Below are 53,567 nucleotides of genomic sequence, written 5' to 3' on the forward strand. Positions count from 1 at the left end.
CGAGGGTCACATCGCGCGTCGACCCGTCCGGCATGCGGACCGTGATGTCGATCGTCGCCCGGGTGCGGACCGCCTGGTCGAGTTCGCGTTCGAGCCAGGCGGCATCCGCGTCTTCGGACAGGCTGGCCCGCAGCGTCTCGATCAGCGGACGGTAGCGTTCGGATGCCGATGTCTCCGGTGCCGGGCCGTCGGCGACGTCGTGGCGGCCGAGGGAGCGGGGAGCGCCGTCGGCATCCACCGCCAGAATCGGATAGCGGGCGTCGGCGAGCATCCAGAAGGTGGTGTCGACGCTCGTGCGGGTGACGAGGTCGTCACCGTCGGCGATGAGTCCGAGCGGTCGCAGCGCCTGGTCGACGTTGATCGCGTCCAGCAGGTCACGCTGACCCGACACGCGTGCGTAGCCCTGCCGATCCGGCCCCACCCGCAAGGTGCCGTGGCGGGTGGCGGCACGCTCGATCTCATAGGCGAGCGGCTGCGGGACGCCGGTGAGAGACAGCTCGGTGAGGAACCCGGTGAGGGATCCCGCGGTCTCACCGGCGGCGAACGCGGCGCCGATCGTCTCCGCGGTGAACCGGTAGGTCGCCGCCTGGGCCCGGGATTCACGACGCGCGGTGGTGCGCAGGCGCAGATCGAGACGTGGTTCGAGAGGCCCCGGCGCGATGGCGGTCAGGTCGTTCTGGAGGTAGACCTTGTCGACCTCGTGGGGCAGAAGGGTGCGCAAAGCCTCGGCGTCGACATCGGCACCGTCCGCGAGTCCCGCCGCCCACGTCGGCGCCGTGCCGTCGGGGGCGAGCATCGCCCACTGGACGAGCATCGCCACCAGGCGACGGACCCGATCGGGCCATGCTGAGTCGAACGGATACGCCCCCGGCCACTGCGCCAGCGGACGCCACCCTCCATCGGGGGAGTGGAGAGCCGACGGCAACCGGTCACGCAGACGGCCCGCGACCGCGAGCCAACGCTCGACCGTGCGGGTGCCGAGCCACGTCGTGCCGGTCTCGGTGACCTTCCAGCTGCGCTCCGAGCTTTCGAGGAGCCCGGCCTCGTCCGCGATCCCGACGAGGATGTCGGCGTCGTCGGGGCCCGCGGCCGCGCCCGCATCGACGAGGCGGCGACGGTCGCCCGCGCTGAGCGCACCCGAGCCGATCCGCCCGAGCGGAGCGCGTGCGGCGGAATGCAGGATGTCGGCCAGCGACGCGACGGCGTCGAACGCTCGCTCGGCGCTCGCGGCATCCGATTCACCCCTCCCCGTGACCACCGGTGGCGCGTCGACGGTCGTGGCTGACGAGAGGGCTGCCGCCACGGCGTCGTAAGGGGTTCCGTTCTCGTCCGTCAGCGCGCGCGCGACGAGGGCGGTGCGCAGCGACGCGTCCACGGGCGCCCCGTTCCGCAGCGCCTCACGCAGGGCGGTCGCTTCGAGATCGGAGACATCGGCAAGAGCGCGGTGCAGCTGAGCCGGGTCGAGGAGCCCGTCGGCCGCGTCGAAGAAGTCGGTCCAGGACGAGTGAGGGGCGACGTGCCGGGCGTCGAAAAGGGACGCGAGGGCATCCGGATCGAGCGTCGCGAGGCGGGTCGCGAGGGCACGAGCGTCGGAGGCGGTCACGTCAACGGCCCTTGTTGGCCCGTCCCCGTCGCGCGAAGGTCATGATCAGCAGCGCCAGCAGCAGGGCGAAGGCCACCGGCGGCGCGACGTAGACGATGAGGCTCACCGCCGGCCAGACGCCGGAGGCGAAGTCCTCTTGTTCCAGGCCGCCGGGGCCCGAAGCGATGATGATCGCGAAGAAGCAGATGACCGAGAGCACCAGCAGTCCCAGGGACATGAACGCCAGGATGCGGTCGATGCGACGAACGGGAAGGTCGCCGGCCGGGGGCGGAGTGCTCATCCGATCAGAGTAGCGGCTCGCCACGGTGCCGTAGTCTGGTGGTGGGGCTGAGACGGTCCCACTTTTCCATGCCCGCACGCGGGCCGAGCAGCGAGGTTCGACACATGCCCACCGGCAAGGTCAGGTTCTACGACGAGGCTAAGGGATTCGGCTTCATCACCGGCGACGACGGTCAGGACGTCTTCCTGCACGCGACCGCGCTTCCCGCCGGGACCACCACGATGAAGCCGGGCACGCGTCTGGAGTTCGGCGTCGCCGACGGCCGCCGCGGCCTGCAGGCGCTCGCCGTGCGGGTGCTCGACGCTCCCGTCAGCCTCAGCAAGCGCAATCGCAAGCCCGCCGACGACATGGCGGTCATCATCGAGGACCTCGTCAAGCTGCTCGACGGCATCGGCGGTGACCTCCGTCACGGACGGTACCCGAGCGGCGCGCACGGCAAGAAGGTCGCCGCAGTGCTCCGCAAGGTCGCTGATGACCTCGATGCCTGAGTCGACCGAGCCGACCGAGTCGACCGAGTCGACTGAGCCGACGCAGGTCGCCGAGTCGAGCGACGCGTCGGGACAGGAGTCCGCTCCGACGGACCCGCGGCTGTTCGAGGCATACGACCTCGCTCGTGCTGCTCTCCTCGAGGTGACTCCCGAGGCGACCGTCGGCGAAGCCGCCGGATACCTCCTCGAAGACGGCGGTGTCGTGTCGCTCCGCTTCTCGAACCGGATGGCCGGGTATCCGGGCTGGTTCTGGACCGTCAGCGTGGCGGTCGTCGAGGGATCCGAGCCGACCGTGCTCGAAGTGGAGCTCCTGCCCGGCGACGGTGCACTGCTCGCGCCCGAGTGGCTGCCGTGGGCCGAGCGGCTCGCCGAGTACCAGGCGGCTCAGGCAGCCGCCGGGGAAGACGAGTCCGACGAGGACGACGCGGACGACGACGTCGACGAGGATGACGACGCGGACGACGACGCCGAGGACCTCGACGCGAGCGACTTCGACAGCGACGGGTCGCCCATCCTGCACGCGGGCGATGTGGACGGTGTCGACATCGATGAGCTCGATGAGACGGCGGACGACGACGAGTCCGACGACGACGAGTCCGACGATGACGACGAAGAATCCGACGATGACGACGAAGAGTCCGGCGACGACGAATCGGACGATGACGAGTCCGACGACGAGGAGACCGACGACGACGGCGAGTCGCTGCGCGAGTACTGACGCGCGGCATCCGCTCTCAGACGAACGCGGCCCCGGGGATCACTCCTCGGGGCCGCGTTCGTCGTGCGGGGTCAGTCGGCGAGGTGCTCCACCGTGTAGTCGACGGCCTTGATCAGCTGACGCACGTCGTCGGGCTCGATCGAGACGAAGGTGGCAACGCGCAGCTGGTTCCGGCCGAGCTTGCGGTACGGCTCGGTGTCGACGATGCCGTTCGCGCGCAGGCTCCCGGCGACCGCGGCGGCGTCGACGGAGTCGTCGAAGTCGATCGTGACGACGACGGGGGAGCGGTCCGCCGGATCGGCGACGAACGGCGTCGCGAAGGATGCGGCATCCGCCCATTCGTACAGCGCCCCTGAGGATTCCGCGGTGCGCGCGCCGGCCCAGGCGAGTCCGCCGTTGCCGTTGATCCACTGCAGCTGGGTATCCAGCAGCTGCAGCGTCGCGATCGCCGGAGTGTTGAGGGTCTGCTGCAGGCGCGAGTTGTCGAGCGCGTTCTTCAGGCTCAGGAACTCCGGGATGTACCTGCCGGATGCCGCGACCCGCTCGATCCGCTCGATGGCGGCCGGCGACACCGCGGCATACCAGAGGCCGCCGTCCGAGCCGAGGTTCTTCTGCGGCGCGAAGTAGTAGACGTCGGCCTCGGCGATGTCGATGTCGATGCCGCCCGCGGCGCTCGTGGCGTCGATCACCGTGAGGGCGCCTGCGTCACCGTGGACCCGCGTGATCGCGGTTGCGACGCCCGTCGAGGTCTCATTGTGCGCCCAGGCGTAGACGTCGACGCCCTCGACGGCTTCGGCCGTCGCGCTCGTGCCGGGTTCGGCGCGACGCACGTCGGGCGCCTCGAGCCAGGGAGCGGCGGCGGCGGCGGCGAACTTGCCGCCGAACTCGCCGAACACCAGGTTCTGTGCGCGCTTCTCGATGAGTCCGAAGGCAGCGGCATCCCAGAACGCCGTCGAGCCGCCGTTGCCGAGGATGATCTCGTAGCCCTCGGGGAGGCGGAACAGGTCGGCCAGACCCGAACGCGTGCGGGCGACGAGCTCCTTCACGGGGGCCTGACGATGCGAGGTGCCGAACAGCGACGCCCCCTGGGTGACGAGCGCTTCGAGCTGCTCGGCACGGACCTTGGACGGGCCGCATCCGAAGCGTCCGTCGACGGGCAGGAACTCGCGGGGGAGGGTCACAGTCGCCATGCCGAGAAGTCTAGGGCGCAGGCCCCGGCGGTCCCGGTCGCATGACGCCCCGCGACCGGATGCCGGATAGGCTGGGAACGCATTGTCTCCCGCGCGAAAAGGGCTTTGATGACCGACCTCATCGACACCACCGAGATGTATCTGCGCACCATCCTCGAGCTCGAGGAAGAGGGCATCACGCCCCTGCGTGCCCGCATCTCGGAGCGCCTCGGACACTCCGGCCCGACGGTGTCGCAGACGATCGGGCGCATGGAGCGCGACGGTCTGGTCGTCGTCTCGGAGGACCGCACGCTCGAGCTCACCGACCCGGGCCGCCAGAAGGCGGTCGACGTCATGCGCAAGCACCGCCTCGCGGAGCGGCTGCTGTCGGATGTCATCGGCCTCGACTGGGCGTACGTGCACGAAGAAGCCTGCCGGTGGGAGCACGTCATGAGCGAGCTCGTCGAGCGTCGCCTCATCGAACTCCTCGACCACCCGACGGAATCGCCGTACGGCAATCCGATCCCCGGCCTCGACCAGCTCGGCGACATTCCTGCCAACGCGTTCGACAACGGCGTCGTCGGCCTGGTGCGCCGGTTGAACGATGCAGGCGGACCGGTGACGGGCAGCATCCGTCGACTCGCCGAACCGATGCAGGTCGATCCGGAGCTCCTCACGCAGCTGCGCGACGCGGGCGTCGTGCCGGGTCGGACCGGCTCGTTCCGGTTCAACGAGGGATACGTCCTCGTCGAGATGGACGACGTCGACGAGGCGCTCGAACTGCCCGTCGAGGTGGCGTCGCACATCTTCGTCGTCGACACTCGCGAGATCTGACAGCTCCGCGACCGCTCTTGCGCAAGGGCGGGAGCGTGACTTATTCGTTACCTTCCGGTAGCCTCGGAGGGTCCATCGGCGAGAAGCCCGCCTCGGACCGCTCCGTGAGTTGCCTCTCCGGCTCGTCATTCGCGAAGTGCCCCCTACATCCGTGCCCGACATGGAGTGCCGACGAGCCAGCATCCACCCCCCGGATGCGGAGGCGCTGGAGGACAGCTTGGCTGAAGAGTTCCACCCGTCGAACGAGATTTCTGAGGCATCGACGGCCCCCCGAAAAGGTCGTCTGAGTAGACGGTTCGCCGCGAAGGCGCCCGCCACCCGATCGACGGCATCCCGCCCTCACCCCGTCCGCAGTTTCGTGACCGTCGCCGCTGTCGCCGGCATGGTCGCGACCGTGGCCATCCCCGCCTTCGCAGCGGCCGACCGCGGCGATGTCGCCGAGGCGCAGACGTTGCAGCAGGCCTCCGCGGACGACGCGCAGTCGCTCGTCGTCGCCTCGGAGGGAAGCCCCGCAACCCTCGAGCGCGGTGGCTACTCGGCCACGACGCCCGAGGAGATCAAGGCGGCCAAGGCGAAGGAAGCCGCAGAGAAGGCTGCCAAGGCTGCTCTGGCGGCCCGCCTCGCGTCGGCTTCCTCCTCCTCCTCGTCGTCGTCGTCTTCGTCGGCGCGGTCATCGTCGAGCTTCTCGAACTCGGTCCCGCTCGTCTCGCCCGGATCGGGGACGGTCCGTCGTCCGCTCGCGCACTTCAACAACTTCGGCACCCCGTACGCCGGCCACAAGGGCACGGACTACATGGTCGGTCGCGGCGAGCCGATCTACGCGGTCGCCGACGGCACCGTGGTCGCCTCGTCCGAGTCCGGACCGGGGTGGGGTGTGTACGTGAAGATCGCCCACAACATCGGCGGCGTGCGGGTCACCTCGCTGTACGCGCACATGGACTGGGGCACGCGCCGCGTCCAGGTGGGCGACACGGTCTCGGTCGGTCAGCTCATCGGGCAGGTCGGCGACACCGGACGCGCGTTCGGCACCCACCTGCACCTCGAGATCCGCATCAACAACGGGTACACCAACGCGGAGTCGTGGCTGCAAGCCAACGCCGGCTGACGACACACAGCTGCCGTTCTGCTGTTGTTCGCCCTCGGGCCTTCCGGGGTGTAATACCCTGACCCCGACGCTCGTTCGAGCCGAGGGGAGCTGTATGGACATCCAACCCCGCATTCGCAACCGGAATGCGCTAGGTCGGCATGTGCTGCGGCATCGTGTGCACGATTGCCACGACATCGGTCGTGCGAAAAAGGCGCTGTCTTCATGACGGCGCCTTTTTTCGTACCCGCACCCTCTCGATCCGCACCGCGTCGACGACACGGAAGGCCGCTGAAGCCGTCTCGGCCGTTCGAGAGGACACCCCTATGCGCACTCTGGTGCTGAATGCAGGTTACGAACCCCTGGCCGTCATCTCCTTCAAACGAGCCTTGGTGCTCGTCATGACGGAGAAGGCGACCATCATCGAGCGCGTCGAGGAGGACCCCGTCTGGGGCACTCGCGACGTGTACGACCGACCGGCCGTCATCGTGCTGACCCGCTACGTGCGGATCCCGGCGTCGCGCAGGGTCCCGGTCACCCGGCGGGGTGTGCTCCGCCGCGACGGTAACCGGTGCGCCTACTGCGGCAAGGGCGCGACGACGATCGATCACGTGCTGCCGCGTTCGCGCGGGGGAGCGGACTCGTGGGAGAACCTCGTCGCCGCGTGCCTGCGCTGCAACAACCTGAAGGGTGACCGCACACCGCAGGAGATGCACTGGGAGCTGCGATGGATGCCGCAACCGCCGCGCGGCGCCGGGTGGCGTGTGCGCGGCGCTGAGCGCGCTGATCCCGCGTGGGAGCCGTACCTGGCGCTCGCGGCGTAGTCGCGGTCAGCTGCCGGAGTCGACCCACGCGTACGGCAGGAACTTGCCGTCGATCGTGATGACGACGCGGTCCCCGTCGGGATGCGCGACGCGGTCGAGCGAGATGCTGCAGTTGATCGCGCTCATGATGCCGTCGCCGAAGCGGTCGTGGATGAGGGCTTTCAGCGCGGGCCCGTAGACCTGCACGAGCTCGTGGAAGCGGTAGATCGTCGGGTCGGTCGACAGATCGGCCTCGGCGGCACGGTTCGGCTGCCGGGTGAGCGCGTCGACGAGAGCGGCGTCGAGTCCGAGGGCGTCGCCGAGTCGCTCCGCTTCGACCTCGGGAAGCGAGTGCATCCCGAGGGCGGCTGCGGCGGTCCACACCGGTGGGCGGCCGATGAGCTCGCTCACCGCGTCCCACGAGAGCCCGCTCTTGCGTCGCACCTCGTCGATGAGCGCGCCGGCGGCATGCTTGCTGATGATCTGGGGGAGCGTCATGGAGAGTCCTCTCGTCGGTTCGTTCCATCGGACCAGTGCCCAGGCGCTATGCGGCAGGAAGAACGCGCAGGGATGCCGTCGTTGTGCGCACGTGTGACACGGTCGAAACGCGCGCGACGCGCCGGCGCAAAGCCCGGTGCCTAGCGTGGGCCCATGGCGGTGCTCGAGCGGTGGATGCAGGCGGTGGTGGATGCCGTGCCGCAGCCGCTGTGGGTCATCGGACCCGGCGGCGCCGTCGCGCACGTGAACGAGGCCGCCGGGCGGTTGCTCGGATACTCCGACGCCCGCCGGGTCGTGGGAGGTCCGAGTCACGAGGTACTGCACGGGCATCGCGCGGACGGCTCGGCCTACCCCGCGCACGAGTGCCCGATCGTCCACGCGGCGGCGCATGGCGGTGACCCGCGGTGCAGCGAGGTGTTCGTAACCCGGTCGGGGCGACCGCTCGACGTCGCCTGGCGGGTGACGGAACTTCCCTTGCCGGAGCACCTGCTGCTGTCGTTCGAGCCCCAGACGGCGGTGCCGGTGCAGGGAGGGGTGCCGTCGGCATCCGCTCTTCGTGCGCAGATCGCCGCGCGGCACCGCGATCCGGAGTTCGGTGTCGACGTGCTCGCGCGGGACGCGCACGTGTCGGTGCGGACGGTGCAGGCCGTGCTGGGGCGGGTGGGGGAGAGTCCTGCCGCACTCATCCGCGAGCGCCGACTGGCATCCGCCGAGGTGCTGCTGCGCGAGGGAATGCCGGTGGCCGCCGCCGCGTACGGTGCCGGCTTCCGCGACCCGGGCACGTTCGCCCGGGCATTCCGGCGCCGGTTCGGTGTGACGCCGGGGGCGTTCGCGCGCGCGGCTGGCTGAGGGGCTCGCGGCCGGCGCGTTCGGGGTGTCATCGGATTCGGAGAATGTCGCCGGATTCGGATCGGAATGCGGTTGCTGGTCCGAATCCGATGCTGATCTCCGAATTCGAGAACGGACCTGATGAGGCGCGTCTGCGGCTCGGGGGCGGCGCGGGGGCGATGTCGGAGCCCGTGCGTATCTTCGAACTCGACGGCTTGAGCCATTCGAACAAAGCTTCTACCATGTCGAGGTGAGATCCATCGTGCGCGACACCGCTACTGCCCAAGAGGTGGAGCGGCTGCGCGCGCAGATGGCTCGGATCCAGGGGCGCAAACTTGAGGCGCCGCCTCTTCCCACCCATCCTGCCCTGGCCGAACTGCTGCCGGGCGGGGGGCTGCGGCCGGGATCGTCGTATGCGATCGGCGGCTCGATGTCGCTGCTGTTCGGTCTGCTGGCGCAGCCGTCGCAGACGGGCAGTTGGTGCGGGGTGGTGGGGATGCCGGGGTTCGGCGCCGAGGCGGCTGAGAAGGCGGGTGTCGACCTGTCGCACCTCGTGCTGATCCCCGAGCCCGGGGCGCGGTGGCTCGCGGTCACCGCGACGATCGCCGACGTGCTGCCGGTCGTCGCGGTGCGGCCGCCCAGCCGGGCGAAGGATGCCGAGATCTCGCGGCTCGCGGCGCGCATGCGCGAGCGCGGCGTCGTGCTGCTCGTACAGGGGCCGTGGCCGCAGACCGAGGCGATGATCGACGTGACCGATGCCCGTTGGTCGGGTCTCGGCGACGGGTACGGTGTGCTGTCGGACCGGGAGCTGACCGTCACGGTCACGAGCCGGCGTTTTCCGGTGCCCCGGTCGTCGCGGATGCTGCTACCCGCCCCCGACGGAGCGATCGCGGTGCGCGAGCAGCCCGCCGCCCCGGTGGTCGACCTGCCGATGCGGGCGGTGAGCTGATGGATCCCGCACTCGTCGACACCGGCACCGAGCCGGTCCGGAGCCTCGTCGTGTGGGTGCCGGACTGGCCGGTCGTCGCGCTCGCCCGCGAAGGACTCGCCGAGGCCGAGGGGCCGATCGCCGTCTTCGCGAAGGGGACGGTCGCCGCGACCTCCCCGGCGGCTCGAGCCGACGGGGTGCGGCGCGGGATGCGGCGCCGCGATGCGCAGGCCCGGTGTCCGCAGCTGCAGGTCGTCGACGCCGACGACGCGCGCGACCACCGCACGTTCGCCCCGCTCATCGCCCGGCTCGAGGAGATCGCCCCGGGTGTGCAGCTGCGCGAGCCGGGCCTCTGCGCCCTGCGCGTGAAGGGCCCTGCGCGGTTCTACGGCGGCGAGGCGGGTGCGGCGACGGCGCTCACCGGCGCGCTCGCCGAGCTCGGCGTCCTCGACGTGCGGGCGGGGGTGGGCGACGGTCCGTTCACGGCGGAGCAGGCTGCACGCACCACCGGCCCGGACGCCCCGATGCGGATCGTGCCGCCGGGGGCGGCGGCCGCGTTCCTCTCGCCGCTGCCGGTGACGGCGCTCGAGGACGAGTCGGTCGCGAGCCTGTTCGCGCGTCTCGGCATCCACACCCTCGGTCAGCTCGCCGCACTGCCGCCCGCGCGGCTCGTCGAACGGCTCGGCCCTCGCGGGGCGCGACTGCACGCGCTCGCGTCGGGGCTCGACTCGCAGCCCGTGCAGCCGCGCACGCCGCCGCCGGAGCTCGAGCGCGAGGTCAGCTTCGAGCCGCCGCTCGAGATCGCCGATCAGGTGGCGTTCGGCATCCGGCTCGCCGCGGAGCAGTTCATCTCGGGGCTCGGCGCCGTCGACCTCGTCTGCACCGAGCTGCGCGTTGCGCTGACCGGGGATCGCGGCGACCACAGTGAGCGGGTGTGGCTGCATCCCGGCGCGTTCGACGCGGCCGCCGTCGTAGACCGGGTGCGGTGGCAGCTCGCGGAGCGCGGGCTCAAGAGCGCGGTCGCGAAGGTGCGGATTGCGCCCGAGAAGGTGGACGCGGCATCCCATCACGTGACAGGGCTGTTCGGTTCTGGGCCGGAGGAACGCGTGCACTCAGCGCTCTCGCGCGTGCAGGCGATGCTCGGACACACCGGCGTCGTGACGCCGCAGGTCGGCGGCGGGCGGTGGCTCGCCGAACGGCAGGTGCTCGTGCCGTGGGGGGACCGCGCCGTCATCGCCGAGCGGGCGCGGCCGTGGCCGGGGAGCCTGCCCGACCCGCTGCCGGCGACCGTCTTCCCCGAGCCGGTCCCGGTCGCCGTCATCGACCGGGACGACGACATGGTCGCCGTCGACGGCCGCGGCGAGCTGACGGCCGAGCCGATCGCGCTGATCCTGCCGGGAGCGCCGGACGCATCGGGGGCGCGGAGGCCCCGGCATCCGCGTCGCATCGCCTCGTGGGCAGGACCCTGGCCCGTCATGGAGCGGGGGTGGGATGCCGCGCGCACCCGTCGCGCGCACCGGTTCCAGGTGGTCGACGAGGCCGAGACCGCGTGGCTGCTGGTGTGCGAAGAGGGCGTCTGGCACGCCGAGGGCAGGTACGACTGATGGGGTGGGGCAACAACCCGTCGGTCTCGTGGTCGGAGATGGAACGGATCCTCAGCGACCGGCGGCGACCCGAGGGGGCACCGGCGGGCACCGACGGCGGCGACAGTCCGGCGTGGTCGCACAAGCGGGGGAAGTACCGCACGCCCGAGATCGAGCGACCGACCGATGCCGTGCCGTACGCCGAACTGCACGCGCACTCGTCGTTCTCGTTCCTCGACGGGGCGTCCTCGCCCGAGGATCTCGTCGAAGAGGCGGAGCGCCTGGGCCTGCACGCCCTCGCGATCACCGACCACGACGGGTTCTACGGCATCGTCCGCTTCGCCGAGGCGGCCGAGCACCTGCAGCTGCAGACCGTGTTCGGCGCCGAGCTGTCGCTGGGTCTGCCCGGTCCGCAGAACGGGGAGCCCGACCCGCACGGGCGGCACCTGCTCGTGCTCGCCCGCGGCGAGGAAGGATACCACCGACTCGCCGCCGCGATCACGCACGCGCAGCTGGCGGGCGGTGAGAAGGGCCGCCCGGTCTACGACCTGCACGACCTCGCCGACCGGGCCGGCGGCCACTGGCAGGTGCTGACCGGATGCCGCAAGGGCGCCGTCCGGCAGGCGCTCGCCGTCGACGGGCCGGCCGCGGCGGCGTACGAGCTCGACCGGCTCGTCGACCTGTTCGGGCCCGAGCGGGTCGACGTCGAGCTCATCGATCAGGGCGCACCGACGGATTCGCGCGACAACGACGTGCTCGCCGCGCTCGCCGCCGAGCGGGGGCTTCCGGTCGTCGCATCGAACAACGTGCACTACGCCGTGCCCGAGAAGGTGCACCTCGCGGCGGCGGTCGCGGCGGTGCGGGCGAACCGCGGGCTCGACGAGCTCGACGGGTGGCTGCCGTCGCACGCCAGCGCGCACCTGCGGTCGGGGGCCGAGATGGCGCGGCGGTTCCGGCGGTATCCGGGCGCGGTCGAGCGCACCGTCGAGCTCGCCGACGCGCTCGCGTTCCCGCTGCGACGGGCCAAGCCCGCGCTGCCGAAGATGCAGGTGCCCGAGGGGCACACGCCGATGACCTGGCTGCGGCACCTGGTGTGGGAGGCCGTGCCTCGCAAGTACCCGGATGCCACCGATGCGAACCGTGCGCGCATCGAGAAGGAACTCGGCGTCATCGAACAGAAGGACTTCCCGGGGTACTTCCTCATCGTGCACGGCATCGTGCAGGAGGCGCGGCGCCGCGGCATCCTGTGTCAGGGGCGGGGGTCCGCCGCGAACAGTGCCGTCTGCTATCTGCTCGACATCACGGCGATCGACTCGATCTTCTACGACCTGCCGTTCGAGCGGTTCCTGTCGGCGCTCCGTGACGAGGAGCCCGACATCGACGTCGACTTCGACTCGGACCGGCGCGAGGAGATCATCCAGTGGGTCTACGAGACGTACGGGCGTGAGCGCGCGGCGCAGGTCGCGAACGTCATCCAGTACCGGCCGAAGAACGCGATCCGCGACATGGCGAAGGCGCTCGGGCATTCGCCGGGGCAGCAGGACGCCTGGTCGAAGCAGGTCGAACGGTGGGGCGCGGCGCTCGACACCCCGCCCGATCACGACATCCCGGATCGGGTGATCGCGTACGCGGGTGAGCTGTTGAAGGCGCCTCGACATCTCGGCATCCACTCCGGCGGCATGGTGCTGACCGATCGCCCCGTCGGGGAGGTCGTGCCGATCGAGCACGCGCGCATGGAGAACCGCACCGTCATCCAGTGGGATAAGGACGACGCTGCGTGGATGGGGCTCGTGAAGTTCGACCTGCTGGGGCTCGGGATGCTCGCAGCTCTCCAGTACTGCTTCGACATGATCGAGGCCGCGACGGGGGAGCGGTGGAGCCTCGATGCGATGCCGAAGGAGGAGGCGGCGGTCTACGACATGCTGTGCCGCGCCGATTCGATCGGGGTGTTCCAGGTCGAGTCCCGCGCGCAGATGGGGCTGCTGCCCCGCCTGCAGCCGCGGAAGTTCTACGACCTCGTGGTCGAGATCGCCCTCATCCGGCCGGGTCCGATCCAGGGCGGTGCGGTGCACCCGTTCGTGCGACGCAAGCTCGGCGACGAGCCGATCACGTACGCGCACCCGAAGCTGAAGCCGGTGCTGGAGCGGACGCTCGGCATCCCGGTGTTCCAGGAGCAGCTCATGCAGATGGGCATGGCGATCGGCGATCTGTCGGGCGAGGATGCCGACCTGCTGCGCCGTGCGATGGGGTCCAAGCGCGGCATCGAGCGGATCGATTCGCTGAAGAAGAAGCTGTACGAGGGGATGGCGCGCAACGGCCTGACCGGTAAGACCGCTGACGACATCTACGTGAAGATCCAGGCGTTCGCGAACTTCGGCTTCGCCGAGAGCCACTCGCTGTCGTTCGGTCTGCTCGTGTACGCGTCGTCGTGGCTGAAGCTGCACTATCCAGCAGCGTTCCTGGCCGCGCTGCTGCGCGCGCAGCCGATGGGCTTCTACTCGCCCGCGACCCTGACCGCCGACGCACGCCGGCACGGGGTCGAGGTGCGCCGGCCCGATCTGCACGCGTCGGGGGTGGAGGCGGGGCTGGAGCCGGTGTCGCCTCGCGAGGAGATGCCGGTTCCCGAGGAGGGTTTCCGTGGTTTCGCTCCTCGGGACGCGTCATCTCCTCGGTTCTCGACGGTGGCGGATGCCGGGGCTCGGGAAGCCGGGGGCGGGGGCGCCGGGCGCGGCGCTGCCGCGGGGATCGGCCGTCGCGAGGACGTTTCGGGCGGGATTCCTCCTCGGGAGCGCAGATCTCCGCTCGGGAGCCGGGATGCCGGGAGCCGGGATGCCGGCAGCCGGGATGCCGGGGGCCGGGATGCCGGATCGGGGCCAGCCACTGCCGAGCCCGGGGCTGGACACCGTCGCGCCCCGACGGGCCGGGACTCCTGCACCGACCGCATCCAGCCGCCCGTGCCGGAGTTCGACCGGTCGCTGCCTGACGAATCGGCGGCGCATCGGCGCGACGGGAACTTCGCGGTGCGGCTGGGGCTCGCCTCGGTCACGGGTATCGGGGTGCCGCTGGCGACGAAGATCGTGGCGGAGCGGGAGGCATCCGGTCCGTACCGGGACCTGCGCGACCTCGTGCGGCGCACCGGCGCGACGGCGGCGCAGCTCGAGGCGCTGTCGACGGCGGGCGCGTTCGAGAGCCTCGGGATCACGCGGCGCGAGGGCATCTGGTTGGCGGGGGATGCCGCGCAGGACCGGCAGGAGTTCCTCGAGGGATCGCTGGTGTCGGTGCAGCCGCCGCTTTTCCCCGACCAGTCGAGTTACGACGTGCTCGCCGCCGACCTGTGGGCGACGGGGGTGTCGGCCGACGACCACCCGCTGACGCACTACCGCTCGCAGCTCGACGCGCGCGGGGTGATCACCTCGCGCGGCATGCGCGAGCACGAGATTGGCCGGCGCATCGAGGTCGCGGGGTTGGTGACACACCGGCAGCGGCCGGCGACGGCATCCGGGATCACCTTCCTGAATCTCGAGGACGAGTACGGCGTCATGAACGTGATCTGCTCGGTCGGGGTATGGAACAGATACCGGCGCATCCTGCGCGACAGTCCCGCGCTCATCGCGCGCGGCATGCTCGAGCGCTCGCCTGAGGGTGTGACGAACCTCGTCGCCGACGGGTTCGAGGACCTGCGAGTGGGGGTGACGCACCGGTCGAGGGACTTCCAGTGACCTGCCTAGGCTGTCGTGATGGACGACCTGGGCATTCGATTCACGATTCTGATCCTGCTGGCGGCGATGGGGGTCCTGCTCATCTGGGTCGCCACCGCAGCAGCGTCGGGGCGGTTGACGCGCAACCACATCGCCGGGATCCGCATCCCCAGCACGATGGCCAGCGACGAGGCATGGCTCGCCGCCCACATCCGCGCGAAGCGTCCCACGGTCTGGGGTGGGGTCGCTGCCGTGGTCGCCGGGCTCTGCGCGTTCCTGCCCGTGCCGACCGAGTCCCTCTCGATCGTGGTGATCGGGGCATCCGTCGTGGTGCTCGCCTGCGTCCTCTACGGCGCACGCGTCGGCAGCCGCGCCGCGAATGAACTCGAGCGCGACACGCGACGATGAGAATCGTCCCCAGTTGTATAAACACATTGCAATGTCACTATGTATAGGGGAGTGTTGACCCGTGGCGAACGAGATCGCAGCGGCCGCTGATCTGTTCCGGGTGCTCGGTAACGAGTCCCGGTTGGGTCTGCTCGTCGCCCTCGCCGACGGTCCCTTAGTCGTCGGCGCCCTCGTCGAGGCGACGGGAATGACTCAGCCTCTCGTGTCGCAGCATCTTCGGACGCTGCGGCAGGCGGGGTTGGTCGAGGTGACGAGAGACGGCAGGACGGGCGAGTACCGCCTTGCCGACGAGCACGTGGTGCACGTCATCACCGACGCCCTCACCCACGTCACGGAACCCGACGCGACGCGTCGGAACACACCCGAGGAGACAACATGAGCACAGAAGAAGTCCACGCAGAGCACACCGTCGCCGACCACGCCCACGGCGCCGATTGCGGCCACGAGACGGTCGAGCACGACGGTCACGTCGACTACCTGCACGACGGTCACAAGCACGCCGAACACGGCGACCACTACGACGAGCACTGAACCACAGCGAAGCGCTGAACCACAGCGAACCGCCGGATCACAGCGAGGCGGCGAGGCTCTTCGGAGTCTCGCCGCCTCGCTGGCTGGTCACTCCCTGCTGCGGGCGACCTGCCACATCGGGAACGGATCCTCGAAGGTCGCCCATGCCGACGGTCCCGCCGCGAGCTCGTCGTCGGTCAGCGCCGTCTCGTCGAGGGCGGCGCGCAGCGCGCGGTGGTGCAGATCGAGCCCGATGATCGCGATGTCCTCGCCGACGGCCAGGAGTCCCTCGGCCTCCGGCATCCCGTCGTCCACCTGGACGGGCGAGAAGGCGATCATCGACCCGACGTGATCCCACTGCGCGATGACGTTCGAGCGGGTCGCGAAGCGGCAGAACCCCGCCGAGCGGATGACCGAGCCGAACTCGCCGCTCTCGATCCGTTCGTCGAGCAGAGTGTTCAGACGTCCGGGATGCAGCGGGCGGACGTTCTCGTACCGCAGGGCGCTGATCCGCGGGTCGGTCATGTGCGGCGCGAACTCCCCGTTCAGCAGCTGCACCCATCCGGGCGCGTCCTGGTGGGAGCGAATCGGGATCGGTGCGACGGGCAGCAGATCGACGGCCGGCTGATGCAGACGCAGTCGCGCGGACGGGGCGAGGTGGCTGACCAGCGCCATCGTGATCGAGAGGTCCGGAGTCGACAGTCCCGACCAATTCACGAGCATGATCGTCGACGCGTACTCGAGCTGCTGCACCGCGAGCAGGGCGTGAGCCGTGTAGCGGGTGCGCGGCATCCCGCTGTCGTCGACCTCGGAAGATCCCGCGTAGGTCTCGCGTCGGAGGTCGTCGAGGAGGGGGGGCGCATCGACGACGCACACGACGCCGCGCAGGCGCAGCCCGCTGCCGCGCTCGGCGAGCGCCCCGATGACGTCGAGAATCGAGGCATCCGACGGGAACTCGGCCACGACACCGCTCCCGACGTTCAGCCACGGCAGGAACGCGGCCGCGCTCGACGCCGGATCCTGAGGTGCCAGTCGGGATGCCGCGAGTAGAGGTCTCGACGTCGCCCGGCTCAACCGCGCCGCGTATTGCGCCCGCTCGGGACCGCACGCTCCCATCACGGCGATCACGTCCGTCTCGTGCATCCGACACCTCATTTCATCTCGGCGTGTGTAGCCTTAATGATAACCGTTCTCAATTAGGAGTGTGTGTCATGAAGGTCCGAGCGTCCCTGAAGTCCCTGAAGAAGCAACCCGGCGCGCAGGTCGTCCGCCGACGCGGGCGGGTGTTCGTCATCAACAAGCTCAACCCGCGGTTCAAGGGCCGCCAAGGCTGACGCCGGCCCGGCGTGCTGGGCCGGCGTCACCTGGTACTGACCCGCTGATCTCGGGGCCGCGACTCACCCCGCCGCGGCGCGCCGTCGCTGCACCGCGTCGATGATCACGTCGACCACGACGAACGCGGCGAGGGTCCAGCCGACGAGCGGCAGCGCGAGCCCGACCAGCACGCCGCCCGCGACCACGGCCGTGACACCCCACCACGGGGCACCGTCGAGCACGCCGCGGCGCGGCGGCATCCCGACCCGTGCGGTCTTGGTGGGCCGGCGCTTCACCCACATGACGTAGCCGAGGACGACCATGCCCGCGATCGAGAGGGCGAGGAGGAACATCACGATCTGGTTGGCGAGGCCGAACATCGTGCCCATGTGGATCGAGACGCCCCACGAGGCGAGCTTCGCGGGCAGCGAGAAGTCGGCGAAGTCGACACGATCGACAGGTTTCAGCGTCGTGCCGTCGATCGCGACGGCGTCGAGATGGCCCGGGAACCCGCGGTCGATCTCCTGCACCTTCCATGCCTGGTCGACAGCGGCGGGTGGCGTGATCTGTACCACCCCTGTGTCGATGTTGACCTTGCGGGCCGCCGCGAGCACGTCGTCGAACGTGCCCGGGTCGACGGTGAGAGCAGCGGATGCCGCGCCGTGACCTGCGTGCTCGTCCCCGCCGCCGGCGGCTTCGCCGAGGCTCGTCGAGACGGCGGGCGTGGTCCAGTCGAGGGCGGCGCGAAGGTTCGTGACGTTCTGTCCGCCGTACGTCGACCAGGTGATGCCCGTCGCCGAGAGGAACACCGCGCCGAGCGCGATCCAGATGCCGACGGAGGTGTGCCAGCTGAAGAAGCGACGGTAACCGGTGTAGGTCCGCGCCGGCCGCACGAAATCCTTCTTCCTGCGCGCCGTGCGGATGCGGGTGACCCACATGATGACGCCCGCGACGACGACGATGCCGAGCCAGGACGCCGCGAGCTCGCTGTACAGCCGTCCCGGGTCGCCGAGGCCGAGGCTCCGGTGGACGTTGCTGATCGCGGTGCGCAGCGGCAGCGATCCGCTCGTGCCGTAGACGGTCTCGTCGCCGCGGATCTCGCCGGTGCCCGGATCGACGAAGACGGCGCGCGACTCGCTCGCCCCGAGCCCGTCCTGCGCGAACATGACGCGCGTCGTGTCGCCGGGCTCCGGAGCGGGACGGACGGCCGACAGAGTCGCGGCGTCGCCGACGTGGGCTTCGGCGATCTCGACCTGCTGGCCGAGGCTGAGCTGCGTCGCGGTCACGGGGGCATGCAGCTGCCGCGCGTACACGGCCTGCTCGATCGTGGGCGACAGGGCGTACAGGGCGCCGCTGAGTGCCGCTACGAGGATGAACGGTCCGACGAGGATGCCGGCGTAGAAGTGCAGGCGCACGAGGAAGGCGCCGAACCAGCCCGGTCGGCGGGTGGGCCGCGGCGGGGCGGGAGGGGTGGTCACGGTGGCGGTCATGATCGCTTTCGAGTGAGGAGGATGCAGCGGAGGAGCGCGCCGATGACACGGCGCGGCGCGCCGCGGCATCCCTCGTCGAGAACGGAGAGGCGGCGCGCGTCAGATCGCGAGCGCGCGCGGCGGACCGCGGCCGGCCGCGACGCGGAGCGTGACCGAGCGCAGGACGGGGACGTCGGTGGGCGCCGGTGCGGGCGCCGGGCGGTCGACGGCTCCGAGCACGAGGACCGCGGTGAGGATGCGGTGGCGCACCCAGCGGGCGATCTCGGCGGCGAGGGCGAGCAGCCGCAGCGCGGTGCGCTCGCCGCGGTGCAGCACCGCGACGGTGAGGAGGGCGGCGAGGCCGTGCATGGCCCACATGAGCGGATCGGCGCAGATCGCGGTGGCGGTAGCCCCGGCATCCGTCATCAGGGGCATCCCGTGCTGGTGCGGCATGCCCGACGGGGTGACCGTGCCGATGACGAAGAGGGTGTGGAAGAGGAGTTGGCTGCCGGTGACGGCGAGGGCCAGGCGGGGGAGCGAGAGGCGACGGCCCGCGAGCGCCGTGCAGACGAAGAGCGAGAGCGCGAGGGGGACGACGATGCCGAGCGGGCCGGGGACCTGTCCGCCGCCGGCGACGTGCGAGAGGAGCGCCGCCCACGTGGCGAGGGATGCCGCGAGCGCGCCGCGGGCGACGCGGGAGACTCGGGACGGGCGCACGCGTCCATTGTCGCAGGGCTGAGGCCCCTTGCGAGGTCGGCGCCGCTGCGCAAGCCCTGAGGAGAACCCGGTCGGCGCGATTACCGTGAGGGGACTTTCACCGGTCGGAGGGCATCATGACGAACTACGCGCAGCGGAACGAAGCGGTCCAGCGGAAGCAGATGGGCTCGGGCGCGTTCGTCGCGATCTTCATGAGCCTCGTGTTCCTCGTCGTCGCGGCGGGCTTCGCGATCCTCGGGGTGCTGTTCATCACCAACCCGATGCCGGTCGTCGTCCTCGGCGTGCTGATGCTGATCGGCGCGGTCGCGGTGCTCGTCCTGTCGGGTCTGTGCATCGCCGCGTCGGTGCGAGCGCTCATGCGTCCCGAGAAGGCGAAGCGGCGCGTCGAGCGCATGGCCTGACGCGCGCGCGGAGCGACGTGCCATGATCGTCGCATGCTGGCTGACATCCTCGAGGTACTCGGCGACGCGCTCGTGGCCGTCGGCGACGCTCGGCGGGGTCCGCGGCACGTGCACAGCCGCATCCGGCTGACGCGCGGCGAGATCGAGGGTCTGTCGCTGCGGGAGGACGTGGGCGGGGAGGCGGCGATCGACCATCGAACGATCGCCATCAACGAGGTGACCCTCACGGGCGTCGCCATCGCCCCGCGGCCGCTTCGCGTGTCGTACCTCGACGACATTCAGCAGCGAGCTCAGGTGGTCCGCATCGAGTTCGACGGCGGCGAGGCCGAGTGGACGATCCCCGAGTCGACCGATCTCCGGAAGCTGCAGAAGCGCATCGGCGCCTCGTTCTGAGACGCGGGATGCCGGGCGCGGCCGCACACGCACGAAAGCCCCGAACCGCACGGGTTCGAGGCTTTCGAGAAACGTCTGTGTCAGACGGCCTGCGCGAGGGCGAAGCCGACCGAACCGTCCTCTTCGACGCGGGCGTCGAGGACGCGGTCGCCGAGGGCGATGTTCGCCGCAGGGTCCACGAAGACGCGGGCTCCATCGCTCTCGACGACGGTGTCGCCGTCGGTGGGAGCAGGGGCGAGGGACAGGGCGTACCCGTTCTGCGGGTCTGCGGCCTCGGCGATCCGGAGTCCACCGGTCTCGGTGGGGATCTGCGAGGAGAGGCTCTTGACGGCGGTGCTGGCGTTCTCGGTGAGAGTGAGCATGATGCTCCCTTCCGTGGATTGCGGGCGTGAGCGGGCAACGATGCCGAGAATCGGGTGCCGCCGCAACCGCTGACACACCTTCGCCCCGCACTCACACGGCTTACGGAGGTTGACGCATCATCCCCGCGGCGTACGCCGGATCATCATCCGGGGGCGATTCGCCGACGAGGCGACCCGGCTTGACTCGAGTCATGACCCAGAACCGCCTTCGCTTGGCTGCCGCCGCCGGCCTCGTCGCCCCGCTGCCGGCGACCGTGTTCGCCTGCGGACCCTACGAGGTCGTGAAGACCGACGCCGGCTGGCTCGGCTGGTTCAGCGCGACGGAGAAGGGGCAGACGCCCGCCGACGCGTGAGCGTCAGCTCGCCCGCATCCGCTCCCGGAGGTCCGTCGCATCGGATGCCGGGGAACGTCCGTACGCGGAGCGGTAGTCGCGCGAGAAGTGCGACGCGCTGACGTACCCGACCGCGGCGCCGGCCTGCGCGGCGGTGTCGCCCTCCGTGATCAGCAGGCGTCGTGCCTCGCCGAGGCGGAGCCGCTTCAGGTATCGCATGGGCGTGAGCCCGGTGAGTTCGCGGAAGCGGCGGCTCACCGTGGTCGGGCTGGCGCCGACGGATGCCGCGATCGCATCGAGCGTCCACGGCTCGGCCAGCCGGCGGGTCAGCGTGGTGATTGCCGTGTTGACGATGTCCGCGTTCGCGTGGGCCGCCGCGTCGAGCACGCGCGCGGCCTGGTCGCTCCGCAGCAGCCGGACGACGAGCTCGCGGTTCAGGAGCGGGGTCATCACGGCGGCTTCGTCGGGAGCGTCGAGGAGGGCGAGCATCCGGTCGACGACGTCGGCGATCTCCGCTGTCATGGTGCCGAGCCGCTCCGACGCTTCGGGCGCCGCGGGGCGCGGCAGCTGTCCGGCGACCTCGGCGACGACGGCGGGATCGATCCGCCAGTTGACCGAGACGAAGTCGCCCGCCGGTCCGGTCTCGGTCACACGCGCGAACAGGGGCAGGTCGACCGGCGTGATGAGGAAACGCTCCGGACCCCATTCCTCCCCGGTCGTGGAGTCGTCGCCCGACACTTTGCGACCCGTGAGCACCACCGCGACGCACGGCTTGTACTGGACGAACATCGTCGGAGTGGGAGCGGTCGTACGGCCCAGGATCAGACCGAGCGACTCGGCCCGCTGAGGTCGGTCGATGTGCCGCCGCACGCGTTCCGCGGCGCGGTCGAGGCTGGTCCCGGTCCGCTCGTCCATGTGCCCATTGAACCGGATGCCGGTGCCCCCCGGCCGCGCTCGCCGAATCCGATGACGAACCGGCAAGCATCCGACCGGATCAGGCAACCCGAACGGGCGCCCGGCCGTCACGGTGGAGGAATGACCACGAATCTTCTGACTCTTCCTCGCGACCAGCGCCTCGCCGGTCGCACCGCCATCGTCACCGGCTCCTCGAGCGGGATCGGCGAAGCGATCGCGCATGTGCTCGCGGCATCCGGTGCTCACGTCGTCGTCCACGGCCGCGACGTGGGCCGGGCTGAGGCGGTGGCTGCAGCCATCGCCGACGGCGGGGGCGCGGCATCCGTCGTCACCGGCGACCTCGCCGAGAGTCCCGCCGCCGCGCGCGCTTTCGCTGCCCAGGCGACGGAGGCGTTGGGCGGTCGTGTCGACGTGCTCGTCAACAACGCCGGAATCTTCCCGATCGGCCCGACGCCGGAGCTCTCGGACGACGACGTGGCCGCGCTGCTCGCGACGAACGTCCGCGTGCCGCACGACCTGGTGGGGGCTCTCGCTCCCGGCATGGTCGCGCGGGGGTCGGGCGTCGTGGTGAACATCACGTCGTGGATGGCGCACATCGGCACGCCCAACGTCGGCCTCTACCCGGCGACGAAGGCGGCGCTCGAGCACCTCACGCAGGCGTGGGCGGCGGAGTTCGGTCCCCGCGGCGTGCGCGTGAACGCCGTCGCGCCGGGCGCGATCATCACTCCCGGGAATGCGGCAGCGCTCGAGATCCTGAAAGCGATGACGGCGGTCTCGCCGGCGGGGGAGCCCGGGCGGCCGATCGACATCGCGCATGCGGTGCGGTTCCTCGCGTCGGACGAGTCCGCGTACGTGCACGGTCAGGTGATCAGCGTCGACGGCGGTGTCGTGGCGGCTCGGGTGGGGTGATCGGCGGTGCGGTCGTCGGCGGCCCGTCGCGGGTGAGATGGTTGTCCTGTCGACGAGACGGAGGACACCGTGGCACGCAAGCAGACACTGGTGGCGGGCGCAGTCGCACTCGCGGCGCTGATGCTGGCAGGGTGTGCGCCCGAGCCGACCCCGTCGCCGACGATCACGTCGCCGTCCCCGAGCGCGTCGTCGCCGAGCCCGACGCCCAGCGACGAGCCGATGCCGAGCGTCACGCCGACGCCGAGCCCGACGTCGTCGCCCGTCGGGCCGCCCGCGACACGGCCGGTGGAGCCGCCGACCGGCACCGACCCGGATGCCGCGGGGATGATCGCCGACCAGGCGGGCGCGCTCTGCGCCGCGGAGCACCGGACGGGTCAAAGTGCGGGCGACACGCAGATCGGGGAGCCGACCGTCTACGAGCGTTCGGTCTCACCGCGCTGGTACGTCACGGTCCTCGCTGCGAACGAGTTCGGCCAGTACTACCAGGAGTGCGTCCTCGGCGGGTCTGAGAAGAACCCCGAGTGGTCGTTGACGCAGGGGACACCGAAGAGCGAGATGACGCAGGCGCACATCGAGCAGATGCGCACGCAGAACGAGGACTTCGACGAGGACCACTGACGGGCCGATACGGTGAGGCATGGCCATCACCGTTTTCCCGCCGCGCGACTTCGCCCTCGACGGGCAGCGATGCCGCGTCCACGTCTACGACGTCGTGACCGGGACCGACCGGGTGATCTTCGAGACCGACGAGGTCCTGCTCGAGGCGCCGAACTGGGCGCCGGAGGGTCTGCTGCTCAACGGCGCGGGGAAGCTCTGGCTGCTGGACGCGGATGCCGCGGGTGCTGACATCGCGGAGGTGCCGTTCACCGGCATCCCGCCTCTCAACAACGACCATGTGCTCGTGCCGAAGTCGGGCGACATCCTTTTGTCGGCCAACGACGGACAGATCTACCGGGCGCCGCGGACCGGCGGTGAGGGCGTGCGGATCACGAATGCGGACGATCCGTTCATGCACTTCCTGCACGGGGTGAGCCCGGATGGCGCGTGGATCGCGTACACGGCACTCTCGATCGAGGACGGCGAGGTGCTGTCGGCCGACCTGCGGACCGCGCGGATCGACGGTTCAGAGGACGTCCCTCTGACGACGGGTCAGGTCGCCGACGGCAGCGAGTGGTCGCCGGGCGGGTCGTGGATCTACCTGAACACCGAGGAGTTCTCGCAGGTCGCGGGGCACGCACAGATCGCACGGATGCGCCGGGACCGTTCCGGGCTCGAGCAGCTGACGTTCGATGACCGCGTGAACTGGTTTCCGCATCCCTCGCCGACGGGCCGCGACGCCGTCTACATCAGCTTCCCGCCCGGAACGAACGGGCACCCGGCGGATGTCGAGGTCGAGCTGCGCCTCGTGCGGAACGGGCACTGGCACCACCCCGAGACCGTCGCGACGGTGTTCGGCGGTCAGGGCACGATCAACGTGAACAGCTGGACCTCGGACGGATCGCGTTTCGCGTACGTCGATTATCCGGTGGGGTCTTGATAGGCAAGTAGCCACTTGCCTATACTTACCGCATGGGCGATGTGTTCAAGGCTCTCGCCGACGAGACGCGTCGGACGATCCTCGACGACCTCGCCGAGCGCGACGGGCAGACGCTGTTCGAGCTGTGCGTGCGGCTTGCCGATCGCGGCGTGACGCATTCGCGGCAGGCGGTGTCGCAGCATCTGGCGGTCCTCGAAGAGGCGGGACTCGTGCACAGTGAGCGTCGCGGCAAGTTCAAGTTCCACACCATCGACACCCGGCCGCTCGCTCGGATCTCGGAGCGCTGGCCCCTTCCCGCAGGAGAGTCATGAAGATCCAGACCGTGAGCGTGTTCGTCGACGATCAGCAGCGCGCGCTCGAGTTCTACACCGAGAAGCTCGGCTTCGCCGTGGCCGCCGACGTGCCGATGGGGGAGTTCCGGTGGCTGACGGTCGTCGACCCCGCGGCGCCCGAGGGCACCCAGCTGTCGCTCGAGCCGAAGGGTCACCCCGCGGTGCCGCCGTTCACCGACGCGCTGCTCGAGGACGGCATCCCGTTCTTCGTGCTGGGCGTCGACGACGTGCAGGCCGAGTACGAGCGGCTGCAAGGGCTCGGTGTCGAGTTCACGCAGCCGCCGATCGACCACGGGCCGGTGACGACCGCGGTGCTGAGCGATACGGTCGGGAACCTGCTGCAGATCGCCGCCTTCGCCTGAGTCAGAACGCGATCGCCGCGAAGCGCTCGCCGATGAGGCGATGCGCCTCGGGGCTCGGGTGCAGCCGGTCGGGGAGCGGGTGGGTCGCGGCATCCGCTTCGCCGTAGAGAGCGAGCCCGTCGACGAGGTGCAGGTTCGGGTCGTCGCGGTGGGCGTAGACGTCGGCGAGGGCGTCGCGGACGACCTCGAGGGTGAGGCGTCCGCCGGCGGTGTCGCCGGGGGTGCCGGCCGCGCCGAAGAGCAGTGTGTCGATGGCGAAGGAATCGGGGTCGATGGTGCCCGGGCCGGGGGTGTCTTCGTGGATGCCGCACCAGATCGGCGTGATGAGATGCAGCGGCGTGTCGGGGTGGCCGTCGCGGATCGTGTCGAGGAAGCCGTGGACGGCGGGGACGAACGCGCGCAGCCGCATCGAGTCAGCGTTGACGACGTTGATGCCGAGCGCGACGCTGATCACGTCGGCGGGGGTGTCGCGGATGACGCGCGCCACGAACGGGTCGACCTGCGCGCTGCCGCCGACGCCGAGGTTGCGCAGGTCGAGTCCGGCGCGACGCGCGGCGAGGGAGACCCACGTCGAGCTCGGCTGCGTCGCGTTGGAGCCCTGACTGATCGAGCTGCCGTGGTGCACCCAGCGCGGGCGCTCGGTGGCGTCGGGGGAGACGGGGGCGTCGGCGCGCAGCGCGATGAGCTCGATCGTCTCGTTGTGCGGCAGCCAGAGCTCGACGAGCTTGTCGCGCGGGTCGAGTCCGTCGACGGTGATGCGCTGCACCGGTCCTTCGACGAGCTGACGGATGCCGGTGGTCGGGTCGGTGTCGACGGTGTCGCCGCCGTCGAGCTCGATGCTGTCGTGCAGGGCGCCGTCGATGCGGACGTCGACGCGTCCGCGCGGGCGGGAGAGTCCGCGCAGGGTGGCGCGCGTCGAGTGCAGGTCGAGCTCGAGGCGGGATGCCGCGGTCCGCAACGCGATGCGTGCGCCGGCGGGCTGCGCCTCGACGCCGAGCAGTTGCGGCTCGGGGTACTGGGTGCGGACCCACGCGGGCAAGCGGTGCAGGCGCAGGCCGCGGCTGGTGGGTTCGAGCTCGGCGAGTCCGCGGACGGTCGTGGTGTCGAGGGTGATGTCGATCATGCGGGATCCTTCGGAGTCCAGGTGCGGAGGGCGCGGTCGAGCGCGTCGAGGGCGCGGTTCCAGGAGGTGTCGGTGGCCTCGTCGCGATGCGCGAACGACGAGGCGGATTCGAGGGCGAGGTAGCCGGCGATGGTCGCGCTCGCGAAGCGCACCGCGTGGACGGTCTCGCCGTCGGGCAGGTCGTAGTCGCCGAGGGAGCCGACGACGAGCGCCGAGATGCGGGATGCCGCCGGCCCGGTGATCTCGTTGCGGTCGACCGGCTGCGAGATCATGGCCCACCGCGCCGGATGGGCGAATGCGTAGGAGCGCTGCGCGTTGGCGAGGTCGCGGAGCGAGGGGGAGTCGCCGATGGCTTCGGCGAGCTCGTGGAAGACGGCGGCCTGGACGGCGCTGCGGAGCGCGGCGAGGTCGCGGACGTGGGCGTAGAGGCTGGCGGTCTGCACGCCGACGCGTCGCGCGAGCACCGACATGGAAAGGGCGTCGGGCCCGTCGGTGTCGATGAGGTCGAGTGCCGCCCGGGTGAGGGCGTCGGGGGAGAGGTTCGCACGGGGCACGAGGAGTTAACCTACACCCTTTAGGTTTTGCCTGATCCACCCCCGCGCGTGGTCCTGTGTGAGAGAACGTTCATCTTCCGTGCGAAGGGGTGAATATCTCCAACGGATTTTTTATCGTGGAGCTGCTGTCGGCTGGAGATTGGCTAGGCCGGTAAGCGTCGGAACAGTTATCGAGACGAGAAGAGGATTGCAATGTCATTCAGGATGAAGAGTCTCACCGTCACGGTCGCCGGAGGATTGGCGCTCGCGTTGATGGGACCGGGCGCCGCGTACGCGGCACCAACCGACGAGTCCCACATCGTGAATGAATCTGCAGGTGCTGCGTCTCCCGAGCAGCTGGCGGGAGCGCTCGAGACCGTATTTACGGAGGTGGTCGTGCTCGACGAGTCGGGACGCCTCGTGTCTTATGACGAGGATCGCGCTGTGGAGCTACTCGGCGAGAAGGAGGCTGCTGAGCTGACGCGTCAGGTCGAGGCTGCTCGCGGCCTTATTGCCGGTCCGGCGTCTCGCGTCGCAGCGGCTTCGGCGAATTCGTTCGTGGACTGCATGGTGCAGAACAGCGTCATTGGATTGATCAGCGGTGTGGCTACGGGGGCGTACGCCGAGCTGATCAGGGAGCAGAAGTGGGACGAGCTGGCCGAGAAGCTTCTGCCGAGACTCGTCCGCAGCGGATTCACCGGCGGCGTTGTCGGCATCGTCGGGAGCTTGGCAGCGGGCGCAGTGCAGTGCTCGTTCTTCAATAACTAGTCGATCGATCCTGCCGGCGGGCTCCGCTGCGCGGTGCTGCGTCTAGGGCAGCCCATACTTTCGGAGCCCGTCGAGCAGGGATCGAAAGGCCTTCACGCCATCGCCGGTCGCGCGCACGATCGTCTGTGAATATCGCCCGCTTCTTTCCTTCCGCACCTCAACGAGTCCGCGGTCGTCGAGAAACCCAACGGCCTTGGAGATATCGGGAGTGGTGAGCCCTGTGAACTTTTCCAAAGACCGGTAGTCGGATTCGTCAACCTGGCACAGAAAGCCAAGGACTTTGAAGCGCGGAAGGACGAGCAGTTCTCGTTCTGTTGTGACGTCACTCATCGCCGCCCCCATCGGATGAGAGCGACCAGAGCAAGGAAGAGGATCACGGGAACAGCGGGCCAGAGCCACGTCGAAAGCGCCGAACTCGAAGTGAACTGTAAAAGGTTCCAGCCGGTCACAATCGAGACGACCGCGACCGCAACAGCCAAGGCATTCGTGTAGCGGGGGATGCGTGGCTGATTGCGTCGAGTTACCCGCAATGCCTGGAATGTAACCATGCCGATCGCTGCGAAACAAACCAGGATGAACCCGGGCACGGATCCTCCTGAAGCAGCGACGCCGCCGACGTAGGTGATCAGAGGGATGCCGATGATCGATGTGACCTCGGGAGCTGTCCATGACCAAGCGGGTCGCGCGGGCAGATCTGCGGGCGTCGCGGGTCGTGTGTCATCCATGTGGTTCTCCTCAATGGTGAACGGCCTCCAATCACAGTAGCAACTACTTGCAAATACGCAAGTGATGCAGGAGGTCGCCCGCCTGCGAAACCGTCCGTGCGAGCATGGCCGCATGAACCCGGACGACGAGTTCCCGCGCCTGCACGGTCAGGCGATCGACCCCGCAGCGCTCGCCGAGGAGGGTGAGCCGTTCGCGGATCTGGTGGCCCGCCACGGCGGCGAGCCCTTCTCCGTGCCGCAGCCGAACGGCTGGCGCGTGCTCCGGAGGCGCGGTGAGGCTGTCGAGATCGGCGCCCCGCTCGATGCGGAGCATCAGCTGTGGCATCTCGCATCGGTGCGTCCGGGCGAGGAGGTGTGGTTCATCGACGAGCCGGAACCGCTGCGCGCGAGCCTGGCGGATCGGCGACGTGGGCTCGAGCTGCGGTGGCCTGATGCGGTACGGCGGGATGCAGCGCCGGACGGTTTCGCGGTTGACATCGTGAACACCCGCGACACGCGGTGGGAGCCCGACGGTGACGGCTTCCACGTGGTCGGCACCGTGGCCGCGGTGGGGGACGAGTCGTTCTCCATCGGCTGGGCGACGATGGGCGGGCCGCGGGCCGTGCCGCTCGATCCGGGCGAGTACGCGCGCGTGCCGGTACGGATCGACGGGTCGTCGTGGGCAACGCTCACACCCGGCGCATACGACCTGCACGCGCTTCTGGTGCCCCTCATGGTGCGAAGCGAGCCGCTGCGGATTGGGATCTCCGCGAAGACGATCGAGCTCGCGCAGATGGCGGGTCGCTCGCGGGACAGTGACCGCCATCGGCGAGCGAAGGAAGAGGATCTCCGCCGACAGCGGGTGCTGCTGGATGCCACGTCCCGCCTCGCCGACATCGGCGCCGCCATCGACGACACGGCGACCGAAGAAGAGGCGATCGCCGCGATCGAGACGCTGCTGGGAGTAGACCCGGCCGGTGCACGTGAGGTGTTCCAGGCATCCGTCAGCGATCTTCACGCGGCGTCGGCCGTATGGCGTCGGGAGCGAATCGCCGAGACCGAGGAGAAGCTCGCGAAGTAGCGAACTCCGCCGCGTGGGGGAGGCGTACTGCGATGCCCGCCGCCTACCGTCGATGACGAGGCAAGGAGCACCGCATGGCACGACAGCAGAATGAGACTCCGGTCGCGGTCTGGTACTTCATCGCGGCGACCTTCGCGGGGACGCTGCCGAATCTGCTGTTCCCGGGAGTGGATGCCTGGGTGCGCATCGTCTTCGCCCTGATTGGTGTCGCGCTGATTGCCGCCGGCATCGTGCGGCTGAGGGCCGAGATGGGCTGGGGCGCCAAGCCGGAGAAGGACGCCCCGCCGTCGGGATCGTCGCCCGACGCCTGAGGTGCGTCGCGACGATTACTCGATCTTCGACGGGCAGCTCACGCCGTCCTCGGAATGGTCCTTCGTGCACGCGATGAGTTCGGCCGGTGAGTCCCACGCGTACTCGCGGTCGCCGACCTCATAGAGGATGCGCACGCCGGTCCGTTTCCATACGCCCGGCTCGGTGATCCGGATGCCGAGGAGCAGCTCGTAGTCCGTGAACCCGTCCGTACCGATCCTTTGCTGCGACCGTGGGTAGAGCACCATGCCTTCGGCGGCGGAGAGAGGACCGAGATCCATCTCAGCCGGCGGGAACGCCGGGTCGTAAGCGAAGTTCAGGGTTCGTTCCTCCGCGGCAACCACCGCGTCGACGAGCTCGAGTTGCGGGTCGGCGCCAACGAGGCTGACGTCTCGGATGGTGATCGGTTCGTCCCCCTCGACCACCAGCATCTCAAATCCGTCGGTGAACACCTGCCCGACGTCGGCCGCTGCCGTGGTCATGCCGTGAGGATCGGGCACCTGAAGCGGGCCGTCTGCGTTCGGTGCGCCGGTGCAGCCCGCGAGGAGAACAGCGCTCGCGATGGCAACAGCCGTTGCTGAGCCTCGCCGAAACGCCATCGCGGCCACGTGACTTCCCCCCACGCGTCGTAATCGGCACGTCGTCAGCCGATCTCACGCTGAGCATAGGACGTCGCGGTCGGTTTCTGTTCGATCCGCTACCACTCGTGTCCGTCAGGCGCCGGTCTGCGGCAGCCTCGACTTCTTGAACTGGCCAAGGGCCAGCAGCAGAAGGATGATGCTGGCGCAGGCGAGCCAGCCGGGCCAGCTCAGCGGGGATGCCGCGAGAGGGTGCAGGTCGGGTGTCGACACCAGGAAGGCGAACCCCGCGGCGGCGTTGAACGCGCCGTGGCCGAGGACGGCGGGCCACACGTTGCCGGACCGCAGGCGCAGCCAGCCGAGCAGGATGCCGAAGCTGAGGCATCCGATCACCATGAGGGCGACCCCGAACAGGTTGGGCTCGGCGAAGTTGTAGCCGAGCAGGATGATCGGCGCGTGCCAGAGGCCCCAGATGGCGCCGCTGATGAGCAGGGCCGCCCAGGTGCCCCGGGGGCGGAGCGCGGAGAGAAGCCAGCCGCGCCAGCCGAGCTCTTCGCCGAACGCGAGGAACGAGTTGATCACGGCACCGACCGGGATGAAGGCGAGCTGGGTGATGACGAGCGTGGCGACGGGGACCGGGAGGTCCGGCGTTCCTGCGGCGTCGAGCTGAGCCTGGAGAGCCGCGGCGAAGCCCGAGAAATTCACGAGGTCGAGCTGCAGCGCGCCGGTCGCAGCGGCGATGAACGTGGCGAGCACCGGCACCACGACGGCGATGGCGAGTCCGATGCCGAGCAGGCCGAAGAAGCGGCCGAGGGGCTTGATCGGGACGAGGGCGAGCATGCGCCAGGCCCGCCGTCCGGCGGTGCGGCGCAGGAACAGGGTGACGATGAGCGCGGCGACGGCCGGCGTGAACATCATCACCGGCAGGAGCAGCGGTGCGATGGGGGTGGCGAGGCCGTCACCCGTCCAGAGGGGGAGCGTGACGAGCCAGGCGAGCCCGCACGCGAGGACGGTGAACGCGATGACGGCGATCCACGGGACGGTGGTGGTTCCGCGCGTGTCCGGAGTGGTGGGGGCGGATGCCGCGGGGGTGGGGTCCGTGCTCATGTTGGGGTGGCCTCCTGGTGGCGAGGTGCTTCCGCCGGTGTGGTCAGGGGACGAGCGTGGGGCAGTCTGTCGGGCGCGCGCTCTTCCATCCCAACGTAACGAGAGGCTGCGTTAGCCGCAGGTCTCGAACACATACGCCGGATCATCCGGCACGACGAGATCCCGGTCCCGCAGCACGACGGATGCCGGTGTCTCCGGGTCGGCGCATATCTCGTCCCACGGGCGGGGGAGGTTGTCGGTGTACTCGATGGCGAGGACGTGTGCGCCGTAGACCCCGGTGTAGGCGGAGCACTCCGCGTAGGCCGCGCACTCCTCGACGACGGCGAAGTCGAAGCCGGCGCGCGAGTGGAGGAGCGAGGCATCCTCGGCGGCGTTCTTCTGCCCGGCCGCGAGTCCGACGTCGTGGGCGGTGTCGACGAGGAGGGTTGCGAGGTCGAGTGCGTCGTCGCGGGTTAGGGCACCGTCGGTGCGGGTGTAGGTGTCGAGGTTGTCGAACTCGACGGCGTCGAACCCGTCGGACGCGCAGTCGCGGATCCACGGCCCGACGATCTTCGCGATCTCGTCCGCTTTACGGGTGTCGAGGATGACCTCGTCCGGCCAGTCCGGGTCGATGATCGGCTCACCGTCCTCATCGCGGAGCAGGAGGTCTTCCGGCCAGGCGTCGAGTTCGCCTGGCTGCGTCTGGAAGCCGTTCACGTAACAGACGGAGTAGAGATCATCGACGGATGCCGCGGCCCTGTCGCGCACGACGATGTCGACACCGTCGGGTGGGTCGTAGGCGCCGCCGAGCTGGTAGTCGAGTTGACCTCCGGCGGGTGGCAGCTGTGGTCCGGCGGGCGGGTCGTACGGCGGAGGTGACTGGCCGGCGCACCCGGCGAGCAGCAGCGCGATCGCGGCGAGAAGGGGGAGTGCGCGCGGGACGGTCACGTCGCGAACCTACCCGACGCCGGGGGATCGGTAGACTCGACGGGCCAGCCTCTGTAGCTCAATGGAAGAGCAGTTCCGTCCTAAGGAAACGGTTGGGGGTTCGAGTCCCTCCAGGGGCACTTCTTACGACTCGAGTCGAAGGGGATGAGAGTCGGGGCATGCCCTAGGCTCACTGAAGACTCACTGCCGGAGGAATGGTGACCATGGGGGTATCGGCCGTCTCGGAGCAGGTCATCCTTCAGTTGGGAGACCTGCACTTCACCGGATTCAAGGACGCCACGACGAACGTCGACAATCACGATCGGTCAACGCCGGGACGGCTCGATTCAACACTAGGGCTGCCCATACCTACAGCTATTCGTCGGGCTCTGGTCGAGCAGATCAACAAATCTCCTGGCGCGATGATCGCGATTTGCGGCGACATCACCACTCAGGGAAACAGGGAAGACTTCATAGGTGGCGTAGATTTTCTTGCCGATACGCTCGCCGATCCGCTTTTGGCTGTGCGTCCGCACGAGGATCATGTTCATCTAGTCCCAGGCAATCACGACGTCAGCTTTAAAGGTGATCAGCCGTTCACAAGTTTTGAAGATATCTCGAGGTTCGACGTTCTTGCCGACATCTGCAGAACCGCCGGGTTAGGGATCCTGGCGACGAGTCTCCGCCACACCACCATCACGCTCCCGCGGGGGGATGCGGGCTTGAGCGTCTTGAGTGTCAACACGTCCCGCGGGGCGGGGGCGACCCGACGTGATCTGCCGGGCGGCTCCGATGACGCGCTCCTCGACGCGCTTGTAGCGGAAATTGGGGGATCGGTAGACATTCACGGAATTTTGAAGAAGCACGCGCCTGAGAGTTCGGCGGCTGAAGTGCTGGATGTGCCTTTACTGCATCCTGAAGAACTGCATCAGATCGCCGGTCATTGGAGCACTCTGAGCACCAGGTATATGCCGGTACTGCTGGCTCACCACGGTCTTCTGCCGCAGCACACTCCTCGATTGAACCCCTACACAGAGATGGCCAACGCCGGCCAAGCTCGCAAAGAACTCACGAAGCTGAATCGATCCGTACTCTATCTCCACGGACACATCCACGAGCACGTCGTGGAGGTTGTCGACTTTCCGCGGGCGGCGGATGTTATGCCGATGCATAGTCGAGCGATTATCGTTGCCGCCCCGGAACTGAAAGTGGGCTTCAACAAGGTATCGGTTGTCTTCGACGCCAAGGGATCCCCACTTGGTGTCCGCGTTGAGAAGTTTCGCATCAACCCAGGCGAGCAGACAGTCTCTCGCGAGCCAGACCTTATTGAGGTCTCGCTAGCGCGCCGCCCGAGTCTTACTGCAAACCAAAGGAAGGTGCTTGAGTTCGCAGTTGCCAGAGGCTCGGTGATGGGGATTGAACTCGCCGAGCACGCGGCAGGACTTACGCCCCCGTTGGACCGCCCCGGTGTCGAGTCTCTTGTGGAGACCCTTTGCTGGTCTGGTTTGCTCCGTCGCAACTCCCCGCCGAGCACGCCGTTCGAGGATACGGGGTACCTGCTTTGACATCACAGACGCTGGCCCATTTTTTCGATGACCGGTGGGAGCAGGATCGCATACAGCACTTCTACTACCTTGACACTCCGGCCTATCGAAAGGTCTCGCGACTAGCCAAACATGTCGTGCTGAAAGGACACCGAGGCACGGGAAAAACAACGCTCCTGCGGGCACTCGATTGGCGGGAGCGGCAAGCGAACTCTCACTTACGAGCAGCCCTCGGGCCCGATCCATGGGCCGACGGTGTTATTGGGTGTTTCCTCCAGATCAAGCTTCTCCCGGTCGACATGCTTGACATCTGGTTGCGGGAAAGCAGTGACCAAGTCCGTTACACAGTCATCTCTAGCTACTTGCGGGCGACGTGGATCGTCGAGATTTGTAGGGCAATCGCGGGACTGAACAGGGAGCGCAGATTCGCTACCTACAGCGAAGAGTTGGCAGACCTCAATCCGATAGCGGAATCGGTGTGGGCCTGGACTCCTGCTGTGCTCAAAATCCGGCCCATCGGTCCAGCCGACGTGATCTCGCTACAGGATGTGGATCGTCTGGGGCGAGCTGTGATGAAATACCTTCGTTCGGCAGCTGCTATCGAGTTGCCCAGCCCGGAGGATGCACTCGATCAGCTTGATCTGCTGGAGATGGCTTCGATCACATCGCAAGTGTTCGGTGCCCTCGCTTCGCTCGTGTCCAGACTTGGTGGGCACGAGGCTTGGACCTTCCGAATTTGCATGGATGAGGGAGAGTTTCTCTCTGAAGATTGGGCTGTGGCCGTTAGAACCCTCATCAGGGAGACGGATGCTCCGGTTTATTTGGCCGTATCTGTGCTGCATTCGCTCGGCACGACAACCCGAGCGGACGGCGTTTCGCTGTCAATCGATGATCGAGAGATAGTGGATCTCGACGATAGAACCGCCGAGGACATGATTTCGCTGCTCAATGGCGTGTTGCGAGCGCGAATGGAGGTGGTCGGTCTTGACCGGTCCAGTTTTGACCTGAAGCAATTCTTGGGCAATCCTGACCTGAATGAGCTGCTGGAGATTGCCGTGTCACGTTCGGAGACGCGGGAGGCTGAGCGGTTTAGGCGCCGATATGCGGACAAGTCAGCTGACCCAATTCGAGATCACTTGCTAGCGAATGATGCCATAAGGAGCGGTGAAGTGCTGAGCCGCCGAGAGGAGAGCGCCGGTTATCGAAAGAAGAAGATTGCCGGGTATCTGAATCTTTTGGGTTCCATTGGCGTCGATCGTCCCACCTACGCGGGATGGCGTATCGCGGTGAACATGGCTGACAACAGCGTTCGCGATTTTATACGGTTCCTCAGATATGCGATGGAGATAGGCAATCGGAGCGAACCGGAGTTGGCCACGAACCGAGACGTGGCTCGTTTTCTGTCCCTCAGGCAAATAGATTTCCGCACCCAGGATGGAGCGCTGGACCGTTTGGGGCGGCGGAAGCTCGAATCGATGTCGGCGACACTTGTAGATCACTTTGCCGCTTCCGCAGTTATTCGACTGTTTGGCGAGGTGTCTCACCGAGGCGACTTCTATCTTTCTGGTCGAATGGGCAAGCCGAACGCAAACCGTATAGTTATCCGCGATCCCGGTCGATCAGTTGAGCCGCGCGCTTCCTTTGGGGCATTTCTTTCGCTACTGCGTGATGCGGCAAGCTACGGCTACATTGCGGACTTGAGTATCGTCGACGGCAGAGTCACTTGCCGGGTGAATAGGTCGTTCGCGAGACATTTCGGGTTCAGCTACTGGAAACCCCAATACGAAACATCGGTGTCGTTCAAGCTGGTTGAGCGCGCCATTGAAGACCCCGACGCCCCACCGAGCCGTTGGCTCGAGCCGGTGGCGGCCCGACGCTTGACAAGAAACCAGGCTGCGTTGCCAGGTTTTGAGGACTGGGCGGAGGGCGGCTCGTGAGTCGTCGCCGGATCGTCTCTCAGAGCGTCGCGGTTGATTCTATCGAAGTCAGCATTGAGGACGTCGACCTACTGATCGGTGGGGCAACTTGGGACGCGCGGTGCCTCGTGGTGAACGACATCTCGTACCGGAATCGGGTCACGCACGCGATGCTCCTGACCTTCGAGGATCGCGGTACTTCGGGCAGAGTAGACATTCACGAGGGACTTCTTCGCGAAGGAATGAGCAGGGTTTCTGATAATCCGCTACTGACGCTACAGATTGATACATCCGCGCTTGTAGGAGCATGGGCGATGTTCCGTCGCGCTGTGCTCAATGTCTATGAGGCTGTTGGCCGACCTCTCCGCGTCGCCGTCGACCTGAATAGCGTGCCCCGCTACCTAGCGTTGAGTTTGCTCGGGTTTGGCGCAAAGACGGGAGTGGTGGCGAGCTTCTCAGCGATCTACTCCGCTGCCCGGGCCTACATCAACGAGAGCAGCTCACTTTCTTTCACCGAAGGATCCTGGAAGCCTCGGGCTATCCCTACCCTGGGTGAGGGAGCGTTTCCGAGTGCTCGCTCTGTGCTCGTCGTGTCCGGTGGTTTCGAGGGAGATCACACCCTCCGCCTCGTTAACGCGCTCGAACCCGACCGAGTGATCGTCGCGCTGACGACCGGGATCCGTGTCGAGCACGATCGGATGGCCCAACGCGCGAGCGTCAACCTCGCGGAGGACTATCTGCTTGCTGAGGGGGGCGTTGTGACCTTGCCTGCGCAGGACCTCGCGAGCTCAGTCGAGAAGCTCGAAGCTTCGCTCTCGCGTTTCTCAGAGGAAGGTGAGGATGTCGCGCTGAGCTTCCTCCTGAGCGGCACGAAAATCGCGGCGCTCGCTATGGGTTTATACGCTGTAGATCACGGGGTTGCGCAGGTGTACTACGCGGAACCCGAGCGACGTCTGGAATCGAGCGCGGTGGAGATCGAGTGGCACACAGTAGTTACGATCGCGCTTTGAACGCTCCAAATGCCGGGGTCTGCGAATCGCCGCTGCGGTGGGCGGGCGGGAAGCGTAGGCTCCTCCCGCTCCTCAGGTCCATATTGCCGCATCATGTCGATCGGATAGTTGAGCCGTTTTTCGGTGGGGGAAGTGTTTCATTCGGGTTATCGTCTGTGCGGGCGCACGGCACCGATTCCAATGCAGATCTCGTCAATTTTTACGACCAGTGCAAGATCAACCCGCTGGGCATCATCGACGGTCTGCGGCCGCTCGCTGATGACTCTCAGACATATCAGCGGATAAGAAGCGAAGAGCCCACGACTGGACTGGGGCGGGCCATAAGGTTCACGTATCTGAACAGGACGGCATACTTCGGTCTCTATCGAACGAATCAACAAGGACTCTTCAACGTTCCATACGGAGGCGGAGGGCGCTTACGGCTAGACACTCTTGAAGCCGGCCTGCTACGTCTTTCTAAGGTTCTCGATCGGGTGACGGTCGAATGCAACGATTACCTGACTTTGTTGTCGAATGTCGAATCTTCCGACGTGGTCTTCATCGATCCGCCTTATGGAACTAAGGGTGACTTTCCGTTCCGACGCTACGGGTCTCTGGTCTTTACGCACGCGGATCATAGAAGGCTCGGAGTCGAAGCGAATCGTTGTCGCTCCCTCGGAGCGACGGTCATTCTGACTCTCCCGGGCGATGGCGATGTTCTCGATGCGTACGCTGGTTGGTCGGTTATCGGCGAACGCACCCGTGGCGGCAAGATTGTGGAACTGTGCATCGCCTCGGCGCCCCTCCGAGCTTCGCATCTCAAATCCGGCGGGTGGCAAACTGTAAGCGGCGAACTGCCGATTTATCGGGGCTCTTTGTCGGCCACGGGAACTTGATCTGGACCAGTCCCATTCAGGCTAGGTGCCCGAACACAAAGCGCTGCCGAGCCAGCATGGTTGTGCACCCATCGCGTAAACGTCAGCGCGACATCCGCTAGCCTCGGTTCCACATGACCCGTCGAACCGGGAGGCGATCATGATCTATGCGATCGTCCCCTTCCTGCGCGTCGTTATCGAAGTCCTCGGGCGCATCGTCGCTGTCGACCCATCTATGAGCGCCCCCGCCCTTACCGTCGCGCTCCTCGCGCTCGCCGTCCTCACGCTCGCACTCCTCGCGACCGCGCTCTACGCGGCCAGTCGCGGGTCCGCCCCGCATCCCACCCGTCGCATCGAACTCACAACGCCGCTCGCTCAGAGCGACCCCGATGCGCCGGGACACATCCGCCGTCGCGGACCCAGTCGGGTGACTGCGGCCGCGTAGCGTCGAACCGTCCGGGCACCGTGTGTCCCGGCATCCGTTCGCGGCCGATCAGCCGACCCTGATCGCTCCGACGAACGGAACCCCGTGGACATCACCATCCTGCCTGTCATCTTCACCCTGCTCGACCTCACCTCCCGCGGCCTCATCGGCCTGACCTCGCTCCTCACGCCGTGGACGGGAGCGTTCGCGGGCGCGCTCGCCATCGTGCTCGTGACCCTCGTGGTGCGGGCGGCGCTCATCCCCGCCGGCATCGCCCAAGCTAAAGCCGACCAGGCGCGCATCCGCCTCGCTCCGCGCCTGCGGGAACTCCAGACCCGCTACCGCGGCAACCGGGAACGCCTGCAACGCGAAACCATGGAGCTCTACCGCTCCGAGAACGTGTCGCCGTTCGCCAGCTGCCTGCCGATCCTCATCCAAGCGCCGATCGTCGGCCTGCTGTACTCCGTATTCATCCACCCGAGCCTCGCCGGGCACGCCAACGAGCTGCTGTCGCAGACTCTGCTCGGCGTGCCGCTCGGCACGAGCCTGTTCCACGCCGTGTCGACCGGGACCGCCGGCCTCGCGACCTGGCTGGTCATCGGATGCCTCGTCCTGGCGATCGCGGCGGTGGGGGAGATCACGCGGCGGGCCTTTCGGATCACGCCGATTGAAGGAGCGCCGGGGGTTCCGGTCGCGATGCTCGGGGCGCTGCAGTTCATGACCGCGGTGGTGGCGGTGTTCGTTCCGCTCGCGGCGGGGATCTATCTGCTGACGACGGTGATGTGGACGCTGGGGCAACGATTGGTGCTCCGGCGGGTGTTCGGGTGACGCGCACCCAAACCGGCGCAGACTCCCGGGCCTACTCGGACGACCAGCCCGCCGCGATGCGGGTGCATCCCGCTCGCTTCGCGGCGAGGTCGACGAGGTCCCGTTCGAAAGCCGCGACCTTCGGGTCGAGGTGATCGTCCGCGGTCCGGTGCCTCGCCAAAAGGTCGAGATTGGCTCGCGCCGTGTGGTTCGTGCCCTCGAGCGCCGCCCGCAGAGCCTCCACCGCGACGCGCAGATCCGCCTCGACGTGCGGGTTGCCTATGTCGGCCAGCAGCCTGACCTCCTCGAGGAGAGAAGCCGCGACCCGGCCGACGTCCAGCGCCGACGCGACGGCGACGACCGTCGCGTCCCGAACCGCCCGCTCGCGGTCGGGACCCTGGTCCATCGCGAGAGCCGCACCGAAAGCCGCGGACCGGACGCCGTCTTCCTCGGCGGCATCCAGCGCCAGGCGCCGCGTGCGGCTCAATCGTTGCTCGGCCTGTCGAGCCTCGGGGTCATCGTCGGTGTATGCCGCCACCATTCCCAGCAACCCTGCGGCGATGCCCGTCATCACGCCGCAGGCGGCTCCACCACCCGGTGCCCCCTTCGCCTGCGCGAGACGGTCCACCCATTCCGCGACCGGCGTCTCCGCGGGGTCGATGTCATCGCTGGCCATGCGACGACGCTACCCGTGCGGCTCCCGGTGACGAAGCCGGGGGAGGGGCCGGCGAGCATACGTCCGCGGTCGCCCACTGCAACCCTTCGAGGCGAAAAGACACCGTGATCTACCGTGACATCATGACCCGCCCTCTGCCCTTCGACGTCACGCCCTGGGGCATCGGCCTCAGCGGCGTCGATGTCGACCGCCTGCCGCACCGCGAGTCCGTCTTCGCCCTCTCCAACGGGCACATCGGGTGGCGCGGGCTGCTCGACGAGGGGGAGCCCCACGGCGTTCCGGGCAGCTACCTCAACGGCGTCTTCGAAGAGCATCCGATGCCCTACGCCGAAGGCGGCTATGGGTACCCCGAGTCGGGGCAGAGCGTCATCAACGTGCCGAACGGACAGGTCATCCGCCTCACCGTCGACGACGAACCGCTCGACATCCGCGAGGGCACCCTCCACCACCACGAACAGCACCTCGATTTCCGCGCCGGCACCCTCGAACGCACGCTCACCTGGACCTCACCCGCCGGCAGCACCGTCCGCATCCGCTCGACCCGCATCGTCTCGCTCGCCCACCGCTCCGTCGCGGCTGTCCGGTACGAGGTCGAAGCCGTCGACGATCCGATCACGATCACCCTCCAGTCCGAGCTCGTCGCGAACGAACCCCTGCCGGAGCCGCACCCCGACCCGCGCGTGCAGGACATCCTCGAGACCCCGCTCCGCAGCGCGGGGAGCTTCGTCTTCGACAGCGCTGCGACCCTCGTCCACGAAACCCGCAACAGCGGGATCGGCGTCGCCGTCAGCATGGACCACCTCGTGTCTGGCGCGACCGCCGAGGTGCGCACCGCGGCATCCGACGACCTCGCCCGCACCACCATCCGCGCCCGCCTCGCACCCGGCGAACGGCTCGAGGTCGTCAAGATCGTCGGGCATGCCTGGGCCTCCGGGATCTCGGCGCCCGGCCTTCGCGACCGCGCCGAAGCCGCCGTCGCCGACGCGATGCGGGACGGCTGGACCGGCCTCCTCGCCGCGCAGCGCGAACGGCTCGACGACTTCTGGACCTGCGCCGACGTCCGCGTCGACGGGCAGCCCCGCCTGCAGCAGGCGGTGCGGTTCGCGCTTTTCTCGGTGTTCCAGGCCGCGGCGCGCGCCGAGCAGCGCTCCGTCCCCGGCAAGGGACTGACCGGCGCCGGGTACGCCGGCCACACGTTCTGGGACTTCGAGGCCTACGTTCTGCCCGTCCTCACGGCGACCGCACCGGATGCCGCGAGGGAAGCCCTCCGCTGGCGCCACGCCACCCTCGACCACGCCCGCGACCGGGCGCGCCAGCTGCACTTACAGGGTGCGGCGTTCGCGTGGCGCACCATCGACGGACGCGAGTCGTCGGGATACTGGCCCGCCAGTACGGCCGCGTTCCACATCAACGCCGACATCGCCGCCGCCGTCGTCCACTACGTGCGGGCGACCGGCGACGTCGAGTTCGAACGCGACGCCGGCCTCGAGATCCTCGTCGAGACCGCCCGCCTCTGGCAGTCCCTCGGTCGCACCGACGCCGACGGTCGCTTCCACATCGACGGCGTCACCGGCCCCGACGAGTACACCGCCCTCTACGACGACAACGTCTTCACCAATCTGATGGCCCGCGCGAACCTCGACGCCGCCGCGGATGCCGCGCGTCGGCATCCGGATCTCGCTCGCACTCTCGGGGTCGACGACGGCGAGATCGGCGGGTGGGTACGCACCGCCGGTGCCATGCACGTGCCCTACGACGAGGAGCGCGGCGTGCACCCGCAGGCGGCGCGGTTCACCGAGCTGGAACGATGGGACTTCGAGACCGACACCCCGGGCGATGAGCTGCTGCAGGAGCGGTACCCGTACGTGCAGCTCTACCGCAAGCAGGTGCTCAAGCAGGCCGACCTCGTACTCGCACTGTTCTTCTGCACCGACGGGTTCACGGCGGACGAGAAGGCGCGGGCATTCCGCTACTACGAGGCGTTGACCGTGCGGGACTCGTCATTGTCGGCGGCGATCCAGGCGGTGATCGCCGCCGAGGTCGGGCACCTCGGGCTCGCGGCCGACTACCTCGCCGAAGCCGCGACGATCGACCTCGACGACCTGCACGGCAACGCCGAGGACGGCCTGCACATCGCGTCGCTCGGCGGCATCTGGACGGCGCTCGTCGCCGGCTTCGGCGGCATGCGCGACACGGCCGACGGACTGCGGTTCGCCCCGCGGCTGCCGGAGCAGCTGACCGGTCTCGCGTTCGGCGTCCGCTGGCAGGGCCGTACCTTGCATCTCGAGATCGCACCGGATGCCACGACCTACCGTGTCAGCGCCGGTGAGCCGATGTCGATCCGGCACTTCGGCGAGGCGGTGGAGCTGACGTCCGGCACGGACCTGACCATGCCGACGCCGCCGCTGCCGGACCCGGGGGAGCGCCCGACCCAGCCGAAGGGCCGCGAGCCGCGACCGTTCGCAGAGGCGCTCGCGGAGTGATGCGCGGACTCCGCGCGGCGTGGGCCGTCCCCACATGGTCACGCCGCGCGGCATCCGCCAAGATCGTCGCGATGTGCATGCCATCCCCCAGAAGACACGCCGCGACAATCGGGTTTGTCGAACGCTGTCAGCGTAGGGAAGCGCGCTGGGCGGTCGCGATGGGGAGAACTGCCCATCGATCAGATCAGACCAGAAACGACGCCCCGCTAGCCTGAGCGCGTGCCCTTCGCGCTCGTCCTCACCGTCATCCTCGCCCTGCTCGCGATTTTCCAGATCGCGCTCGCGCTCGGCGCTCCGCTGGGGCGATTCGCGTGGGGAGGCCAGCACCGGGTGCTGCCGGCGAAGCTCCGCATCGGCAGCCTCGTCTCCGTCCTGATCTACGCGCTGATCGCCGTGCTCGCCTGGGATCGCGTCCGCGCTATCGACGTCGTGCCGGACGTCGTCGCCCAGGTCGGGGTGTGGGTCGTCTTCGCGTACTTCGTGCTCGGCATCCTCATGAACGCGATTTCGCGCAGCAAGCCGGAACGGAACATGATGGTGCCCGTCTCGATCGTGCTCGCCGTGCTTTCCTTCCTCATCGCGATGGGGTACGGCGAGCTCGCGATGGCGGCCGGCGCGTAGGCCCCACCCGACCCCGCCACCTCGCAGCGGTGGCACGCTGGAACCGTGACACCCGCACCACCCTCCTCGCGCGTGACCCGGCTCCGCGGTCGCCTGCTCACCGCGCTCGCTGGCGACCCGACCGGGATGGCGCCGTACGTCCGCGCGCTCGCCGACGGCGACGACACCGGCTACTTCGCCGAGGGCGGCCCCGCGTGGACCGTTCACGCCGGCATGGGCACCCTGGTCGCCGGCATCCGTGCCCTTCTCCTTCAGGCTCTGCACCCGGGCGCCCTCGCCGGCGTGCACGACTGGTCGCGCTACCGCGAGGATCCGATCGGGCGTCTCACCGGCACCGTCCGCTGGGTCATCACGCTCACCTACGGATCGACGACGCAAGCGGATGCCGAGACGGCCCGCGTCGGCCGCTTCCATCAGCGCGTGCAGGGCGAGTACGTCGCCGGTGACGGTTCCGCCCGCACCTACACCGCCGAGCAGACCGACCTCGTGCGCTGGGTGCACCTCGCCTTCACCGACGCGTTCCTGCGCAGCCACGAGGCGTACGGCGGCGCGATTCCCGGCGGGCCCGACGCGTACGTCGCCGACTGGGCCACCGCCGGACGACTCATGCGCGTGCCCGACCCGCCCCTCACCGAGGCTGCCCTGCGCGCCGAGATCGACGGCTTCCTCGACCGCGGCGAGCTGCGCCGCGACGAGCGCGTCGACGACGTCGTCCGCTTCCTCAAGAAGCCCCCGTTCACCGGGATGATGGGCGTCGCCTACCGCGTGCTGTTCGCCGCGGCGGTCGCGACGTTCCCGCCGCGGATCAGGCGGATGCTGGGCCTGCGCCGCTCGTGGCTGCCGGTGAAGACGGCGACCCGCCTCATCCTGCGCGTGACCGAGCGGGCGCTGGGGTCCGGGCCCCGTGCGCAGGACATGGCACGGCTGCGATTGCGGCGGCTCGAGGGCTAGCGCGCGGGCGACCGCGGCCCGGAGGATGGCGGCATGGCTCTCTTCGATCACATCGGCATCAGCGTGCGCGACCTGGCGACGTCGACCGCGCAGTTCGACCCCGTCATGAGGCTGCTGGGGTGCACCCGAGAGGATGCCGTCGGCTCCGTCTCGTGGTACCGCGGCGAAGAGGAGCTCATCCTCTACCCGGCCCGCGACGACCACGACGAACCGCATCGCCACGGCCGCATCGGGTGGCAGCATCTCGCGTTCGCCGTGGACTCCCGGGAAGAGGTGGGTCGCCTCCACGACGCGGCGATCGAGGCAGGCTGGACTCCGGTCCGCGAGCCGAAACCGTACCCGCGGTTCAGCGACCGCTAGGACGCCTCATTCGTCGAGGATGACAACGGCGTGCGGCTCGAGTTCATGGTTCAACCCGCCCCGGCAGAGCGCCGACTGACCGGCTTCGCGGGCGCAAGAGCGATGTCGGAGGCCCCCACCACAATGGAGGCATGACCTCGCTCGGCACCATCGGCATCCGGGAACGCTTCGCGCCCCTCGCCGACATCGTGCACGAGACCGCGATGGTCGAAAAGCTCATCACCCGGGCTCAGATCGTGCAGTTGCAGGTGCTCGCCCGCGCGGGTGCGCTCGCCGAGCAGCAGGCGGCCGAGTCCTCGGCGCGCGTGCAAGCGCACGACATGGCGCTCCGGGCCATCGCCGCCGAACTCGGCGGGGTGCTCCGCCTCACCGACCGCACCGTGCAACGTCGCATCACCCGGGCGCGCACGATCGTCGAGGACTATCCGGCGTCGCTCAAGGCGTGGGAGGCGGGCATCATCACCCGCGGTCACGTCGACGTGATCGTCGAGGCCGGCGCCGACCTGCCCGCCGACATCCGCCTCGCCTTCGAGGCCGTCGCGATCCAGCGCTGCCGACGCGACACCCCCAACCGGGTGCGTGCCGAGATCGAGATCCTCGCGCTGCAGATGCACCCGCGGTCGTTCACCGAACGGCATCAGGATGCCGCCACCCACCGCGCCGTGCGCCTCATTCCCGGCCGCGACGGCATGAGCGACCTCGTCGCAACGCTGCCCACCGTCATCGCCGAGGGCATCCACGACCGGCTCACCCGCCAAGCGCGCGCGATCATCGACACGCGCGGCGAGCGCTCCAGCGAGATCGTCGACACCGACGCGCGCACCGCCGACCAGGTGCGCGCCGACGTCTTCGCCGACCTGCTGCTCGCCGGCACACCCGCGCTCGACGACACGCGAGACACGACCGCCGGCCCCCTCGGTGCGATCCGCGCGCGCGTGCAGGTCGTGGTCCCCGCACTTTCCCTCGCCGGCGCCGACGTGCCGTGCGATCTCGTCGGACGCACGCCGATCGACGCCGCCACCGCCCGGCGCCTCGCCGGTGACACGCCGTCGTGGGAACGCCTCGTCACCGATCCGATCACCGACACCGTGCTCGCCGTCGACACGTACCGCGTGCCGAACCCCCTGCGACGGCACCTTCAGGCGCGTGATCAGCACTGCCGATTCCCCGGATGCCGCCTCGCCGCCATCCGTTGCGAGGTCGACCACACCCACGATCACGCGCTCGGCGGCGCGACCGAGGTCGGCAACCTGGCGCATCTGTGCCAGAGGCATCACTCGATGAAGCAGTTCACCGCCTGGAGGGTGCGACAACTCGGGGGTGGCGTCCTTGAATGGACCTCACCCCTCGGCAGAACGTATCGCGAAGACGCACCGACACCGGCCGTCGCGTTCACCCCTGCCGAGCGGACCTGGCCCGCCGCTGATCCGCCGCCGTTCTGAGTCGGGCTCGGCTCCGGCCACACCACGCGCCCACCGTCAAGAGCCGACACCGACATAGCGAAGGGTGTGACACTCGCCTCATGCGAACCATCGTCATCACCGGCGCCAGCGACGGGATCGGAGCCGCGGCATCCCGTCAACTCGTCGCCCGCGGCCACCGGGTCGTCCTCGTCGGCCGATCGCCCGAAAAGACCCGCGCTGTCGCCGAGGGCCTCAACATGCCGTACCACCTCGCCGACTTCTCCGACCTGGCGCAGGTGCGCCGGCTCGCGGACGAACTGCTCGCCGCCTACCCGCGCATCGACGTGCTCGCGAACAACGCCGGCGGCATCTTCGGCCCCCGCAAGCTCACGACCGACGGGTTCGAGCAGACGTTCCAGGTGAACCACCTCGGTCCGTTCCTGCTGACGAACCTGCTGCGGGAGCGGCTGGTCGAGAGCGAGGCATCCATCATCCAAACCGCGAGCGCGGCGGCCCGGATCTTCTCGCGGTTCGACATCAACGACCTCAATGGCGCGCGCCGCTACTCCGGACGCGTCGCCTACGGCAACGCCAAGCTCGCGAACATCCTCTTCACCCGCGAACTGCAGCGCCGGTGGGGGAGCGAGGGCATCTCGGCGGGCGCGTTCCACCCGGGCGTCGTCGCGACCGGCTTCGCGGGCAACCTGACCGGACCGTTCCGGTTCATGTACCACAACCCCCTCGCCAAGCGACTGCTGACGACGACCGATGAGGGGGGCAAGCGTCTCGTGTTCCTCGCCGACGGGAAGCCCGGCACCGACTGGCTGCCCGGCGCGTACTACGAGAACGACCGCGTCACGAAGACGCACAAGCTCGCCACCGACGAGCAACTCGCACGCGAGCTGTGGGACCGCAGCGTCGAGATGGTGAAGCTCGCCTGAGAGGCGGTCTCGATCACACCAAGGCCGTCGCGACGTAGCCGGCGCCGACGATCGCCCCGGCGGCGACGCCTACCGTCGACCACGCGACCGCCCGCGGCCAATCGATCCACCGGCGCGTGCGTGACCCGGGACCAAAGCCTGCGGCATCCGCTGCGCGGACGAACTCGTCGAAGCGCACGGTGACGCGAGGAGCCTCCGTCCTGCGGGAGGAGTCGCTCGTGCGCGGACGGGCGCGTTCCCGGCGGGGCGGAGCCGTCGTCGTCGACGATCGGTCGCTGCTCGACGAGGCCGTCGGGCCGGATGCCGCGGCCCCAGACGGCGTGCTCACGAACCTCACCAGGATGTCGCGTGCCTGCCGTGCCCGGTCGAACGCCAGGCTCATGCGACGCCGTTCCGCGTCGGACGCCATCGGGTGGCGGTCGGGATGCAGGTCGCGTGCGCGCCGACGAAACGCATCGCGGACCTCCCTGACACTCGCACCTCGCGCCACACCGAGCGCCTCGCGTGCCTCGTCGAGCGTCATGCGGCATCCCTCAGATAGGACTGATACTCGCGCACCAGTCTTTCGTCCCGCCTGCGCGTGGCGCCGGTCGTGACACGGAGGAACATCTCCGCGGTCATGCGACGCTTGCGTACCTCGTACGCGGCGAGGCAGAGGAAACCGATGAGGAAGAAGACGAACGCCGCGAGCCGGAGTGCATCGATGTGGAAGACCGCCGCGGCGATGAAGGCCGGCCAGCATGCGCTCGACGCGATCATGAACGCGCGGTACCAGCCTCGGATCGGTGCGTACCACGCGGTCGCGGCGGCGTCCCACGTCGGGTTCGTCGTCCAGAACTGCCACCCGGCCGGGGCGGGCTTCAGCCCGGGGAGCGGCGTCCACCCGACCGGCGGCTGCCAGAAGGCGTTCTCGCGAATCCAGTCATCAGTGGGCGTCGGCCACCCACGCGGCGTGAGGAAATCTCCGCGCACGCCGGCTACGCGAATTCGTCGGGGTGACACGAGAGCAAAATCCTTCGGGTGGAGAAAAGGCCGTTCAGTACATTAGCGAACTCTCATCATTCGGATGACGACTACCCGGCTGAGCCGAGGATAGAGAGGATGCCGCCATGCCGCAGTACGCCGTCCTGATCTACACCGATGACTCCGCACACGCGCTCGACGCATCGGAGGAGCAGCTCGCCGAGCCCAACGCGCACGGCGACGAGCTCGCGAGATCAGGAACGCTGCGTGCCGCCTTCGCGTTCACGCCGCGCGAGCTCGCACGGTCCGTCCGCGTTGGCGGGGTGACCAAGGGGCCGTTCGTCGACGCCGCGCAGGTCGTCGCGGGTGTGTACGTGATCGAAGCGGACGACGAGGATGCGGCGCTCGCGATCGCGGCCACGAACCCCACCATCCGCGGCGACGGCGGTGTCGAGGTCAGGCTCATCCACAGCGGTACCTGACGCGGCGGAAGCTCGGGCACGCACCCGCGAACGTGTACTGGTCGACCCGTCGCCATGGCCACGGCGCGGCATCCGTACTATCTGATGACCGTTCCGGCCAGAACCGTCCCCACCCACAACGGTGCGGTCATCGTCACGCCGACGAGTCCCACGAGCAGCCCACCCGTCCAGACTCGACGACGGAAACGAGCACGCCCGATCTGCTCGCGCAGGTCGGCGAACGCAGCGAGGTCGGGTTCTGGTGCGGGAGCCGCGTTCCACGTCGCCAGGTCGCTCGCGGCTGCCGCGATGCTGTCGACAGACTCCGGCGGGAGGAACCACGGGCGCGATCGCAGCCACCCGGCGACGCTTCCCGAGCTGAGGACGACGACCTGCGCTGAGCGCGCGTTCGCGGTGAGCCGCGACGCGCCGACGATGACGACGAGCGGAGCGACGTCGACAGCGACTCCGGTCGCCGCCGAGAGTCGACGACTCGCGCGCGCCGCTTCGTGCGCCGCGTTCCTCAGATGGTCCTTCCGCTGGCCGTCGACCATCACGCGCCGTTCCCCGACCCATACCGATCGGCCTGCGTGGTGCTTCGTGTTGACCGTGAAGACGCCGGTCGGACCGATGACGAGGTGATCGATGTCGGCCCCGCGCGTCCCGACGGGCACCGCGTGGATGACGCGCCACTCCGGTCCGAGCCCGGCCAGGCGCTGTGCGACCGCCAGTTCGCCGAGCGCACCGCGGAACCACGAGTCTGCGTCGGGTGCGAGCGGAGAGCGACCGAACAATCGATCGACGCGAGAGCGCCGTGGAGCGGTCGACTGTGCGCGCAACACCTGAGCGATGACGGATGCCGCCGGAGGGCGGCTCGCGAGCGAGGCCACCTCGGACTCCGGCGCGGGCGTCTGTTCCGAGGCGGCGGGTCCGGAGCATGCGAGACACCGAACCGTGCGCGTCGCGCGGTCGTGGACGGCTCGCGATCCTGCCTCGAGGTGCAGCCCACAGCGACGACAGGTTCCCGCGAATCTCAGCGTGAGGTGCCGCTCGGTTCCGGTCAGCGCCGGGAGGGTCTCGGCAGACGTCGGCGCATGACGGAGCCCGCTTTCGGGCGGACGAGCTGCGGGCGCATCGAGCTTTGCGGAGTCCGACCTGTCTATGGTCGGCCCTCGTCGATCCAACGGGTGTGCGCGCGCATGCCGTGGAAGATCGCTTGACGGATCACCAGGTACAGCAGAAGCAAGGTGATGATCAGCCCGAGCGCGGATGCAGCGATGGTGATGATGGTCATGAGAAGTGCGGTATCCCCCATGAGCTCACCGTACCAAGGCGCTCCGCCGCGACGGGTGCCTCAGCTCCGGCCCGCGAGCCGGCTCCGCACCTCTTCTCTCAGACGTCCGAGCCGCCACCCCGCGACCGGCTCGAATGCCTTCGACATCAGCCGGAGGACGAGCCCCGTGTGCACGAACTCGTGCCGCACACGCGTGCGCCCGTCCGGCAGGGGATCCAGCGCCCAGACGCCGTGTTCCGAGACACCCGGACCCTGCATCCGATACGTGATCAGCGCGTCACTGATCGTCTCGTACCGGATGGTCGCGGGCACCACGCCGCGGATCCGGCTGCGATACCGGCGCCCGGGCTGCGCCCGACCGGTTTCGGTTACGCGACCGAGCGCCGGGTTCCACTCGGCGAGGGCGCCGAGGTCGGTGAGGATGCCGGCGAGCGAACCCGGCGGGGCATCGATCGTGAGGGTCGAGCTGTACATCATGCGGTCCTCCAGGTGATGTCGTCGGTGCTGCGGAGGTAGGCGAGGTACTCCGTGAGCTCGCGTTCCAACCGGGCGCGCGTGACCCCGGCCGAGAGGAGCGCGAAACTCACCTTCCCCGCCGAGAACGGCTCGTCGCCCTCGAGCACCACCGGCGGGCGGAGGAGGGCGGGAAGTGCGGCGAAGCGCTCCCGCTGCGTGCGCAGAAACGCCTCGCCGCGCGCGCGGATGACATCGGGCAGCCAGTCGAAGTGGGGGAGTGACAGCTCGACGATCTCCCCCTCGGCGACCGTGCCGTCCGCCGCCGGGACTTCGTCGCCCAGCGCGTACGTCGTGATCGGCTGCGCATCGGTGAGCACGAGCACGCAGCCGCCACCCCCCAGGTGCTGATCGACGGCAGCGCGTTCCTCCGTGTTCGGCCAGCTCTCCGCGAGGAGCCACCGATCGCCCTGTCCGCGCGACCAGCGGATGCGCGAGTCGTCGTCGAACACGATCGCGAGATCCTCGATGACGGTCAGCGGTCCCGCGCGGAGCGTCCCGATCATGCCCCCACCTCCGCCGTCGGCTCGAGCGCCTCGAGCTGCCGACGCGCTCGGTCGACGCGCGCCTCACCGCGGCTCCCCGCGCGTACCGGTGCGCGCGCGATCAGCTCGAGGTTCGCCCGCGCTTCGTCGATGCGCCCCTCGGCTAGGTACAGCTCGGCCAGACCCGCCAGCGCCCGCGTGTCACCGCGGTCCGCATTCCTCGCGCTGACGACGAAGGCGGCCTCCGCCCGTGCCCGCCCGCCACCGAGAGCGGACGGCATCGCGAGGCACCACCTCCCCAGCAGGTAGTTCGCGACGGCATGCTCCGGATCCCGCGCGAGCACGCGATCCAGTCGCGACCGCATCCGCACCGCGGGCAGGACCCGCAGCGGACCCGGCAGGTTCGAGATCGCTAAGCCTCGCAGCCTGATCCGCTGCGTCTCGAGGTGCACCGGGTGCCGTTCCATCCGCTGCAGGAGCGACACCACGAACCCGAGCCTCCGGCGGTCGGATGCCGCCAGTCGCCCGTCCGCGCTCAGCGCCGCCGTGATGAGTTCATCGAGGGCGTTCGCGGCACCGACCACGAGTTCGGGACTCTCGGCATCCCGGGCATTCTTCGCGGCGGCCTCGAGCTGGGCGACGATGGCCGCCCGGGTCGAGAGGGCCAGTTCGCTCGCTGCCCGCTGCTTGCCCGCGGTCAGATCGGGCAGGATCGGTTCGCCGATGACGAGGTGCACGCGCCCGTCATCCCGAAACCGCCGGCTGCCCTTGGGGAGGACCGTCTCGGTGCCGACCATCGCGACGGGGATGACCGGCGTCCCCTCCGACAGGGCGAAGCGGAACGCCCCCGCCTGGAACGGCAGCATCTCGTCGGTCGCGTTCCGGGTGCCTTCGGGGTAGACGCAGAGCACCTCGCCTGCCGCGAACACCCGCTGCACGGCTCTCAGCGTCTCCGGGCTCGGGCGATCTCGATCGACCGGGATGCCGTACCACGCCCGCGTCCAGAGCCGTGAGACGTAGGCGTCGAAGCTCTCCTTCTTCGTCAGGAACCAGACGGGGCGACCGACGGTCGCATTCACGAGCAGTTCCATCACGAAGTGGTCGAAGTAGCTGCGGGGGTTGGGGGCCAGCACGAACGGCCCCGACGTCGGCAGATGCTGCAGGCCGTCGATGGTGACGAGATGGCGTCGAAGGCGCCGCCGGACGATCGCGCCGGTCAGCCGGCGGACGGTGACCTCCCCGCGCACGTCAACGCGCTCCCGCGAGGAAGTGTTCACGCAGGAGTTCGATGCTCGTCATCAGCAGCCCGTGCTCGTCGGCGAAGCGGCGCAGCGAGTCGCGACGGAGCATCTCGCCGTCGTCGCCGATGATCTCCACGATCACCCCGGAGGGCGTGCAGCCGGCGGCGCGCGCGATGTCGACGGATGCCTCGGTGTGGCCGGTCCGCTCGATGACACCGCCGTCGCGGGCGATCAGCGGGAAGACGTGACCGGGGCGCTGCAGGTCGCCCGCGGCACCCGTCATGGCGACCTGGATGGTCCTGGCGCGCTCGGCGGCGGAGATCCCCGTGGTGACGCCGAGCGCACGCGTGGCGTCGATCGAGACGGTGAACGCCGTCCCCATGTGGTCTTCGTTGAAGGTCACCATCGGCGGCAACTCCAGTTGCAGAGCCCGCTCGCGGGTGAGCGACAGGCAGACCAGCCCGCGCCCGTGCGTGATCATGAAGTTGATCACCTGTGGCGTGGCGTGATCCGCCGCGACGACCAGGTCGCCCTCGTTCTCGCGATCCTCGTCATCGACGATGACGACCATCTCCCCCCGTCGGATCGCTTCGATAGCGTCGACCGCCGCATCCAACAGCGTCGACCCGACGATCGCATCGATTTCCATAGTCATGACTGCCCCCAGTTCTGCCGCCCAGACGGCGTTCGTGACCGATGTCGGCGACGGTTGTCGTCGCATGAATGTCACAACACGTGACGCTAGGGATACACGTGTGCCCCGTCAATGAATGAGGCGTCAGAAGTCACCGATGTTCACGACCGGGCAATGTCGTGTATACATGTTACAACACGTATGACGTAACACCTAACTGGGGGAAGCCATGCATCGATTGACCGCCGTATCCATCCGACACCCCCGTGTCGTCCTCGCCGTGTGGGCGACGCTCTTCATCGCCGGCGCGCTGCTCGCCCTTCGGCTGGACGGTGCGCTGAGCGGCGGGGGGTTCACCAATCCACGAGCCGACGCCCTGCAGGCGCAGGCCGTCCTCGAGGAGAAGTTCGATGAAGCCCCCAACCAGCTCGTGATCGTCCTCTCCGCGGCCGACCCCGTCACCGAAGCCGCGATCGATGAGGCGGCCGACCTCGCCCGTGAGGCCGGGGCCGACCGGGTCACCCTGCCGTCGGAGCAGGCGGACCTGGCCTCCGACGACGGGCGAACGGTCGCCGTCGTGGCGGGGTTCACAGCGGACAGCACGACGGTGCAGAACCTCGTGCCCGAACTCCAGGCATCCCTCGACGAACAGGGCATCGCCGCCGACGCCTACGTGACCGGCCAGCCTGCCCTCGACTACCAGCTCAACGCGCACTCGAAGGCGGATGCGATTCGCGCCGAACTGATCGGCTTCCCGATCCTCATCGTCGTCCTGCTTCTCGTGTTCGGATCCGTCGTCGCGACCATCCTGCCCCTGCTTGTCGCCGGATCGGCTCTGATGATCTCGATGGGCATCGGCACCCTCGCGACCGGGGTCACCGAGATCTCCAACCTCTACACGAACATCGTCTCGATGATCGGGTTGGCCGTCGCCGTCGACTACTCGCTGTTCATCATCAAACGCTTTCGCGAGGAGCTCGCGGCCGGAAGATCAACGACCGAAGCGATCCACGTGACGATGGCGACCGCGGGCCACTCCGTACTCTTCAGCGGGTTCGCGGTCGCCCCCGCCCTGTCGGCGCTCTTCGTACCGCAGGTCATGGCGCTCACCAGCATCGCCCTCGGCGGCATCGTCGTCGCGCTCGTCGCGCTCGCCGTGACCATGCTCGTTCTGCCCGCAGGTCTCGCCCTGCTCGGCGCACGGATCGACGCCGGCCGGCTGCCCTTCTCATCGCGGCGGAAGAGACCGGTCTCCGTGGCGGGCTCGGCTCGCATCCGCCGCCCCGGGCTGGTCGGTCTCGCCGGCGCCGCCGTCATGATCATCGCCGCCCTGCCGATCGCGGGGCTCTCGCTCCAATCGCCGGTCGCCAGCGCGACGGTGCTTCCCGCGGGCGACCCGGCACGCGCCGGCCTCGAACTGCTCGAGACCGACATCGGGCAGGAAGGCCTCTTCCCGGTGGACGTCATCCTCACCTTCCCCGAGGGGACCACGGCCGCCACCGCGCTCGCCGAGACCGGAGAGGCACGGGACTGGCTCGTCGACCATTCCGGTGTCGACGGGGTGCTCGACGTGACGCAGTTCGCCCCGTCTGGAAGCCCGCTCGCCCAGGCGCTGGGTGACGGCACCGTCCCGGCCGAGGTCGAGCGCCTCTGGAGCTCGACCGGCGGCGCCATCGCCACGCGACTTCTCGTCACCACGTCGGAGGGTCCGGACACCGTCGGCACCCACGACCTCGTGAAGAGCATCCGCGCCGACCTCACAGGCCGCATCGACGGGGGAGTGGACGTCGCCGTGACCGGTGCCACCGCGCAGGGCGTCGACTTCGACGAGACGATCATCGGCAGCATCCCCGCCATCGCCGCCATCGTGCTCACGCTGACCTTCATCATGCTCGCGCTCGCCTGGCGATCGATCCTGCTCCCGCTGTTGGCCCTCGTCTTCAACCTGCTCGTCGTCGGGGCGAGCGTCGGGTTGCTGACCCTCGTCCAGGGAGCGATCAGCGACGTCCCCCTCAACTCCGTGACGCCCATCCTGCTGTTCGCCGTGATGTTCGGTCTGAGCATGGACTACATGGTGATCATCATGTCCCGCATGAGGGAGCTCTACCGGGACGGGCTGGGCTACGAGCAGGCGGTCCTCCAGGGCGCGGCGCGGACCCGGGGGATGATCAACAGCGCCGCCGTCATCATGATCGCCGTCTTCCTCTCGTTCATGACGGCGCAGATCAGCATCGTCCGCGAGATCGGGATCGGACTGGCGATCGCCGTCGCGCTCGATGCGGTCGTCATCCGGATGCTGGTCATGCCGAGCATCCTCCGGGCCATCGGTCCGCGGGCGTTCGGGCGACGCGCCGAGCCGGAGCCCGCGGTGGATCCCGACGCGGGCAGGGAAGCACCCGTGC

The 53,567-nt window shown here is 68.9% G+C and carries 63 protein-coding genes and 1 tRNA gene (2 of these 64 cut by a window edge); 39 read left to right on the forward strand and 25 right to left on the reverse strand.

Going from position 1 to position 53,567, the window contains the following annotated elements; all coding sequences use genetic code 11:
- Positions 1–1,603, reverse strand: partial view of a helicase-associated domain-containing protein gene (locus BBA86_RS02045; RefSeq protein ID WP_065570026.1) — the 5' portion only. Its footprint begins 104 nt before the window's first position; the window shows 1,603 of its 1,707 coding nt (coding positions 1–1,603); the start codon lies at positions 1,601–1,603; the stop codon falls past the left edge of the window.
- Between the two features lies 1 nt (position 1,604).
- Complete coding sequence (locus tag BBA86_RS02050) at positions 1,605–1,883, reverse strand: multidrug ABC transporter ATPase (protein ID WP_065570027.1); 279 nt, start codon at positions 1,881–1,883, stop codon at positions 1,605–1,607.
- A 104-nt stretch (positions 1,884–1,987) separates the two neighbouring features.
- Here BBA86_RS02050 and BBA86_RS02055 point away from each other — a divergent pair, with 104 nt between their 5' ends.
- On the forward strand, positions 1,988–2,371 hold the full coding sequence (locus tag BBA86_RS02055; RefSeq protein WP_065570028.1) for a cold-shock protein: 384 nt from the start codon (positions 1,988–1,990) through the stop codon (positions 2,369–2,371).
- Positions 2,355–3,089, forward strand: a complete 735-nt coding sequence (locus BBA86_RS02060) for a DUF3027 domain-containing protein (RefSeq protein ID WP_411267685.1) — start codon at positions 2,355–2,357, stop codon at positions 3,087–3,089. Before BBA86_RS02055 ends, BBA86_RS02060 begins: the two co-directional genes overlap by 17 nt.
- Before the next feature lie 71 nt (positions 3,090–3,160).
- Here BBA86_RS02060 and serC read toward each other — a convergent pair whose 3' ends face one another.
- A complete protein-coding gene (serC, locus tag BBA86_RS02065; RefSeq protein ID WP_065570030.1) occupies positions 3,161–4,279 on the reverse strand; it encodes a phosphoserine transaminase in 1,119 nt (372 codons plus the stop codon).
- Between the two features lie 108 nt (positions 4,280–4,387).
- On the opposite strand from serC, the gene BBA86_RS02070 reads away from it, so the two are divergent.
- From BBA86_RS02070 to BBA86_RS02080, 3 genes are all read left to right on the forward strand, one after another.
- The gene (locus BBA86_RS02070) at positions 4,388–5,092 is read left to right on the forward strand and encodes a metal-dependent transcriptional regulator (RefSeq protein ID WP_065570031.1); all 705 of its coding nucleotides are present in this window, start codon (positions 4,388–4,390) and stop codon (positions 5,090–5,092) included.
- A 160-nt stretch (positions 5,093–5,252) separates the two neighbouring features.
- A complete protein-coding gene (locus BBA86_RS02075) occupies positions 5,253–6,197 on the forward strand; it encodes a M23 family metallopeptidase (protein WP_223247007.1) in 945 nt (314 codons plus the stop codon).
- A gap of 305 nt (positions 6,198–6,502) precedes the next feature.
- Entirely contained in the window at positions 6,503–7,000 is a 498-nt protein-coding gene (locus BBA86_RS02080) for an HNH endonuclease (RefSeq protein ID WP_065570032.1), read from the forward strand.
- A gap of 6 nt (positions 7,001–7,006) precedes the next feature.
- On the opposite strand, the gene cynS is transcribed toward BBA86_RS02080, so the two are convergent.
- Entirely contained in the window at positions 7,007–7,477 is a 471-nt protein-coding gene (gene cynS, locus BBA86_RS02085) for a cyanase (protein ID WP_065570033.1), read from the reverse strand.
- 153 nt (positions 7,478–7,630) lie between these two features.
- On the opposite strand from cynS, the gene BBA86_RS02090 reads away from it, so the two are divergent.
- The 7 genes from BBA86_RS02090 to BBA86_RS02120 all read left to right on the forward strand — a co-directional run bounded on the left by BBA86_RS02090 (position 7,631) and on the right by BBA86_RS02120 (position 15,453).
- A complete protein-coding gene (locus tag BBA86_RS02090) occupies positions 7,631–8,326 on the forward strand; it encodes a helix-turn-helix domain-containing protein (protein ID WP_065570034.1) in 696 nt (231 codons plus the stop codon).
- 241 nt (positions 8,327–8,567) lie between these two features.
- A complete protein-coding gene (locus BBA86_RS02095; RefSeq protein WP_065570163.1) occupies positions 8,568–9,254 on the forward strand; it encodes a hypothetical protein in 687 nt (228 codons plus the stop codon).
- Positions 9,254–10,837, forward strand: coding sequence for a DNA polymerase Y family protein (locus tag BBA86_RS02100; RefSeq protein ID WP_065570035.1), 1,584 nt, complete (start codon positions 9,254–9,256; stop codon positions 10,835–10,837). Before BBA86_RS02095 ends, BBA86_RS02100 begins: the two co-directional genes overlap by 1 nt.
- Positions 10,837–14,535, forward strand: a complete 3,699-nt coding sequence (locus BBA86_RS02105; RefSeq protein ID WP_065570036.1) for an error-prone DNA polymerase — start codon at positions 10,837–10,839, stop codon at positions 14,533–14,535. The genes BBA86_RS02100 and BBA86_RS02105 overlap by 1 nt, the downstream gene beginning before the upstream one ends.
- Positions 14,536–14,553: 18 nt before the next feature.
- The gene (locus BBA86_RS02110) at positions 14,554–14,922 is read left to right on the forward strand and encodes an SdpI family protein (protein ID WP_065570037.1); all 369 of its coding nucleotides are present in this window, start codon (positions 14,554–14,556) and stop codon (positions 14,920–14,922) included.
- Positions 14,923–14,983: 61 nt separating this feature from the next.
- Positions 14,984–15,301, forward strand: a complete 318-nt coding sequence (locus BBA86_RS02115) for an ArsR/SmtB family transcription factor (RefSeq protein ID WP_065570038.1) — start codon at positions 14,984–14,986, stop codon at positions 15,299–15,301.
- Positions 15,298–15,453 (forward strand): zinc transporter permease, encoded by a 156-nt coding sequence (locus BBA86_RS02120; RefSeq protein ID WP_065570039.1) that lies wholly within the window; start codon positions 15,298–15,300, stop codon positions 15,451–15,453. Before BBA86_RS02115 ends, BBA86_RS02120 begins: the two co-directional genes overlap by 4 nt.
- Before the next feature lie 87 nt (positions 15,454–15,540).
- Here the strand turns inward: BBA86_RS02120 and BBA86_RS02125 are convergent, their stop codons facing one another.
- On the reverse strand, positions 15,541–16,575 hold the full coding sequence (locus BBA86_RS02125; protein WP_065570040.1) for a GTP-binding protein: 1,035 nt from the start codon (positions 16,573–16,575) through the stop codon (positions 15,541–15,543).
- Positions 16,576–16,643: 68 nt separating this feature from the next.
- Here BBA86_RS02125 and ykgO point away from each other — a divergent pair, with 68 nt between their 5' ends.
- Positions 16,644–16,766, forward strand: coding sequence for a type B 50S ribosomal protein L36 (gene ykgO, locus BBA86_RS02130; RefSeq protein WP_018188560.1), 123 nt, complete (start codon positions 16,644–16,646; stop codon positions 16,764–16,766).
- A 63-nt stretch (positions 16,767–16,829) separates the two neighbouring features.
- Here the strand turns inward: ykgO and BBA86_RS02135 are convergent, their stop codons facing one another.
- A complete protein-coding gene (locus tag BBA86_RS02135; protein WP_065570041.1) occupies positions 16,830–18,236 on the reverse strand; it encodes a PepSY-associated TM helix domain-containing protein in 1,407 nt (468 codons plus the stop codon).
- 99 nt (positions 18,237–18,335) lie between these two features.
- A complete protein-coding gene (locus tag BBA86_RS02140; RefSeq protein WP_065570042.1) occupies positions 18,336–18,932 on the reverse strand; it encodes a hypothetical protein in 597 nt (198 codons plus the stop codon).
- A gap of 116 nt (positions 18,933–19,048) precedes the next feature.
- On the opposite strand from BBA86_RS02140, the gene BBA86_RS02145 reads away from it, so the two are divergent.
- Together BBA86_RS02145 and BBA86_RS02150 are read left to right on the forward strand one after the other, a co-directional pair.
- The gene (locus tag BBA86_RS02145; RefSeq protein WP_065570043.1) at positions 19,049–19,333 is read left to right on the forward strand and encodes a hypothetical protein; all 285 of its coding nucleotides are present in this window, start codon (positions 19,049–19,051) and stop codon (positions 19,331–19,333) included.
- A gap of 33 nt (positions 19,334–19,366) precedes the next feature.
- Complete coding sequence (locus BBA86_RS02150; protein WP_065570044.1) at positions 19,367–19,726, forward strand: hypothetical protein; 360 nt, start codon at positions 19,367–19,369, stop codon at positions 19,724–19,726.
- Positions 19,727–19,806: 80 nt separating this feature from the next.
- On the opposite strand, the gene BBA86_RS02155 is transcribed toward BBA86_RS02150, so the two are convergent.
- The gene (locus BBA86_RS02155; RefSeq protein ID WP_065570045.1) at positions 19,807–20,088 is read right to left on the reverse strand and encodes a HesB/IscA family protein; all 282 of its coding nucleotides are present in this window, start codon (positions 20,086–20,088) and stop codon (positions 19,807–19,809) included.
- Positions 20,089–20,279: 191 nt separating this feature from the next.
- Between BBA86_RS02155 and BBA86_RS14500 the strand changes: the two genes are divergently transcribed.
- Entirely contained in the window at positions 20,280–20,441 is a 162-nt protein-coding gene (locus tag BBA86_RS14500; RefSeq protein WP_189318408.1) for a hypothetical protein, read from the forward strand.
- Positions 20,442–20,444: 3 nt separating this feature from the next.
- Here the strand turns inward: BBA86_RS14500 and BBA86_RS02160 are convergent, their stop codons facing one another.
- On the reverse strand, positions 20,445–21,335 hold the full coding sequence (locus tag BBA86_RS02160; protein ID WP_065570046.1) for an AraC family transcriptional regulator: 891 nt from the start codon (positions 21,333–21,335) through the stop codon (positions 20,445–20,447).
- Positions 21,336–21,455: 120 nt separating this feature from the next.
- Here BBA86_RS02160 and BBA86_RS02165 point away from each other — a divergent pair, with 120 nt between their 5' ends.
- From BBA86_RS02165 to BBA86_RS02190, 5 genes are all read left to right on the forward strand, one after another.
- Positions 21,456–22,244 (forward strand): SDR family NAD(P)-dependent oxidoreductase, encoded by a 789-nt coding sequence (locus BBA86_RS02165; RefSeq protein WP_065570047.1) that lies wholly within the window; start codon positions 21,456–21,458, stop codon positions 22,242–22,244.
- A 69-nt stretch (positions 22,245–22,313) separates the two neighbouring features.
- A complete protein-coding gene (locus BBA86_RS14505; protein ID WP_189318402.1) occupies positions 22,314–22,862 on the forward strand; it encodes a hypothetical protein in 549 nt (182 codons plus the stop codon).
- Positions 22,863–22,881: 19 nt separating this feature from the next.
- On the forward strand, positions 22,882–23,781 hold the full coding sequence (locus tag BBA86_RS02180; protein ID WP_065570050.1) for a TolB family protein: 900 nt from the start codon (positions 22,882–22,884) through the stop codon (positions 23,779–23,781).
- A gap of 32 nt (positions 23,782–23,813) precedes the next feature.
- Positions 23,814–24,092: an ArsR/SmtB family transcription factor gene (locus BBA86_RS02185; RefSeq protein ID WP_065570051.1), complete on the forward strand. Its 279-nt coding sequence runs from the start codon at positions 23,814–23,816 to the stop codon at positions 24,090–24,092.
- Positions 24,089–24,475, forward strand: a complete 387-nt coding sequence (locus BBA86_RS02190; RefSeq protein ID WP_065570052.1) for a VOC family protein — start codon at positions 24,089–24,091, stop codon at positions 24,473–24,475. Before BBA86_RS02185 ends, BBA86_RS02190 begins: the two co-directional genes overlap by 4 nt.
- Before the next feature lies 1 nt (position 24,476).
- Here the strand turns inward: BBA86_RS02190 and BBA86_RS02195 are convergent, their stop codons facing one another.
- Together BBA86_RS02195 and BBA86_RS02200 are read right to left on the reverse strand one after the other, a co-directional pair.
- Positions 24,477–25,598, reverse strand: coding sequence for a GDSL-type esterase/lipase family protein (locus tag BBA86_RS02195; protein ID WP_065570053.1), 1,122 nt, complete (start codon positions 25,596–25,598; stop codon positions 24,477–24,479).
- Complete coding sequence (locus BBA86_RS02200) at positions 25,595–26,152, reverse strand: TetR/AcrR family transcriptional regulator (RefSeq protein ID WP_065570054.1); 558 nt, start codon at positions 26,150–26,152, stop codon at positions 25,595–25,597. Before BBA86_RS02200 ends, BBA86_RS02195 begins: the two co-directional genes overlap by 4 nt.
- A gap of 204 nt (positions 26,153–26,356) precedes the next feature.
- Here BBA86_RS02200 and BBA86_RS02205 point away from each other — a divergent pair, with 204 nt between their 5' ends.
- Positions 26,357–26,899, forward strand: a complete 543-nt coding sequence (locus BBA86_RS02205; protein ID WP_141677823.1) for a hypothetical protein — start codon at positions 26,357–26,359, stop codon at positions 26,897–26,899.
- Positions 26,900–26,941: 42 nt separating this feature from the next.
- On the opposite strand, the gene BBA86_RS02210 is transcribed toward BBA86_RS02205, so the two are convergent.
- Both BBA86_RS02210 and BBA86_RS14370 read right to left on the reverse strand, forming a co-directional pair.
- Positions 26,942–27,229 carry a transcriptional regulator gene (locus BBA86_RS02210; RefSeq protein WP_065570056.1) on the reverse strand — a complete coding sequence of 96 codons (288 nt, stop codon included), beginning with the start codon at positions 27,227–27,229 and terminating at the stop codon, positions 26,942–26,944.
- Entirely contained in the window at positions 27,226–27,624 is a 399-nt protein-coding gene (locus tag BBA86_RS14370; RefSeq protein ID WP_141677824.1) for a hypothetical protein, read from the reverse strand. Before BBA86_RS14370 ends, BBA86_RS02210 begins: the two co-directional genes overlap by 4 nt.
- 112 nt (positions 27,625–27,736) lie before the next feature.
- Here BBA86_RS14370 and BBA86_RS02215 point away from each other — a divergent pair, with 112 nt between their 5' ends.
- Both BBA86_RS02215 and BBA86_RS02220 read left to right on the forward strand, forming a co-directional pair.
- Positions 27,737–28,684 (forward strand): hypothetical protein, encoded by a 948-nt coding sequence (locus BBA86_RS02215; protein ID WP_065570057.1) that lies wholly within the window; start codon positions 27,737–27,739, stop codon positions 28,682–28,684.
- A 74-nt stretch (positions 28,685–28,758) separates the two neighbouring features.
- Positions 28,759–28,995, forward strand: a complete 237-nt coding sequence (locus BBA86_RS02220; protein WP_065570058.1) for a hypothetical protein — start codon at positions 28,759–28,761, stop codon at positions 28,993–28,995.
- Positions 28,996–29,010: 15 nt separating this feature from the next.
- Here BBA86_RS02220 and BBA86_RS02225 read toward each other — a convergent pair whose 3' ends face one another.
- The 3 genes from BBA86_RS02225 to BBA86_RS02235 all read right to left on the reverse strand — a co-directional run bounded on the left by BBA86_RS02225 (position 29,011) and on the right by BBA86_RS02235 (position 31,605).
- Entirely contained in the window at positions 29,011–29,601 is a 591-nt protein-coding gene (locus BBA86_RS02225; RefSeq protein ID WP_141677825.1) for a hypothetical protein, read from the reverse strand.
- 105 nt (positions 29,602–29,706) lie between these two features.
- Positions 29,707–30,678, reverse strand: coding sequence for a CPBP family intramembrane glutamic endopeptidase (locus BBA86_RS02230; protein ID WP_065570060.1), 972 nt, complete (start codon positions 30,676–30,678; stop codon positions 29,707–29,709).
- Positions 30,679–30,789: 111 nt separating this feature from the next.
- Positions 30,790–31,605 carry an endo alpha-1,4 polygalactosaminidase gene (locus BBA86_RS02235; RefSeq protein WP_065570061.1) on the reverse strand — a complete coding sequence of 272 codons (816 nt, stop codon included), beginning with the start codon at positions 31,603–31,605 and terminating at the stop codon, positions 30,790–30,792.
- A 47-nt stretch (positions 31,606–31,652) separates the two neighbouring features.
- Between BBA86_RS02235 and BBA86_RS02240 the strand changes: the two genes are divergently transcribed.
- The 7 genes from BBA86_RS02240 (at position 31,653) to BBA86_RS02260 (ending at position 38,160) form a co-directional block, all read left to right on the forward strand.
- Positions 31,653–31,724, forward strand: a tRNA-Arg gene (locus BBA86_RS02240).
- A 75-nt stretch (positions 31,725–31,799) separates the two neighbouring features.
- On the forward strand, positions 31,800–33,149 hold the full coding sequence (locus BBA86_RS14225; protein ID WP_083199406.1) for a metallophosphoesterase family protein: 1,350 nt from the start codon (positions 31,800–31,802) through the stop codon (positions 33,147–33,149).
- Positions 33,150–33,427: 278 nt separating this feature from the next.
- Entirely contained in the window at positions 33,428–35,065 is a 1,638-nt protein-coding gene (locus BBA86_RS14375; protein ID WP_141677826.1) for a hypothetical protein, read from the forward strand.
- Positions 35,062–36,054 carry a hypothetical protein gene (locus BBA86_RS14380; RefSeq protein WP_141677827.1) on the forward strand — a complete coding sequence of 331 codons (993 nt, stop codon included), beginning with the start codon at positions 35,062–35,064 and terminating at the stop codon, positions 36,052–36,054. The genes BBA86_RS14375 and BBA86_RS14380 overlap by 4 nt, the downstream gene beginning before the upstream one ends.
- Positions 36,024–36,929: a DNA adenine methylase gene (locus tag BBA86_RS14230; protein WP_223246997.1), complete on the forward strand. Its 906-nt coding sequence runs from the start codon at positions 36,024–36,026 to the stop codon at positions 36,927–36,929. The genes BBA86_RS14380 and BBA86_RS14230 overlap by 31 nt, the downstream gene beginning before the upstream one ends.
- A 139-nt stretch (positions 36,930–37,068) precedes the next feature.
- Positions 37,069–37,353 (forward strand): DUF6412 domain-containing protein, encoded by a 285-nt coding sequence (locus BBA86_RS02255; RefSeq protein ID WP_065570064.1) that lies wholly within the window; start codon positions 37,069–37,071, stop codon positions 37,351–37,353.
- 84 nt (positions 37,354–37,437) lie between these two features.
- Positions 37,438–38,160 (forward strand): YidC/Oxa1 family membrane protein insertase, encoded by a 723-nt coding sequence (locus BBA86_RS02260; RefSeq protein WP_065570065.1) that lies wholly within the window; start codon positions 37,438–37,440, stop codon positions 38,158–38,160.
- A 31-nt stretch (positions 38,161–38,191) separates the two neighbouring features.
- On the opposite strand, the gene BBA86_RS02265 is transcribed toward BBA86_RS02260, so the two are convergent.
- The gene (locus tag BBA86_RS02265) at positions 38,192–38,815 is read right to left on the reverse strand and encodes a cyclodeaminase/cyclohydrolase family protein (protein WP_065570066.1); all 624 of its coding nucleotides are present in this window, start codon (positions 38,813–38,815) and stop codon (positions 38,192–38,194) included.
- Positions 38,816–38,937: 122 nt separating this feature from the next.
- Here BBA86_RS02265 and BBA86_RS02270 point away from each other — a divergent pair, with 122 nt between their 5' ends.
- The 6 genes from BBA86_RS02270 to BBA86_RS02295 all read left to right on the forward strand — a co-directional run bounded on the left by BBA86_RS02270 (position 38,938) and on the right by BBA86_RS02295 (position 45,574).
- Complete coding sequence (locus BBA86_RS02270) at positions 38,938–41,298, forward strand: glycoside hydrolase family 65 protein (RefSeq protein ID WP_065570164.1); 2,361 nt, start codon at positions 38,938–38,940, stop codon at positions 41,296–41,298.
- Between the two features lie 219 nt (positions 41,299–41,517).
- On the forward strand, positions 41,518–41,919 hold the full coding sequence (locus tag BBA86_RS02275; RefSeq protein ID WP_065570067.1) for a hypothetical protein: 402 nt from the start codon (positions 41,518–41,520) through the stop codon (positions 41,917–41,919).
- Between the two features lie 72 nt (positions 41,920–41,991).
- Positions 41,992–42,870 (forward strand): oxygenase MpaB family protein, encoded by an 879-nt coding sequence (locus tag BBA86_RS02280; protein WP_223246998.1) that lies wholly within the window; start codon positions 41,992–41,994, stop codon positions 42,868–42,870.
- A gap of 33 nt (positions 42,871–42,903) precedes the next feature.
- Entirely contained in the window at positions 42,904–43,230 is a 327-nt protein-coding gene (locus tag BBA86_RS02285; RefSeq protein ID WP_065570069.1) for a VOC family protein, read from the forward strand.
- A 131-nt stretch (positions 43,231–43,361) separates the two neighbouring features.
- Entirely contained in the window at positions 43,362–44,672 is a 1,311-nt protein-coding gene (locus BBA86_RS02290; protein WP_065570070.1) for an HNH endonuclease signature motif containing protein, read from the forward strand.
- 80 nt (positions 44,673–44,752) lie between these two features.
- On the forward strand, positions 44,753–45,574 hold the full coding sequence (locus BBA86_RS02295; protein WP_065570071.1) for an SDR family NAD(P)-dependent oxidoreductase: 822 nt from the start codon (positions 44,753–44,755) through the stop codon (positions 45,572–45,574).
- A gap of 13 nt (positions 45,575–45,587) precedes the next feature.
- On the opposite strand, the gene BBA86_RS02300 is transcribed toward BBA86_RS02295, so the two are convergent.
- Positions 45,588–46,097, reverse strand: coding sequence for a DnaJ domain-containing protein (locus tag BBA86_RS02300; RefSeq protein ID WP_065570072.1), 510 nt, complete (start codon positions 46,095–46,097; stop codon positions 45,588–45,590).
- Complete coding sequence (locus BBA86_RS14510; protein WP_065570073.1) at positions 46,094–46,546, reverse strand: hypothetical protein; 453 nt, start codon at positions 46,544–46,546, stop codon at positions 46,094–46,096. Before BBA86_RS14510 ends, BBA86_RS02300 begins: the two co-directional genes overlap by 4 nt.
- A gap of 137 nt (positions 46,547–46,683) precedes the next feature.
- Between BBA86_RS14510 and BBA86_RS02310 the strand changes: the two genes are divergently transcribed.
- On the forward strand, positions 46,684–47,019 hold the full coding sequence (locus tag BBA86_RS02310; RefSeq protein ID WP_065570074.1) for a YciI family protein: 336 nt from the start codon (positions 46,684–46,686) through the stop codon (positions 47,017–47,019).
- A 77-nt stretch (positions 47,020–47,096) separates the two neighbouring features.
- Here BBA86_RS02310 and BBA86_RS02315 read toward each other — a convergent pair whose 3' ends face one another.
- From BBA86_RS02315 to ribB, 6 genes are all read right to left on the reverse strand, one after another.
- Positions 47,097–47,888 (reverse strand): nuclease-related domain-containing protein, encoded by a 792-nt coding sequence (locus tag BBA86_RS02315; protein WP_065570075.1) that lies wholly within the window; start codon positions 47,886–47,888, stop codon positions 47,097–47,099.
- 269 nt (positions 47,889–48,157) lie between these two features.
- A complete protein-coding gene (locus BBA86_RS14515) occupies positions 48,158–48,313 on the reverse strand; it encodes a hypothetical protein (protein WP_189318405.1) in 156 nt (51 codons plus the stop codon).
- Between the two features lie 39 nt (positions 48,314–48,352).
- Positions 48,353–48,766: an SRPBCC family protein gene (locus BBA86_RS02320; protein WP_065570076.1), complete on the reverse strand. Its 414-nt coding sequence runs from the start codon at positions 48,764–48,766 to the stop codon at positions 48,353–48,355.
- Positions 48,766–49,311, reverse strand: a complete 546-nt coding sequence (locus BBA86_RS02325) for a hypothetical protein (protein WP_065570077.1) — start codon at positions 49,309–49,311, stop codon at positions 48,766–48,768. Before BBA86_RS02325 ends, BBA86_RS02320 begins: the two co-directional genes overlap by 1 nt.
- Positions 49,308–50,567 (reverse strand): lysophospholipid acyltransferase family protein, encoded by a 1,260-nt coding sequence (locus BBA86_RS02330; protein WP_083199415.1) that lies wholly within the window; start codon positions 50,565–50,567, stop codon positions 49,308–49,310. Before BBA86_RS02330 ends, BBA86_RS02325 begins: the two co-directional genes overlap by 4 nt.
- On the reverse strand, positions 50,539–51,186 hold the full coding sequence (gene ribB, locus BBA86_RS02335; RefSeq protein ID WP_223246999.1) for a 3,4-dihydroxy-2-butanone-4-phosphate synthase: 648 nt from the start codon (positions 51,184–51,186) through the stop codon (positions 50,539–50,541). The genes BBA86_RS02330 and ribB overlap by 29 nt, the downstream gene beginning before the upstream one ends.
- Positions 51,187–51,394: 208 nt before the next feature.
- On the opposite strand from ribB, the gene BBA86_RS02340 reads away from it, so the two are divergent.
- Positions 51,395–53,567, forward strand: the 5' portion of a protein-coding gene (locus BBA86_RS02340; protein WP_065570080.1) for an MMPL family transporter. The gene runs 20 nt beyond the window's last position; 2,173 of the gene's 2,193 nt are visible here — the first part of the coding sequence; the start codon lies at positions 51,395–51,397; the stop codon falls past the right edge of the window.

The organism is Microbacterium oleivorans, from assembly GCF_001691565.1.
Classification (GTDB): Bacteria; Actinomycetota; Actinomycetes; order Actinomycetales; family Microbacteriaceae; genus Microbacterium; species Microbacterium oleivorans_B.

Coding starts and splice junctions, on each gene's coding strand:
- BBA86_RS02125 (WP_065570040.1), bottom strand. CDS start 16,575: ATGCACGAGACGGACGTGATCGCCGTGATGGGAGCGTGCGGTCCCGAG.
- BBA86_RS02285 (WP_065570069.1), top strand. CDS start 42,904: ATGGCTCTCTTCGATCACATCGGCATCAGCGTGCGCGACCTGGCGACG.
- BBA86_RS02050 (WP_065570027.1), bottom strand. CDS start 1,883: ATGAGCACTCCGCCCCCGGCCGGCGACCTTCCCGTTCGTCGCATCGAC.
- BBA86_RS02075 (WP_223247007.1), top strand. CDS start 5,253: ATGGAGTGCCGACGAGCCAGCATCCACCCCCCGGATGCGGAGGCGCTG.
- BBA86_RS14370 (WP_141677824.1), bottom strand. CDS start 27,624: ATGGATGACACACGACCCGCGACGCCCGCAGATCTGCCCGCGCGACCC.
- BBA86_RS02195 (WP_065570053.1), bottom strand. CDS start 25,598: ATGATCGACATCACCCTCGACACCACGACCGTCCGCGGACTCGCCGAG.
- BBA86_RS02255 (WP_065570064.1), top strand. CDS start 37,069: ATGATCTATGCGATCGTCCCCTTCCTGCGCGTCGTTATCGAAGTCCTC.
- BBA86_RS02325 (WP_065570077.1), bottom strand. CDS start 49,311: ATGATCGGGACGCTCCGCGCGGGACCGCTGACCGTCATCGAGGATCTC.
- BBA86_RS02215 (WP_065570057.1), top strand. CDS start 27,737: ATGAACCCGGACGACGAGTTCCCGCGCCTGCACGGTCAGGCGATCGAC.
- cynS (WP_065570033.1), bottom strand. CDS start 7,477: ATGACGCTCCCCCAGATCATCAGCAAGCATGCCGCCGGCGCGCTCATC.
- BBA86_RS02120 (WP_065570039.1), top strand. CDS start 15,298: ATGAGCACAGAAGAAGTCCACGCAGAGCACACCGTCGCCGACCACGCC.
- BBA86_RS02110 (WP_065570037.1), top strand. CDS start 14,554: ATGGACGACCTGGGCATTCGATTCACGATTCTGATCCTGCTGGCGGCG.
- BBA86_RS02310 (WP_065570074.1), top strand. CDS start 46,684: ATGCCGCAGTACGCCGTCCTGATCTACACCGATGACTCCGCACACGCG.
- BBA86_RS02220 (WP_065570058.1), top strand. CDS start 28,759: ATGGCACGACAGCAGAATGAGACTCCGGTCGCGGTCTGGTACTTCATC.
- BBA86_RS14500 (WP_189318408.1), top strand. CDS start 20,280: ATGACCCAGAACCGCCTTCGCTTGGCTGCCGCCGCCGGCCTCGTCGCC.
- serC (WP_065570030.1), bottom strand. CDS start 4,279: ATGGCGACTGTGACCCTCCCCCGCGAGTTCCTGCCCGTCGACGGACGC.
- BBA86_RS02060 (WP_411267685.1), top strand. CDS start 2,355: ATGACCTCGATGCCTGAGTCGACCGAGCCGACCGAGTCGACCGAGTCG.
- BBA86_RS02145 (WP_065570043.1), top strand. CDS start 19,049: ATGACGAACTACGCGCAGCGGAACGAAGCGGTCCAGCGGAAGCAGATG.
- BBA86_RS14225 (WP_083199406.1), top strand. CDS start 31,800: ATGGTGACCATGGGGGTATCGGCCGTCTCGGAGCAGGTCATCCTTCAG.
- BBA86_RS02180 (WP_065570050.1), top strand. CDS start 22,882: ATGGCCATCACCGTTTTCCCGCCGCGCGACTTCGCCCTCGACGGGCAG.
- BBA86_RS14515 (WP_189318405.1), bottom strand. CDS start 48,313: ATGGGGGATACCGCACTTCTCATGACCATCATCACCATCGCTGCATCC.
- ykgO (WP_018188560.1), top strand. CDS start 16,644: ATGAAGGTCCGAGCGTCCCTGAAGTCCCTGAAGAAGCAACCCGGCGCG.
- BBA86_RS02270 (WP_065570164.1), top strand. CDS start 38,938: ATGACCCGCCCTCTGCCCTTCGACGTCACGCCCTGGGGCATCGGCCTC.
- BBA86_RS02155 (WP_065570045.1), bottom strand. CDS start 20,088: ATGCTCACTCTCACCGAGAACGCCAGCACCGCCGTCAAGAGCCTCTCC.
- BBA86_RS02210 (WP_065570056.1), bottom strand. CDS start 27,229: ATGAGTGACGTCACAACAGAACGAGAACTGCTCGTCCTTCCGCGCTTC.
- BBA86_RS02290 (WP_065570070.1), top strand. CDS start 43,362: ATGACCTCGCTCGGCACCATCGGCATCCGGGAACGCTTCGCGCCCCTC.
- BBA86_RS02150 (WP_065570044.1), top strand. CDS start 19,367: ATGCTGGCTGACATCCTCGAGGTACTCGGCGACGCGCTCGTGGCCGTC.
- BBA86_RS02265 (WP_065570066.1), bottom strand. CDS start 38,815: ATGGCCAGCGATGACATCGACCCCGCGGAGACGCCGGTCGCGGAATGG.
- BBA86_RS02055 (WP_065570028.1), top strand. CDS start 1,988: ATGCCCACCGGCAAGGTCAGGTTCTACGACGAGGCTAAGGGATTCGGC.
- BBA86_RS02105 (WP_065570036.1), top strand. CDS start 10,837: ATGGGGTGGGGCAACAACCCGTCGGTCTCGTGGTCGGAGATGGAACGG.
- BBA86_RS02100 (WP_065570035.1), top strand. CDS start 9,254: ATGGATCCCGCACTCGTCGACACCGGCACCGAGCCGGTCCGGAGCCTC.
- BBA86_RS02070 (WP_065570031.1), top strand. CDS start 4,388: ATGACCGACCTCATCGACACCACCGAGATGTATCTGCGCACCATCCTC.
- BBA86_RS02300 (WP_065570072.1), bottom strand. CDS start 46,097: ATGACGCTCGACGAGGCACGCGAGGCGCTCGGTGTGGCGCGAGGTGCG.
- ribB (WP_223246999.1), bottom strand. CDS start 51,186: ATGACTATGGAAATCGATGCGATCGTCGGGTCGACGCTGTTGGATGCG.
- BBA86_RS02165 (WP_065570047.1), top strand. CDS start 21,456: ATGACCACGAATCTTCTGACTCTTCCTCGCGACCAGCGCCTCGCCGGT.
- BBA86_RS02080 (WP_065570032.1), top strand. CDS start 6,503: ATGCGCACTCTGGTGCTGAATGCAGGTTACGAACCCCTGGCCGTCATC.
- BBA86_RS02090 (WP_065570034.1), top strand. CDS start 7,631: ATGGCGGTGCTCGAGCGGTGGATGCAGGCGGTGGTGGATGCCGTGCCG.
- BBA86_RS02190 (WP_065570052.1), top strand. CDS start 24,089: ATGAAGATCCAGACCGTGAGCGTGTTCGTCGACGATCAGCAGCGCGCG.
- BBA86_RS02135 (WP_065570041.1), bottom strand. CDS start 18,236: ATGACCGCCACCGTGACCACCCCTCCCGCCCCGCCGCGGCCCACCCGC.
- BBA86_RS02320 (WP_065570076.1), bottom strand. CDS start 48,766: ATGTACAGCTCGACCCTCACGATCGATGCCCCGCCGGGTTCGCTCGCC.
- BBA86_RS14375 (WP_141677826.1), top strand. CDS start 33,428: ATGCTTGACATCTGGTTGCGGGAAAGCAGTGACCAAGTCCGTTACACA.
- BBA86_RS02205 (WP_141677823.1), top strand. CDS start 26,357: ATGAAGAGTCTCACCGTCACGGTCGCCGGAGGATTGGCGCTCGCGTTG.
- BBA86_RS02230 (WP_065570060.1), bottom strand. CDS start 30,678: ATGAGCACGGACCCCACCCCCGCGGCATCCGCCCCCACCACTCCGGAC.
- BBA86_RS02295 (WP_065570071.1), top strand. CDS start 44,753: ATGCGAACCATCGTCATCACCGGCGCCAGCGACGGGATCGGAGCCGCG.
- BBA86_RS02185 (WP_065570051.1), top strand. CDS start 23,814: ATGGGCGATGTGTTCAAGGCTCTCGCCGACGAGACGCGTCGGACGATC.
- BBA86_RS02160 (WP_065570046.1), bottom strand. CDS start 21,335: ATGGACGAGCGGACCGGGACCAGCCTCGACCGCGCCGCGGAACGCGTG.